Here is a 56,383-nt window from a genome sequence, read left to right on the forward strand (position 1 = left end):
GTAGGCCAGCGCGGAGCCAACCTGAATAATCGTTCCGCGATCGCGTGGGGTCATTAACTCCAGCGCGGCGCGGGTGCCGTTAACATAGCCCAGATAGGTCACCTCGGTGACGCGGCGAAACTCCTCCGGGGACATGGTGCGAAACGGCGCCAGCATCCCGCCCATAGCGTTATTCACCCACACATCGATGGCCCCAAGCCGGTATTCAATCTCGTTAGCAGCATCGGTCACCGCCTTGCTGTCGGCCACGTCGGCCTGAACGGCACGGGCGTTGATCCCAAAACGGCGCAACTCCTCTTCTGTGGAGCGCAGGCTCTGCTCGTCGCGGGCAATGATGCCCACATCGTAGCCCGCTTTGGCAAAGTGCAGCGCCGTGGCTTTCCCCACGCCCGCCGTACCGCCGGTAATAACGATCACAGCCATAGCCTTTCCCCTTGTTTCAGACGTTATCCCAGCCGGAGAGTATTTCGATCAGTTCAGAAAGGGAATAACGCACCGCTTTATCCACCACATCCTGACATTCACCGGAAAACAGCACGGTGCGGGTTTCCGTCTGTCCGCGAATATTCCAGCCGAAGCAGACCGTACCGGCTGCGGTGCCATCGTCGCCGCCTTCCGGTCCCGCATAGCCGCTGATGGCAAGGCCGATATCCGCCTCGGCAATTTCGCGAATTTTAGCGGCCATCTCGGTCACCGTTTGTTCACTGACGGCGGTGAAGCGCTCAATGGTTTCGTGCCGCACGCCGAGGATCCTCTCCTTCGCCGCATCGCTGAACACCACCATGCCAACGTCATAAAATTCCGCCGTGTTCTCTTCGGCACAAAGCGCAACCGCGAGATTGCCGCCGGTACAGGACTCTGCGGTGGTTAACCGCAAACCTCTGTCCGTAAGCTGAGTGGCGAGCTTTTTCGTCAGCTCGCTGATGGTGCTGTTGCTGTCGTGAATAAGGTTGCTCATCGCGTTGCCCCTTAATTTTCGTCAGGAATAATAGAAATATGACCATTACGCTCAAAAATAGCGTATTTAATCTCCTTCAATTCTGTAATACCGTGATTCTGGCGGGCTGATACCAATATATCATCACAGGATACATCGACCTTTTTCAGTTTATCGGCAAGGGGAACACCGTTCTCCACCAATATCACCGGCGTGCCATCAAGAATATTCTCGACAGTGGAAAAATATTTTTTCAGCAGGCCAAAAATAATATCCACAACCACCAGCGTCGTTATTGTAATCATCGCGCCGGTGACGGAGAAATCTTCGCCAAGCAGCGCCTGTTGTGTCGCCTCACTGATAATTAAGAGCAAAATAAGGTCAAAACTGGTCATTTGTAGCAGAGCGCGTCGCCCGGCAACTTTAAACACAATGACCAGAAACAGGTAAATTGCCAGGGCACGAAAAACCATGTCCATATTCGACTCCTAGGGGTAAATAAACTGCCAGAAATGGATATTTGGCTCGTTGTTTACGCGGATACTGTTTGTCCACTTCCCTGCTTTTGACGGCGTGATAAATAACAAAACGGTAAATTTATCGGTCTGTTGTAAACGATCGTAGACGAGAAACAGGGTATTCCCCCGGCTGTACATGCTGTCCGGCTGTGGCCAGACGCTGCCGGGCTCATATGCGTCGCTGCTTTCGCTGGTCATGCTGAGGGTATATTTCCCCTCAGACGTCACCGGAAACGTCAGTGCCATCCGCGATTCGGTCTGGCGGCGACCGAAGCGCTCATAGCTCAGGGTCAGGGATTTTGCTTCGTTTGTTTTCTCCACGTCGCTGACCGCGCCGCTGGAAAACAGGCCGGCTATCGCGGCCACGATAATAGCTAACAGCACAATAAAACCCACCTGGCGAAATGCATACTCAAACGTCAGTAAACGGCTACTCTCTTTTATCCCAGGCACTTTTTCATTTTTTGGTTCCATGGCTGTGGTCACCGTTTCGCTTAATTGCCGAAATTTATGATTTTCCTGTGCAAATGCTTTTAAGACTTATCACATTTGCCACATAAAGGAATAGCAACAATACTTAATAAGTCAAGACATCCAAAATGAAGGATATCAGATGAAATTATCAGTGATTTCAGCCTTGTTTATATTAATTATCCCTACTGCATGGGCAGATAATAACGGCGGGTTACAAAAGGGTGACGCGCCGCCACCGCCGTATGCGCTGGACAGCGGTTATCGTGGTACCGATGATGCGCGCATTATGACCATTACTCAGGCGAAAGAGATGCATGATGGCGCCTCTATTTCACTGCGCGGCAATCTTATTGACGGCAATGGCGATAAATACGTATTCCAGGATAAAACCGGGAAAATCGACGTTATTATCCCGAAAGCCGTATTTGACGACAGAACCGTGGAACCTGACAACATGATCAGTATTAGCGGCTCGCTCGATAAAAAATCATCCCCACCCGTAGTGCGGGTCAGCCACTTGCAAAAATAATTCAGCGAAGCGTTAACGCTGTAACTATCCATCAAATCTCACCCCTAACAAGGAGTTAGCTATGAGTGATAATGAACAACGTACGAACGCTTACCCAACGCCGCCTTTCCCGGAGCAGCCTCAGACGCCACCGGGCCTGGCCTCTGAGATGGAACCCGTACCCGACCACGGCGAGAAGAGCTACAAAGGGCATGGTCGTCTTGCCGGTAAGAAGGCGCTAATTACCGGGGGCGATTCCGGCATAGGACGCGCGGTAGCCATTGCCTATGCCCGCGAAGGGGCAGATGTCGCGATTAACTATTTGCCGGAAGAGGAAGAAGACGCAGCGGAAGTCATCGCCCTGATTAAAGCGGAAGGACGGAATGCCGTCGCGCTTCCGGGCGATGTGCGGGACGAAACTTTTTGTCAGCGCCTTGTGGAGCAGGCCGTCTCAAAACTGGGCGGGCTGGATATCCTGGTGAATAACGCAGGCCGCCAGCAGTACCGTGAGTCGCTGGAAGAACTGACCACGGAAGATTTTGACGCGACCTTTAAGACCAACGTCTATGCGCCTTTCTGGATCACAAAGGCGGCGTTGCGCCACATGAAAGCCCCCGCCTCCATCATTAACACCTCGTCTGTACAGGCGGTGAAACCGAGCGCCGTACTGCTTGACTATGCGCAGACCAAAGCCTGTCTCGCGGTGTTTACCAAAGCGCTGGCGAAACAGCTGGGACCGAAAGGGATACGCGTGAACGCGGTAGCGCCGGGACCTTACTGGACCGTGCTTCAGCCCAGCGGTGGGCAACCACAGGAAAAAGTGAAACATTTTGGCGAGAGTACCCCTCTGGGACGCCCGGGACAGCCCGTGGAGATCGCACCGCTGTATGTCACCCTGGCCTCGGATGAGTGTTCATACACCTCCGGGCAGGTGTGGTGTTCAGACGGCGGGGATGGCGTCATCTAGCGCTCAAGGCGCGCAGAGTGTAGGCCGGGTAAGGCGAAGCTGCCACCCGGCAAATTGTTGCAGGCGAAAGCTAAAGGGCTGCGAAAGCAGCCTTTTTTACGTTTAAGGGGTGACGACAGGAAACCAGAAGCTGAAGCTCTCCATGCAGCGCAGCATTTCGTTTACCTTCGCGGCATTGCCGACGATCGTCACCTCTCCTGCCTGTTGCGCCTTTTTCAACGTGGTCTCTTTGAGGATGATTTTATTCAGCGTTTCGCGGCTGAGCGTGATGGTTGCATCCGGATCTTCTGCCTGAGCGTTGGCGATATGGTTCAGCACGCCATTCTCCAGCTCCAGCTTGTACCTGCCGCCCTCGCGACCCAGATCAACGTTAAAAATCCCTCTGGCATTCGCAGCTCTGACGCCGTTAAGGTGAACGCCGAAGTAGTCAAAAATCATCTCAGTCGACATGGCACGAACCGCATCCGGGCTGGCGGTATTGGGCGTCGGCATCCTCTTCACCCCGTTACGCAACTCCTGCGCACCGGTGAGGTAGGCGTTACGCCAGGGTCCTGACTCGGCCTGGTATCCCAGCTGTTCAACCGCGTCCGCTTCCAGTTCGCGCGCCGCCTTATTATTTGGATCGGCAAAAACGACTTTACTCACTACCTGCGCCACCCAGCGGTAATTTCCCCGGGCATAATCAACCCGGGCTTTTTCAAGGATCGCGCGGGCTCCGCCCATGTAATCGACATATTTTTTCGCTGCCTCGACCGGAGGCAGTTCATTGAGCGTCGCCGGATTTCCGTCGAACCAGCCAAGATAGTAGACATAGGTGGCTTTGACATTATTACTTACCGAGCCGTAATAGCCACGGCCTGCCCAGGATTTTGCCAGCCCGTAAGGCAGGGCGAAATTAGCGGCTATCTCATCCCTCGTCAGCCCTTTATTCGCCAGCCTCAGCGTCTGGTCGTTGATATAGCGGTAGATATCACGCTGGCTTTTCATCAGCTTCACCACTTTCTTATTACCCCATGTGGGCCAGTGGTGCTGCGCGATAATAATTTCCGCTTTATCCCCCCAACGATCGAGGGCGTTATTGATGTATTTTGACCATGCCAGCGGATCGTGTATCTTCGCCCCGCGCAGCGAGTAAGTATTGTGCAGGGTGTGAGTGACGTTCTCTGCTGCTTCAATCAGCTTTTTCTCTTCCACATACCAGAGCATTTCAGACGGCGCTTCCGACCCCGGCGCCAGCATAAAATCATAGGTGAGACCGTCGATGATCTCTTTCTGCCCGTCTTCGGTAATGGCGTGAGTGGGCGCGATAAGCGTGACCGTCCCGGCTGAGGTGGTCGTCCCCAGACCCGCCCCTACCTGACCTTTTACATTGGCATTAACAGGTTTCCGTAGATATTACTGGCACGGCGGCTCATGGCATTTCCGGCCATGATATTTTCCGATACCGCCTCTTCCATAAAACCTGCTGGAGCATAGACTTTCACTTTGCCGGTTATCACTCCCGCTTCATCGACTACGCCACGCACGCCGCCATAATGATCGACATGACTATGGGTATAAATAACGGCAACAACCGGGCGTTTGCCACGATGTTGAACGTAAAGATCCATGCCCGCTTTGGCCGTTTCCGCAGACACCAGCGGATCGATAACCGTGATCCCCTCTTTGCCCTCTATAATCGTCATATTCGACAGATCGAGGTTGCGGATCTGGTAGACGCCTTCCGTGACCTCAAACAGACCGCCAATAGTATTCAGCTGCGCCTGACGCCACAGGCTCGGGTTGACGGTATCCGGCGCTTTTTGCCCTTCTTTGATAAAAGCGTATTTCCGGGGGTTCCAGATAACGGCGCCTTTTTCGCCTTTAATCACCGCGGGTGGCAGCGGGGCAATAAAGCCTTTGTGCGCATTTCGGAAATCGGTCTTATCAAAGAAGGGCAGTTGACCATAAAGTGCATCATTCATCTCTTTCGTATGGGCAGTGGCTCCCTTCCCTTCCTTTTGTGCCAGGACAGGCAATGAGGTCAACGAGACTAATAGCAGACCAGCAATGGCCATCGCACTAACGAGAGTTTTAAATTTCATACTTCCTCGAGGAGTTATATTCACGCTGGCGGTACATGGGGGGAAAGGAGGCTATCACCAGGCTTATCTTTAACCTATGGAAATAACGTTTATAAATAAATTAGTTTATTCTTTCGTCGCTGCGTCCTTAAGGGATAATGCTGAGTCCAGTTATTTCCCCGGTGTGATTCGATGAAGAGCCTGCCGTTCTTTTTCGCTGTATTAACCCTCAGCACATTAACAGCCTGTAGTTCTCCCCAACCAGACAATGTTGAAAAAATTAATCATCTACAAATTCCACTGGTGTTGCCGGGGGAAAAACCGCCGCAGGCACAGATATCGCATATCGCGTCTCTTTATCAGGAAAATAAACAGCAGATCGAGACCTTAACGCGCAGCGTAAAATCACAGTATCTACAGGACACCACCGCAAAAGAAATTTTTGTTGCGGACAGTGACGTTCAACGCGTCTATGCCTCGCTGACCAAACTGGAACAGTTAGATATGGTTAATCAGCAATACCTGAAAGATAATAATGTCACGGGCCTGCAAAATATTCATATCATTCTTGAACCGTTATTCACCAGCTGAAAATAAAAAACCCGGCAACATAAGCAGCCGGGTTTTTATTAATGGGCATATCACGGGCATCAGTCGTACTGACCAAAGCGATAGCTAAGCCCTGCGGTGACGGAACTCAGGTCGCTGCTTACGCCGATCTGGTTAACATTGCCCACGTTGCTTACCCACTGATACTCCAGGCGGCCCGCCCAGTTTTTATTGAAAGCGTATTCAGTACCCACGGCTGCAAGCGGGCGCACACCGGTTTCAAAACGATTGTGACCACTTACATCGGATTCAGCGCGATAGCCCATTGCGCCGGCACGGCCGTAAATATCCCAGTCACTGGTCAGGGCATAACTGGCCTTCAGAGACATTTGCAGCCCCTGCGTCTTCATTTGCGCCCCGGCGCCATGCTGACCTTTAATCTGCATGTTACCTAAATAATCATAACCACCTTCTACCGCAAGCCATGGGGTAATCTGATAACCCGTATAAACACCCCCGCCGACATTATCATGGTTAAAATCGAAGTGATCGGAATGCGTGTTCTCAAACGCTTTTGAACCCATATTGGTATCAAAATAGTGAGACCAGCCGAATTTAGCACCGCTATACCAGGTGCCCGCATCAGCGGCGGCGAACGCGGAAGTGGCGGTAAATGCATTAGCCATAATCAATGCGATAACTGTCTTTTTCATAAATATACCGTTTACTTGATAATGTTAAATCTGAGAAAGCAAACGATATAGAAAATTAACGGTAGCGTTAATTGCATTTCTGTTTAATTTTAAATTTCCGCTAGAATGACTCGGGTAAATGTCTGACCTCAAGCAGATATCCACCGCGCTTAAAGGCGATATATTCCCCCTGCTTAAGGGCAGATAATACATTGAGTATACTGCTGCGAGAGAGCAGCGTACGATCCTGGATATATTCCAGAATCGTGGTACGCAAACGCGTCTCTTCCGGGAGCAAAATCATTTCCTGAAGGTGGTTACGAATAACGGAATAGGTACGCTGCTGGAGTACCTGGGCATCACGGAATATTAAATAGGCCGTATGGTATGAGAGCAGCGCGGCGACATCCTCCCAGACGCCCTCGGCACGAAACAACTCAGCCGCCTTGTCCGCATCGAGACGTAAAATAGTCGACTCTCTTTCAGCACGGAGAAGGTGCCCCTGCGTAGGCTGGATCATCTCTGCAATACCAAACAAATGCGGCTCGTAAACGGTCACTACCACCAGTCCATCCGAAGCCCGCAGCAGGGACAGCTCTCCTTCCAGAAAGAGGTACATCTGTTGTTTCCCCTTCCGTAACCAGGTGAGTCGCTTACGCGGAACAACGTGCACTTTCTCCGCTATCGGCTCAAGGATGGCGGTCAGTCTTTCGATGGATTTTTCGGGTCGAACAGGCGGTAAAATATGCATGGTACAACCTTCTGACATTCAATATCTGCCATTATAGACCATATATTTTAAGCGGTTAGCCGATCAAAACTGATAGCTGTAGTTGACGCTGGCAAACCAAAGATAAGGATGATCGTAACTTCCGGCAAACGCCGTCGGGGATTTCACATGCGACGACTGCATATGAAGATACGACACGGCAATACCAATATTGCTGGCCGGGGTGATCTGATACTGGGCCCCCGTGCCAAATCGCCACTCATCCCCGGTGGGTAAAGTTAAGGCCACATCACTCTGACTCTCATACGGCGAGCTGTCGAACGCCACACCGATATTCAGTCGCCACTGAGGTGTTGGACGATACTGCACGCCCACCGCGCCGTGCCACGTATCCTTCAGGCGGCTGACGTTGTTCAGTTGCCGATCCCCAACGACGATTTGCGGCGCACCGAACTGGCTCCAGTCCTGCCAGCCGAGATCGCCCATAACCGACCACCGAGGGTTAATATCATGCACAAGACTGAGCATGATTTGCTGCGGCGCGCTGATTTGTGCCGACACCGGGAGGTCGTAGGCACCATTCTGTACTCGAGCTTTGCCGTTAACAGAGTAGCGATAGTTCGTCTCGCTGTTCCATGTAATACCGGCTCGCGTCTGGTCGGTCAGTTGCATGAGTAGCCCAAGCCGATAGCTCATGGCCCAGTCCTCATCATGCTGCCGATAGTCATTATCATTAACGTTGCGGGTCAGCGAGAAATAACCGTAATTAACGTTGGCGGACGCCCCTATTGAGAGTCGGTCGTTGAGCTTGTATGCCAGTGACGGACTGAGCGTCATTGCAACCAGGGTACTCTTTTTAATCAGCCTGTCGCCCGCCCAGCTACCGTAATCGATCCCCAGACCGTAATTACCGTAAAGCCCGATCCCGGCATAAAGATCATCGTTTATCTTCTGGCTATAAAAGGCGCTGGCATTCGGGATGGTTTTCATCACGTCGCCGGGGCTTTGATGGGCATGGTTATCCAGCTGGTTGTCGATGGAGCCATCCATAACCTGTAACCCACCGGTGACCATATGATCCGGCAGGCGCGTCATGCCAGCAGGGTTGGTCATGATTGTCGAGGCGTCCTGCGCACGAGCCGCCTGCCCTGCTCCGGCAAGCGCGGTATCTTCGGTGCCGGCTTCATAAAAATAGAGGGCGCTGGCATGGGCACTGGAGGCGGCAAATAAGCCCGCGCACAGGAGGAGTCGTGTTTTCATCTGCGATCCGGGAAATAAAAAATTTGCCGACAGATATAACAGGGGCGCCTGATGACGTAAAAAGGAAGAGGGTTTAATTTTAAATTATGCGCGGTTCAGCCCCTCTTAATATCTCTGACAATTCAGCGACGTCCGGAATACGACGCCGCTACGTCCTGCACCTGTAATACGTTCAGGTACAGGACGATAAAATCCAGGAATTATGTTCAGGTTTATCCGGCCTTACTTATAATGCTCCAGATTGGTTTCCGGGCCTGTTCTGGCAATTTCCTGAGCTTTGCCGAAACTTTCAATCAGGCACTTATATTCCGGACAGACATGCTCTGCCAGGATCTCAGCAAAGCGAGAACCTTCCGCGCGGTTCCAAGTTCTCATTAATTCAGCGACAATGGCAAACGTATCGGTAGGGATCGCTCCCGCCTGAGCCACGCGCGCGATGGTGGTATCGGTCGCGATTTTGGACCAGTTCCCCGAGGCATCCACAACACAGTAAACCTTATACCCCTCCTGGACAGCGCTAACCGCAGGGAACGCCATGCAGACGCTGGTGAGCGTGCCGGCAATAATCAGGGTCTTTCTGCCCGTCTTTTCCACTTCCTTCACAAACGCCGGATTATCCCAGGTATTAATCTGCCCGGTGCGTGGAACATACACGGCATGGGGTGCATATTTGTGAATTTCCGGGATGAGCGGGCCATTGGGACCGTCAGGAACAGAGGCCGTGGTGATCACCGGGATATTTAAAAGCGTGGCAACTTTGGCTATCGCTGTCACATAATTACGAAGGTCTGGTACAGGCACATCACGTACCGTGTTGAATAAGCCACTCTGATGGTCGATGAGTAAAATTACAGCGTCATCAGTATCAATCATACCGTTTGTAGCAGCCATATTTCTTTCCTCATGATTTCTTTTACATTGCCGTCAACTCTCCCGGCTCCGCGATTTTACATGCACATGGTCAGGGTATAATGCATTGATAAATCATAATGAATAGTAGTCCGATCCGGTCTGAATACCGCATCATTTCAGGACAATTTCTGGCACGGTACGCTGAGCCATCGACGCTGACGGAAAGCCCTCGTGAGGAGAAAAGATCTTTACAATGCCGTTATGCGGCCATTCGTATTCGTTCGGCTGAAGGCAAGCGTTACTCATTACTGGGATCGCCCTTATCCTCCCGCATGGATTCGATAAACTCCCGTTGCTCCTCTGTGAGTTCAAGCTCATCCAGCAAGCGATCTAACTCTTCTTCAGGTGATTCCTTTTGGTTCTTTCTCTTCCCGGTAGCCATACTCACCCTTGAGTTATTAGGATTAATCTCAGGGTATCCAGGGTACAGGAAATGTGCAACTTAGCGTGTTATGCCGACAACCGATCATAACAATGAACGAAAGGGGGAAGCAGGTACGCCAGTACAGGAAAGACTGATAGGGGTATTCCTGTTCCGGCGATGAAAGATAGCCAATTGAAAGCCTTGCCAGATTACATACGGGCTTTGCAATAATCGAGAGGGTGCAATGCCTACCTTCCCTTTAGTTTAACTTAACTCAAATTTAATCACATTTAAATTAATGATTTTGTTAGATTTAATCGTTTATTGCCCTCTCACATATAGGTACACTTTCTCTATGGTTTTTTTTATAACAGCATGAGGAAAAAGTGAAAATGGCTATTCCAGCTTACCTATGGCTTAACGCAAAGCCGCGCAGGAACAACGGATCCGGCTTTTGGTGATTGGTTTGGCTCAACGCCTTACGGTGATGATCCTAACGACCAGTACTGGATAAGAGCGGGTATCGACTATGCAAAACGCACAGGTTTTTAAGAAGCGGTATCTACTTCTGATCCTGTTGGCTGTTGTCGCCTATGGGATATACAACTTGCTGCACTTTTCACCACTTGAGCAAGTGATTATTAAGAAGGCGAAAGTTAACAATCTGGCTAATCTTTACATCACAGAAGCGAGTGCAGGAGCCACCACAGGCTTTTCCTACCGTTTCTATCTCTATGATGTAACCAAAGATGATAAAGCGTTTATGGCGAGTCTGGAGAACGATCACCAGCCTTTCATGATCACCACGGACAAAGATGCATTGAAGAAGGTCGAGAATAATGCGATCTACCTTTCCGTGAAGGGAACCATTTACACCTTTCACAGCCCTGCGGATTATCTGGCAGGTGGCTCGATCTACTCCGTCCCTGTCTATTTAACCGCATCACCATACTAAAAACATAGCCAGCTGCCACGCTGGCTCTTTCTCTTCTGGTTTTAGACAACAGAAACCATTAAGCCCCTTAGAGGTTAGAAGACAAGCGTAGCACAGCGATTTCATAAGACTGTCAGAGGGTTACCTGCATTTCGTGTGCAGGGAGGACGTCAATGCTCTACAGGACATAACGCCTAAACAAGTTAGTCAGCGCTACTGAGCAACCTACTGAAATAAAGAGAGTTTTTGAACGGTTCTTCTTGGGGAAATTCTGGAGCGGGCGAAGGGAATCGAACAGAACCCCCCAAGAACCGCGAAAGATCTCAACATTGGTAGTTGATAGCGGAGATTGTAGAGGATCATTCTCATGTCTATCAAGGGTCAATCTTATCTATATCCAACTGCGGAAGGGGTCTGGATGTTTCAGATCTTCATTCCGGCGTACATGCGCCACATCTTCGGCGGGAAACGTCTATACCGGAAATCAACGGGAACTAAAGATCTTGCCGCCGCTAAACACTTCCGTAATCACATGCTCATCGAGTGGAAGACACTCAAGGAACAGTATTCCCCAAACACGGAGGAACGGCGCATTCAAAACGCCATAGCCGGATTACATAAGCAAACCACGCTACGCGCCCCACTCCAGACCGTGCCAACATTAACCGCCATACGTGATCAATACGCTGACAGATACAGTGATAAGCGCTCATTCTCGACGCTGGCTAAATCTGCTCGCGCCGTAGAGGTATTTCTCACTTCGCTTGACCGTGCAGACATTCAGGTCACGGAGATCAGACGGTCACAAGTGGCGATGTTTATCAATCAGCAGGACAAGAAAGCCCCCCAAACCGTGCAGAACTGGCTGACGTGCCTGGGAAGTCTGTACGAGTATGCACGGAGAGGTTACGACGACATAGCACCAGATAACCCGTTTCACGGTCACAACCTCGAAGCACGAGCCAGCATTGTAAGCTATGAACCATTTGAAGCTCATCATATGCAAAAGCTACTGGATGCAGCAGAGCCGGAGATCAGGAATATCATAATCATGGGGCTTTTTTCAGGATGCCGCCTTGATGAACTGGCAAGCCTTAAGAAATCAGAGATTCAAACGATGGAAGGTGTACGCTGTTTCTACATCTCGAAGTCAAAGACCAAGGCGGGGGTACGGTACGTCCCTATTCATTCCAGGCTATCTGCGATTGTCGATGAATACCTGAGCCATAGTTACGGCGAGTACCTGTTCCCACAGGCTAACAAGATTAACCGTGCTGACGGTAAGAAAGGCCCGTTCTACTCCCAAGCGTTCACCAGGTTACGCCGCCGAGTATTGCCTACCGCTACAGATCGTCAATGCTTCCACAGCTTGCGCGGGATGTTCATCACCTGCTTAGACCGTGCAGGGGTTAGCGAAACAAGGATCGGGGCCATCACCGGACACACTGAACAGAAAGCGAAAACCGAAGCATTCCGTACCTATTCAAAGGGGGCGAGCATGGAAGAGTTAGCAGGGTATGTCGAATTGGTGGACTACCCTGAAATCTAATTATAGTAACGTTTCAACAAGACCATTATCCTTCCCAGAGTTAGTTAATGAAAGTGTATTATTCATTACAACTTTTCATAAAAAAGTTATCATTATTGTATGCTAAAGAAATTTTGAAAATGGATTAAAATCAACATGATAATTAAACCTAAGATTCGTGGATTCATTTGTACCACCACACATCCGGTTGGTTGCCAAGTCAACGTAAACAAACAAATCGAGTACATCCGCAAAAACGGAAAACTCACTGATGGCCCTGCGCGCGTGCTGGTGATCGGTGCTTCCACTGGTTATGGGCTTGCTTCCAGAATTTCTGTAGCATTTGGCGGCGGTGCTTCCACTGTCGGTGTTTTCTTTGAAAAACCGGGGACGGATGCCAAGCCAGGCTCAGCGGGCTGGTATAACTCTGCGGCTTTTGATGAAGCAGCGAAACGTGAAGGTCTTTACTCGAAAAGCATCAACGGCGACGCGTTCTCCGATGAGTGCCGCGACGAAGTTATCAGCCTCATCAAAGAAGATCTGGGTCAGATTGATTTAGTGGTTTATTCGCTTGCATCTCCGGTAAGAAAGATGCCAAAAACAGGCGAAATTGTTCGCTCTGCGCTGAAGCCAATCGGTGAGGTTTATACCTCTAAAGCCATTGATACCAACAAAGATCAGATCATTACTGCCAGTATCGAACCGGCAACCGAAGAAGAAGTGCGTAACACTGTTACCGTGATGGGGGGCGAGGACTGGGAACTGTGGATTGATGCGCTTAATAACGCTGGCGTTCTGGCTGATGGCGTGAAGACCGTTGCTTACTCCTACATCGGCACGGATTTGACCTGGCCTATTTACTGGCACGGTGCGCTCGGTAAGGCGAAGGAAGACCTGGATCGGGTGGCAAAAGAGTTACGCAACAAGCTGGCTCCTCTCAACGGTGCTGCAAACGTCGCGGTGTTAAAGTCTGTTGTCACCCAAGCGTCTTCAGCTATTCCAGTCATGCCGCTTTATATTTCTATCGTGTTCAAGCTCATGAAAGATCGTGGGATACACGAAGGCTGCATCGAGCAAATTAATCGTCTGATGACTACCAGCCTGTATGGGGGTAATGCCAAACTTGATGACGAGCAGCGAATCCGCATGGACGATCTGGAACTGCGTGAAGATGTGCAGCAGGCGTGCCGCGAAATCTGGCCGACCATTACCGATGAAAATCTGGAGCAGTTAACAGATTACATTGCTTATAAAGAAGAGTTCCTGAAGTTGTTTGGGTTCGGATTCGAAGAAGTTAACTATGAAGCCGATACCGATACAAACATAGATTTTGATGTGAAAACATTAATCTAATAAAAGGGGGCGCAAGCCCCTTATTTTTTCTTAAACTCCGTAGTAACCGTATCACCCTCGGTTTTCTTAGGTGCATTGTTCACTACTTTCTGTTTCACCGTACCGCCTACAGATTTATTTCCCTGCGTTTTAGTTGCAATCACATTAACCGTAGCTTTACTGACAAGCCTGACCTGTTCAAATTCAAGATCGAATTGCATTGCGTATTCAGATTTATAATCGTAGGAGATGCCGGAGAGAATAACATTCTCGTACACTTTATGTTCTGTCACTAATGTGATGGGCTGACGACTGTCAAATATTTGATCGAGATAGGTGATAGCTTGTGATATTCGCGTACCATTAACACCAGCACTGTATAATAAATCTCCCTCAAGTCTGATCGGAGTTTCCGTGATTACTCCAGACATTTTGAATGTATTATTCTTAATCTGAATGTGGTCGCTCACCTCAGCCCCGCTCTCAACGGGATAGCTCGTAATATCAGCCTGTCTACGAACTCCCGTATCTGTTACAGCATCAAAAACTATCGCCTGATAGTTACGAATATAGTTATCAGAGGCTGGGTTATATACCGATGCAAGAATGGTGAATCCGTTTTCACCTTTGGTACGGGTAGCGCTGCTGTTATTACTGTTCTGAGTTGAATTGATTCGGGAGGAATCGCCCCCGATTGTTAAACTTCCTGGTGTTGCCATTTTATTTTATTCCTTACGAAGAGGGGCATTAGCCCCCCGCCCCTTGTCCAGATGAAACAGCCAGCACCATACGCTGATTGTTATCATTGATACGCTGATCAACGGTAGCATTAAGCATGTTTCCAAAAGTTGGATCAGGAGAAATAGTTAGATGGATAAGCCCTTCCGGTAGCTGATTCTGCAACACTACAGGCTGCATGATCGGCGTACTGGCTGGCTTAGCTGGCGCTGCTGCACTCTGTTTCAACATAGAAACAGGAGAGTAATCTCCGTTTGTGCTCTGCGCGTAGCTGCTCACGTCTTTAGCGTCGCTTGTCCCGTTCCACCAATCATGGAATGTATCGAACATGTTCGGCTCATGTGTGCCGTCTGATTTAGGCTGGCTGGCTCCGTAAGCGTTAGCCACAGGATTACTTCCTGGCTGTGCAGGTGCTGACGTAGTGCCGTAATGCTGACTAACGGCCTCTTTAGAGGTATTGTCACCGTTAAGGAGATTCAGCTTGCCTGTGATCCAGTTGGTTAGCTTCATTAAGCCGTCCACTACATCACCCGCCGCTTTTCCTAAACCTTTAAAGAAGGGTAACGCCTCCTGCATAGCTTCCTTAAACTCTCGCATGGTTTCAGGGTCAATCTCTGACATAAATCCTTCGAAGAATGCCAGCTTCTGGCTATCGGAGAGAATGCTAAGCTCCTGGTTAAACTTACGGTAGGCCACAAGTTGATCCTGCTGGGCTTCATCCAGCCACTGCCCGTTACGCTTGAGCACATCCACCTGATCAGTGATCGCTTTTCCTTGATTAGAAAATGCCTTGTGATACAAGCCTAAATCGTCTGCAAGGTCTTCCAGGTTATGAAGGATTTGCTCTTGTGAATAGCCTTTGCCCTGCATGGTGTTGGTATAGGCAGAAACGAAGCCAAACGCATTGGATTGGTAGGATTTCAGATCGTCTTTAGTGAATCCCATGTTCAGGGCTGTATCTACTGCGGCGTTCCCGCCTTTCCATTTTCCAGACTTCTTATCAAAGGTGCTGTTGGTGTAGCTGTCTGCCAGCTTTTCTGAGATGTCTTTTCCGTTATCGAGCAGCTTCCTCTCCCCTTGCAGCCCCATCCCGCTGTCGATCCCGTTAGCCGTGGCATACTGCGAAAGCGCCTGTAACACGTTATAATCCACCCCGCCCAATCTGCTGCGCTGTACAATCTCGCTGCGCTCTTCCTGTGCGGTTACAGCGTCTTTACCCCATGAATAAGCACCGTAAGCCGCCGCACCGATACCAGCGCCAGCCAGCGCACCAGTGCCTAAACCCATCAGAGAGCCAGAGATAGCCCCTGTAGCCTTACCACCGCCACCAAGAGCGTTAGCCCCTCCCGCTTTTGCCGCTGCCCTACGCTCTGCGTTAATACGTCTGTAGCTCTGCTGAAGGCGTTTGATCTCGCTGTTTTGGCGTTGTAGTGAGATAGTACCTGCTGCATATGCTTTAGTGATCCGTGACGCTGCAAGCGCGGCCTGTGTAAGCTCAACATTGGTAAGGTGTTGCATACTCTTAAAGCTGCTGGCAGTGTCCAATAGCCGCAATTCAGCCCGTTCACGACGAGCCGCCGAACGTGCGGCCTCTTTCGCTGCCTGAGCCTCTACACGGGCTTGCGCCTTAGCTGCCCTTGCCTTTTCTCGTTCATCGTTGCTACGAGGCTTAGAGGCTTTCTTATTCAGCTTGTCTAATTCTCTCTCAGCAGATTTAAGCCCCTGGCTGAATCTCTTCATGTTCAACGTAGGGTCTTTAATGCCTTTGGCTTTCTTCTGAATTTGATCGAAAGCGTCCATAGCTTCCTTCATTGAATTACGATCAACGCTGAATGTCACCGTGTTATTAATTTTACTGATCTGAAGTTCAAGCATGATTATTCACCGCCTTTCTTTTCGTTCACAAGATAATTAAGTGCATCTGATACACTCATTCCTTTGAAAATAAGTTGTCTTAAATGTGAATAGCTCACATCAAGCGCTCTCGATACGGCTGCTAAATTCAGTAGCTGCTCGGCATTTGTATCATTTAGTTGTAAATGCAAGCCTCGACTCTTTAGGATTAGTTCCAATTTCATCTTTCCTCATTTTGGAAATAAAAAAGGGGCAAGGGCTGGCGCATTTGCTTTGCGTGTTCCAGTTCCCTACGCCCCTGATTAAAGCTCTTCTGTTATTTTCCCAGACGTGAAGAGCTAACGTCTATCGCTCATTATTCTGAGACAGTACCGAAGATGATCGCTTGTGGAATATTCACAATTGGCAGATAACTACATTCTGTCGCTATCTCAGGGAAGCCCCAACGCTGATCAACTACAACATACTGGTGATATAGCTCTGCACCTTTGCCCTGTGTGGCATGGCGAACGCCGACACCGCTATGCAGGACGTAGGCATTACTCTCAGGAGCCATTACAGGAAGACTCACGAATGAGTCCACACCGATTTTGTCAGTGATGAGGCTATAGCCTGTCACATCGATCACGGTGACACCGTTTAGTGTCCAGGTTTCGAAAGCAGGGTTTGCACTTTTAGTACGGGTGTAGAAGTTGTCTCCCTGCTCCAGAGGGAGCGTATACACCATGAAGTCTCTCACTGATGGGTGATAGCGTAGCGCTACGGCTGCTTTACCGGAGGCCAGGATCACTACGCCCTGTTTAGCCTGTGCCAACCCTGAGCCAAGTTTCACATTCTGGATTCGTCCAATCTCGCTTAGTTGCTGGAACACGTTAGCACCTGCGCTGATATCCATCGTGTAAGTGGTTTTGCTCCCACCTGCAAGGAAATCTAAATTGCCCTGTCCGGCGTATTGTGACTGCACACGAAGCCCTAACAGCGCCTCTACAAGGTCAACCTCTACGGTGTTACTCACCTGCGCGTATTGTGCATCGCTGAAATCAGAGATAGCCAGGGTGATTTGATCAGCCGTGTCTACTGTTCCACGCGCTTTATACTGCTCAAGGTCACGAGAGGTGACGGAGTTAAGGGAGTTAGTATATTTAAGCTGATACAGCACATTGCTGAATTCTGGACGTTCTGCACTGTTCCAATCGCTTTGAGCGTAGGGCATCTTTTCAGGTGCAACGAGATTTTTCACATCTGTGATTTTCTCAAGAGCGATTGTATTGACGTCGTGGTTCTCAATTTTAAATAACCCAAGATTACTTACAATTGCATTCAACTGAGTAGAGAATGTAAACGGGCTGGCAAAATCGTACATATTGCCAGAAAATAGATCTGAATAAGCCATTTTTATTATTATCCTTAATTAGGTTGTGCGTAGGGCTACTGTGTCGTAGTCTGTGAAAGTAAAGCCAAGAGTTGCTAATTGCGCTTGAGCCAGAGATTTATCCAGACTTCCAAATTCAATGCCAACCAGGGCTAAAATAGTATGTTCTGGAGAAGCTACAATAAACGCCTTATCGCCAGCGCGTGCAGGTTCTACGACAACATACGCAATATTGCCAGGAACGGTAGCTTTCTTACCTGTAGCGTCTACAAGATCACCTACGATAAGGGAATCAGGGATTCCTGTAGCTGTCTTGATCAGCTTATCCTGCATAATTGCATCAGATGCGTAAGCCACTACTTTATATCGGGCGTGGCTGTTATTCCCGTTCAGAGTTTGAAATGTTCCAAATTGCATTGGTTATTTTCCTTTTGCTATTGCTTTTAGTTTTAATCGTTCCTCAAGCCCTGATGATGGGTGAGAACCTTCTTTTGATTTGGTGATAGTGGCGGTAGGCCAGAATTTCTCTGTAGCCTCTCGAATCTCTTCGACACTTACACCTAATACATTCGCCGCTTGTTTCATCATCTTTTCAGAGAGAATAAGAGAAGCACCTTTGTGTGTAATCACACGATCATAATTCATAAGGAACATGAGATTTCCTTCGTATTGTTACTGCGTTCATTAATAACGGAAGTGTTACATGCAGATTGTTAAAAAGGGGCAATTAAGCCCCTGGAGAGATGCCCTTGTTAGAAAGCATTGTTTAACGTCATCGTTTGGGAGGATTATGAAGTTAAAGAATGGTTTCTTGAATAAAATGGAGGGCGCAACTGTTACGAATAACAGAAGTAGGATCGCCCGTCATTGCTCCCACTTCAAAACAGAAACCCTTCTGTCATGGCGAGAAGTGGGAATGGAATTTCTTATCACCACTGGAATAGTAATAAGAGATTACTACATTCATCCTAACGGAATGAATGAGTAAAGAGCGAATGCCCTTTCTGAAAAAGTCGGAGATGCGCGGTGATTGCGATGCAATACCAACACAACGAGATATTACATCCTGCGCATTCCTTCGGAACTAAACAAGACAAAAAGGGAGACGAAAAAACCAACACTTTTCAGAAATAGCATTCAGAGGGAGGGAATGCCGCTATGGGAACGGCATTCTCAAGGAGTGCGTATTGACATACGAGGGTGATTCGAATATTTACCCTATAATTCATTATGACACAAAAAGCACTTATTGTCAAGCGTTTTCGTAACTTTTATGTTACAGTGCATTCTTCCGCGATCTGGATGGCAAGCTCTCCGAGTTCAACGGTGATGTATTGTAGAGAGCAAGCCAGCTCTTCAAGGTCATTAGCTACACGCCAGGCTTCTTCTGGTGTGATAGTGCTGTCTCCACGCTTCACCAGACGCTCTACAACCTCTTGGAGATACATCAGCGCATCAATCCCCTGCTCCGCCTGTTTAGCCGCGCTTAAAAGCGCCTCTGGCGTTCTGTCACGCCATGCATGATTGACCAGTTCAAGAATAGGTAGATGCCAAGTGTTATGGAAAGAATCGAGCAAGGTACTTACTGTGTTCATTGTATTAATCATGTGTGATTTCCTTATCGTCAAAGAGAATGTCAAAGTCTTGTGTGTGCTGGGATAGTCCCCAGGTTTGACAATACCCAACATAATCGGCGTAATGTTCAAATCCTGCTATTTGCCATTTTTTGAGATGACTACTATCGATAATGTATTCTTGTCTACGTCGTGGTTTGTAATAAACCTTATCCGAAGATGCTAAAACATCCTGCAATAGTTCAAACTCTAATCCAGTTGGTACTACTGCGGGATATTCTTGAATAGTTGTCACCATCTCCCCAGGAATAGATTCTCGTGCGAAATCTTGTAGAGATGAAGTGAATTTATGTTTTCTGATGCGTGTGGCTTTTTCTATTCTAACGAGCGTAGATCTATTTTGTTTTCTTGTCATTAAATCCTCGTAGAGGGAAACTTCCTTGTCTTGTCATGACGTACAATCCGTACAGCACAGCCCACCACCATAAAGCAGTAATCATAAAAGTTTCCCGATTGTTGTTATTTAGTCGTAAGTGTAATGTCGCAACCTTTACCGCGACCAGGTTTGATTAACGTAGTAGTTAGATAACCATTGCGGCGGAGCTTGCGAATCGCACTGGATACAGTTGCCACACAGATCCCCAACACTATCGCTATTGATTCCTGCTTCACATTTGTTAATGATGACAGTGATTCGAGGTGCATTAATACCAGACGTTCCGAAGGAGACAGATTCTTATCGTGAAGATGTGGGGATGACATTTTACATTCGATCTCTTTCGGTGGCTTCATCGCTGCATTGAATAGCGTAACAAGAGCATTAGCGTAACTTGATTCACCTCGTTCAGCGTAAACATCTACAAGTTCTTGTGCTTGTTCGAATGCAACGCCTCTTTCAACTTCTGGATTTAATAAACTGGCAAGATGAATGATGTTAAGATCACGTTCGTTGTATTGTTTGGGTATAACCGTTTTCAGCATAAATGTTCTATTTCCTCGTAGATTGATTTAAGTTTGGGGTTGATTGTATAGTCCAGGTATCCATGAATGAGCATCCATCTTATTTTCGGATGTTGTGAAACAGGTAGATTCTTTTCAGGATTCTCCCATTCATCCCGATACACGCCGATTGAGACAGGGTTAACGGCTTCGATTTCTATTTCTCTGGCTGGGGGTGGTGTAGATTTCTTCTTCGTTACTGCCTTTGGCTTTTCCCGTTTTGGAATAGGTTTAGTTTCTTCCGTTATTTCGTCAAACTCGCACATCGGATCTGCTTTGGCCTCTTTGCGTTGCTCCTCTGGCGCTATGTCTTCTTTAACTTTGCCAAACACGGGATGTTTCAGACAATCGACCCATTCCGGCGCGGAATCTCGTTCCATCGCATTACGATCACGTTCAAAGGCGAAGTTTTCCGGCGTGAGTGGCGTTATAGTCCATTGGTTTGAGCGCTTTGGCTTATTACTGGCGATCAGTCCGATTTTCTTCAACTTTGCAACAATGCGTGTTGCTGTTGCCGAACTAACACCAATACTTGCACCAAGCTGATCAATATCATCGTAATAAGTGCCGCCCAACTCTATCGCAAAGCGATAATAACGATGGCGCATTCTGACGTAAAACTGCTTATCAGCAGGAGAAAGGAACTCTGTTACGCCTGTTTTAAGATTGGTGATCCTGGTGCATTCGTTAAATGCGTCTTCGGTGTTGGTGAAACTAAAAGCCTTACTGTTTATAATGTCAGTCATGTTTGGGTGTATCCTTATTTGGTAGAACGTTCTCCGTTCTTAATTGATGTGGAAAGTGTGGTTGCAGCGTCAATTAACATCTCCTGCACTGTTACGCCTCTCGCTCGCGCCTCTTTGAACAAAGTGCTAAACACTTCATCCGGCAGTTTTACGAATGTTCCGGCTGGTTTCTTCTTCTGGATTTCGCTCATTTGGTTCTCCTTCTGGTTTAATCGTTGTTGGTGGTTTCAGCCTGTTCAGCTTTCCATTGATCGTAAAGTTCTATTCCTTTGCGCAATCTTTCGGCATGTTCGAAATATCCTTGCCGTTGTGCGGCTGCTCGCTGGCTGTTTATTGCATTTCGTGTCTGGCTTCCGGCCTTTAAAGCCTCGAAGACAAGTTCTGGATTGAAATACTTAATTTTGGTTCTCCTTGCGTTAGAAACACAGAAACACCATCCAGGGAGAACGTTAATCACGTTGCCTGATAGTGCGGTGTAAGATGGATTGTTTGCGTTAGGCTGGATGCCTGAGATGATGACGGGATGAATGCTTTCATCACCCTACATCATTTACTTTAACATGAAATGATTTAAATGTCAACACTTATTTCTATCCATTTCAGATCATAGCGCACTTACACGTTGTGATCAACTCATTCATATCATCATAAAACGCGTTCTATCGCTTCCTAACAGGTTTGAAAGCCTGAGAGGTGCAATGCCCTCCCTATCCTCTCGAAAACGCTCTCAGCGCGTCTGAGGCGTTCCGTTTGCGTTACCGCCGCCCTCTGGCACTTACTCCCGAAACCAATAGCACAAACTACTGAGGGATAACGGTAGTTATCAGGATAGTAGGTGGTGGTGTTGGATTGAGGCTGGATGAACTGGAGCCATCAGCGACCAGTGAATCCTTAGCCGTGGGCTAACTTTGCATGGATGAATGCGGAGCATGGAAGACAGGCAGAAGTTATGCCGAAAGACATTGCGCACACGGCGCATAGCTTCTGTGCCTCGTTTCACGAGGGCGAAGCCCTGGCACAATCACAGACAGATGCGCTGATCGCTGCGTCGTGAGCGGCTGACCGAGTAGCCCCAAAGGCGAATCAGGTCACTTGCCAGGCGACACGCGCCAGCAAAGCGAATCTTTCACAAGATCTTCTAAAAGCTCTCTTTTAGAGATCGCTTTTAGAATCTCTTTGTATAGAACATCAATTTGATGTGTAGTTTGCCGATCCATACATCAATTTGATGCGTATCCCATGCATCCATACATCATTTTGATGTATATCCGCTTATCCTCAGTTTCGACACACATCATTTTGATGTATATCGTCGCCCTGCCCACTACGAATCGCACATGCAACAATCCTAAGAATAGCCAGACGTAAGTATTAGGTAATACCTATCAAATCACGACACTAATAACATCAAAACCTATCTTAAATGACAGGTAAAGAATCGGTGTAGCTGTAAGCCAAAGTATATTGTTCACTTTCATTGTCAGAATGATCATTTTAGCTAAACCGTTGTGTAGTGAGGGATACAGCGCTATTTGTCATGAAAACTACTTTGCACTCGTGCCGGATTCGTTGAACGAGTATTCTCGAAAGATCACTCCGCTGATTTTTCCATGCCAAACCCGCCAATTAGTTAGCATTCTAATCATTTCTTGATGCAGCCATTATAATTGATAATAGCTCTCAACAAAGATGCAATATCGCCCCGTTTCGATACACATTAGCAAAGTGTATTCTGCAACTCATTGATTCAACTAAATCAGTACGCTTTTCCATCACCTCACCGTGCAAACAGGGGTAACTCCCCGTCATCGAAAATAAATCTCTTGACATAACAACCGCTTCATGAATCATGACATAAAATTTATTTTCATCTATTTTTCAATCACTTACTGATATTCTCCAAAATCTGCGCCTGGAAATGGGGCGGCCTCGATCACGTCGTTAAGCAACTCAAGTAACCGCGCACACATTTTGATCATTTAGTGCTCTTCTGAAAAAACGTATCGTGCAACATGTTGAAAATGATCAATTTATGATCAATGATGCTTTCAACGAAACGAACATAAGGAGGGTAAAGATGAAAGGCATTAGCCAGGCGCTAAAGAGTGCAGACGAAGTTAAAGCAGTGGCGGCAGAGCTACAACGCAACGCCAGAAGCAACCTGTTCTATTGCTTGTGGGTGTTTATGTATGAATCGGGCTTACGTATCTCTGACGTGCTCAAACTCCGGTACGAAGATGTAGAGGGGCAATCTCACCTCAAGGTGAAGCAGGAGAAAACCGGAAACGTGGTGAGGCCAAAGGTGACAGCCGCGATGCTGTCAGTGATGGCACAACGCAAGGCAGAGCAAGCCGATATGCCAGTGAAGACGGATTTCATTTTTAGCAAGGGCGATATACGTAGCAAAGGCAACGCCGTAACCCGTAACACGGTATTCACTGAATTTGGGAAGATGGGACGTAGAGCAGGATTCTCTAACGTGGGATGCCATACACCACGTAAAAGCCGTGGGCGCGTGATGTTCGATGCTGGAGTGGCTATTGAAACAATCGCCCATTTCCTGGGACAGACAGATCCGCGCTCAACGATGTATTACATCGGGTATGGTCAGGACGTGCAGGACGATTTAACAGAGGAGTTTTCTTTAGAGTGGTGACGGAATGTACTTATTCTAAAATTGACCAAAGGTTGAAAGTAACATATCAACTGGATCTGATCTTCAAAAATAATTTCCATTTACTGCGCAGTTTATTCTCGTCTAACTTCACAGTATGTGCCCCTATTATTTTACCCTCAAACATATGGGCATATATACATTCAACATTAAAATGTATGGTTAGGGTATCTGGATTTATACCAAGTTGGCCGTTATCGAACATTCGATGACAATCCGAGGTAAGTAGGATGCCGTTACTGGTATCCATATTGTGCGAAGAACAATAATCCTCTAAATGACAGGCTTGAAGCAAAGATTGAATTGATTGTCCAGTTACTGCACACCTACCTTTGAAGTTGGTCTCAACTCTCCTTCGGAAACTTTGTTGGTCACTTATTCTTCTTAACTGCAGTGTACGCTGAACATTACTCGAAATTAATTTAAGATCCACTGATTCAGGATAGGAACTAATTTTCTCTTGTTCCTTTCTTACTGCGCCAGAATCTTTTTTACTTAGAGAAATCTTATAACCTACTGTGATAAGGTCATACAAAACCCTTTCAGATTGCCCTTGTTTCTTGGCAATTTCACGCGCATCTGTTTCATTCTTACTTCTTAACGAAATTAAGTAAGCGAGCGAATTAAAATATGAAAACTTACCTGGCTCAACTTTACTGTCATAATATTTTGAAGATAGTTCACGACTTTTTGCGATCTTGTACGCTTGCGTGACAGGAATAGTCCTTATCAACTGGCTATACAGTTCGCTATTAAAATAAAATTCAGGCACTTCAATTTTGGTTGTTGAATTGGTATCTAATTTTGTGATCACCTTTGCAGGTGATGTCTTCTTCGTATCAGTTCTTTCTTCTTGAATAATTTTAGTATGCGTAACGCGAGAAATTAAAGCCATTCTCTCCAGCTCAGCCTGAGCTTCTTTGGCTATTAACTCTTTACGCAATCTTTCACGCTCCAAAGTCTTCTCATTCAATGGCAGGAAACTACGATTTTCATGGCTAATGGTAAACTGATTCGGCGGGATAGTTTTCTTGAAAGATCTAACCTGAATAGATTTTCTATAATTTTCGCGTGCAACTCTCCTCTCCTGCTTAAATATTGAGCGAGGTTCCTTTAGACTTTGTCCAGGCGTATCCTTAGTTCTATTCCTGATCTCATAATTTAATGATTTAATGATTTCCGAAATTTCTTTCTTCTTCTCGTTAGATGTTACCGGATCGTTTATTTTTTCAGAGTATTCATTTTTTACCCTGATCAATTCAGGTAGAGACATTTCTTGAGCATGAAGTTTTCTTTTGGTTTGTTTTTGCTGTTCTCCAGCACTTGATGCAACAAGTTTGGTGATAGCGCTTTCAGGCTCGCTATTTTTCGCAGCATTCAACAAAGCATCAGCAAGAATACTATTCTTCATCAGCAGTTACCCTTCCTTGAAATCTAACATACAAATCTCTACCAGAGCTTCGCCCATCACGCATCTACACCACCCCTATCGGATTAATCTTAGATTAACCAAGGTGCATACAACGCGCAACTAACAGATTTTGGACAATAGAAGCCATAAAGCCCCGTTAGTGGTACAAGCAACAAGCGGAGCGTAGCGACTTCATCAGATTGTCAGAGGGATCACACCTTATCAGGGTGCTCGTGTACCGTCAGGAGCGTGAGCGAAGCGCTGGCAGAGCCTGCATATCGTGTGCAGGTACGTTTACCACTATACACCTGTTTACGCAGCCACAAGGCCGCACATCGGGCTTAAAATGCGTGTGATCGGTCTGGTGCAAGAGACAATGCCCGGATCAGGCTTTTCCTTCACGTTGTGCTATCGCGGTGTGAGGGCTACAACTGCCGCCGCCGAATAGTTATACTCTTACTTCCATAGTAACTATCCGTGACAACTAACAGTGTACCTTGTGTTGGTAAATCGTCGTTCAATGGTAGAACGAACACGACAACTTATGTTAAGTAAGTTGTTGAAAGCAAAACGAGTTTTATCGAAGTTTTGCCACAAGGGGAGAGATCTGGAGCGGGCGAAGGGAATCGAACCCTCGTATAGAGCTTGGGAAGCTCTCGTTCTACCATTGAACTACGCCCGCTTTGAGGTGCGTAAGGCATTATAGACCTTACGCCTCTTCATACAAGCCTTTCCCCCACTAAGTGGCGATTAAATAATCACTTAGCACTTCGGCTTACTGCCCTGCGCCGGAAGATAACGCTGCGGATCGATGGCCGTGGCCTTATAGCGGATCTGGAAGTGCAGCTTAACCGTATCCGTCCCGGTACTGCCCATGGTCGCAATCTTCTGCCCCGCCTTCACGTTCTGGCCGTTATTGACCAGCATCGTGTCGTTATGCGCATACGCCGTAATGTAGTCCTCACCATGCTTAATCATGATCAGGTTACCGTATCCACGAAGCTGGTTACCGACATAGACCACCTTCCCGGCCCCTGAAGCGTAAACCGGTGTGCCGCGTGCGGCAGCGATATCAATACCTTTATTGCCACCTTCCGAGAGCGAGTACGGCGCAACCACTTTTCCGCTTGCAGGCCAGATCCAGCAGCGCTGACCGACCGGCGGCCAGGATGATTTAGGCACCTGATAGGATGGCGTGACTTTGGCTGTTTTACGCGTTGAGGACTTTTTCCCTGAGGAGGAACCGCCGTTAACCTTGAGCTTCTGCCCTACCTCAATAGTATACGGTGGAGAGATATTATTCAGGCGCGCCAGCTCCTTCACGCTGGTTCCCGTGGCGCGTGAGATGCGGTAGAGCGTGTCCCCGCGCTTAACGGTATAGACTGCACCGGAATAACTGCCCATATCCGAAGATTTACTCCCCGAGCATCCTGCTACAAGTAGCGTCAGCGTCAGGCAGAAAACGGCAATGATCGGGTTTCTCGTCAGGCTTCCTGCAAACAAAACAGCTCCTCGGTCAGCGTGAATGGCGCAGTATGATAGCAGCCCAAACTGATGCGGGTCATGCCCTTTTCCGCTCTGTGGGCCAAACCGTTCGCATAAGAATGCAGTATAATAATTCCGCTGATGGTGCTGAACCATTAAGCATTTTGGCACTGGAGCATCAATGAGTATTCAAGAACACGTTATTTTGGTAAATGACCAGGGAAAAGTGATTGGCACTCAGGAGAAGTACGCCGCGCACACGTCACACACCCCGCTACACCTGGCCTTCTCTTCATGGCTGTTTAACGCTAATGGAGAATGTCTGATCACCCGGCGCGCATTAAGTAAAAAAGCCTGGCCCGGCGTATGGACCAACTCCGTTTGCGGTCATCCACAGGCCGACGAAGCGACAGAGCAGGCGATTATCCGCCGCTGCCGCTTTGAAGTCGGCGCCGAAATCACAGACATCACCCCCATTGCCCCGGAGTTCCGCTACCGTGAAGCCGACCCGTCAGGGATCGTTGAAAACGAAATCTGCCCGGTCTATGCCGCCCGCGTAACGAATACCCTCGCAATCAATGACGATGAAGTGATGGAGTATCAGTGGGTGGAGCTGGACGCGCTATTCCGCGCGCTGGACGCCACACCGTGGGCATTTAGCCCGTGGATGGTGCAGGAAGCGAACACCGCGCGTGAAAAACTCAGCGCCTTCGCGGCGCAATAAAAAAGCCCCGGCGATAAACGCACGGGGCTTTTTTTACGTCTTAACGGCTTATTTCACCGGACGCATCGCCGGGAACAGGATCACGTCGCGGATGGTGTGGCTGTTGGTGAACAGCATCACCATACGGTCGATACCAATACCCAGGCCAGCCGTCGGCGGCAGGCCGTGCTCCAGCGCGGTCACGTAGTCTTCGTCGAAGAACATCGCTTCGTCGTCGCCTGCCGCTTTCGCGTTAACCTGATCCTGGAAGCGCTGCGCCTGATCTTCTGCATCGTTCAGCTCGCTAAAGCCGTTACCGATTTCGCGGCCACCGATGAAGAATTCGAAGCGGTCAGTGATTTCCGGGTTCTCGTCATTACGACGCGCCAGCGGAGACACTTCCGCCGGGTATTCGGTGATGAAGGTCGGCTGAATCAGGTGCGCTTCGGCCACTTCTTCGAAGATTTCGGTCACGATACGACCCAAGCCCCAGCTCTTCTCAACCTTAATACCGATGCTTTCAGCGATCGCTTTCGCAGAGTCGAAGTTATCCAGATCCGCCATGTTGGTTTCCGGACGGTATTTCTTGATCGCTTCGCGCATGGTCAGTTTTTCGAACGGCTTGCCGAAGTCGAACACCTCTTCACCGTAAGGCACCTGGGTGGTGCCCAGAATGTCCTGCGCCAGGGTGCGGAACAGGGATTCGGTCAGCTCGATCAGATCTTTGTAATCCGCATACGCCATATAGAGTTCCATCATGGTGAACTCTGGGTTATGACGTACGGAGATACCTTCGTTACGGAAGTTACGGTTGATCTCAAACACGCGATCGAAACCGCCAACCACCAGACGCTTCAGGTACAGTTCCGGCGCGATACGCAGGTACATGTCCAGGTCCAGGGCGTTGTGATGGGTGATGAACGGACGGGCAGAGGCACCGCCGGGGATCACCTGCATCATCGGGGTTTCTACTTCCATAAAGTCGCGGTTAACCATGAACTGGCGAATACCGGCCATGATCTGGGAGCGAATTTTGAAGGTCTTACGGGATTCATCGTTAGAGATGAGATCCAGGTAACGCTGACGATAGCGCGCTTCCTGATCCTGCAAACCGTGGAACTTGTCCGGCAGCGGGCGCAGGGCTTTGGTCAGCAGACGCAGTTCGGTGCAGTGGATAGACAGTTCACCGGTCTTGGTTTTGAACAGTTTACCTTTAGCGCCCAGGATATCGCCGAGGTCCCACTTTTTGAACTGCTCGTTGTAGATGCCTTCCGGCAGGTCGTCACGAGAGACGTACAGCTGAATGCGGCCGCCAACGTCCTGTAAAGTCACGAAGGACGCTTTACCCATGATACGACGGGTCATCATGCGGCCCGCCACGGACACTTCAACGTTCAGCGCTTCCAGCTCTTCGTTCTCTTTACCGTCGAAGTCTGCGTGCAGTTGGTCTGAGGTATGGTCACGACGAAAATCGTTCGGGAACGGCACGCCCTGCTCGCGCAGCGCTGCCAGCTTCTCGCGGCGGGTTTTCAGTTCGTTGTTAAGATCGACTACCGCGTCAGCGCCCTGTGCTTGTTGTTCAGACATGTTGGTTCCTCATAACCCTGCTTTCAAACTTGCTTCGATAAATTGGTCCAGGCTGCCGTCCAGCACCGCCTGCGTGTTGCGGGTTTCAACCCCGGTACGCAGGTCTTTGATGCGGGAGTCATCAAGGACGTAAGAACGGATCTGGCTGCCCCAGCCGATATCGGACTTGTTGTCTTCCATCGCCTGCTTCTCAGCATTTTTCTTCTGCATCTCCAGCTCATAAAGCTTCGCTTTCATCTGCTTCATGGCCTGGTCTTTGTTCTTATGCTGGGAACGGTCGTTCTGGCACTGTGTTACCAGCCCGGTTGGAATGTGGGTAATACGCACCGCAGATTCCGTACGGTTAACGTGCTGACCACCCGCGCCGGATGCGCGGTAAACGTCGATACGCAGGTCCGCCGGGTTGATGTCGATATCGATATCTTCATCCACTTCCGGGTAGACAAACGCGGAGCTGAAGGAGGTGTGACGACGGCCGCCGGAATCGAACGGGCTCTTACGCACCAGGCGGTGAACGCCGGTCTCGGTACGCAGCCAGCCGTAAGCGTAATCGCCAATAATCTTGATGGTGACGGATTTGATACCCGCCACTTCACCTTCGGACTCTTCGATAATCTCGGTTTTGAAACCGCGCGCTTCCGCCCAGCGCAGGTACATGCGCATCAGCATGCTCGCCCAGTCCTGCGCTTCGGTACCGCCAGAACCTGCCTGAATATCGAGATAGCAGTCAGCACTATCGTATTCGCCGGAGAACATGCGACGGAATTCCAGCTGCGCCAGCTTCTCTTCCAGCACGTCGAGCTCTGCCACGGCTTCGTTAAAGGTTTCTTCGTCGTCGGCTTCGACAGCCAGCTCCAGCAGCCCAGAAACATCTTCCAGACCCTGCGCCATTTGATCCAGCGTATCTACGATGGCTTCGAGGGAGGAACGCTCTTTACCCAGCGCCTGAGCGCGCTCAGGTTCGTTCCAGACATCCGGCTGTTCCAGCTCGGCGTTTACTTCTTCGAGACGCTCTTTCTTGGCATCGTAGTCAAAGATACCCCCTAAGAACGTCAGAGCGCTCCGTGAGGTCCTGAATGCGGTTTTTTACCGGATTAATTTCAAACATGGTCTGTTTTCTTTTATGAGCTTGTCAAAATGCGGTGATAAGAGCGGGATTGTACCGAATCCACGCCCTTTTTTATAGAGATTACTGACGCTAAATTGGCCAGATATTGTCGATGATGATCTGAAGGGAGCGGTTACCGCGGAACTCGTTAATATCCAGCTTATAGGCCAGCTCAACCTCGCGCACGCCGTTGTCCGGCCAGATGGAGGTATCAACGTTAAAGGCGATGCCGTCGAGCAGCGGTCCGCCGCCGACCGGTTCCACCATCACTTTGAGATGGCGTTCGCCCACGATGCGCTGTTGCAGCAAACGAAAACGTCCGTCGAAAAGCGGCTCCGGGAACATCTGCCCCCACGGGCCGGCATCGCGCAGCATCTGCGCCACCTCCATGGTCATTTCAGCCGGTGAAAGCTCACCGTCAGAAACCACTTCACCCTGCAACAGAGCCGGATCGATCCACTCGGTGACCAGTTCGCCAAACAGACGCTGGAATTCGTCGAACTTCGCCTCTTCCAGCGACAGGCCTGCCGCCATCGCGTGACCGCCGAACTTAATCATCAGGTTCGGATGCAGCGTATCCAGACGCTCCAGCGCATCGCGCATATGCAGACCCTGAATGGAACGACCGGAGCCTTTCAGCGTGCCGTCCCCGGCGGGGGCGAACGCGATCACCGGGCGGTGGAAACGCTCTTTAATGCGCGACGCCAGAATGCCCACCACGCCCTGGTGCCATTCGGGGTGATACATCGCCAGCCCGCCCGGCAGGGTATCGCCGCTGCGCTCCAGCTTTTCGCACAGGGTCAGCGCTTCGGCCTGCATGCCCTGCTCAATCTCTTTACGGGTCTGGTTGAGTGCGTCCAGCTCACTGGCCAGCACGCGCGCTTCGCCGATGTTGTCGCACAGCAGCAGCGCAACGCCAACCGACATATCATCCAGCCGCCCCGCCGCGTTCAGGCGCGGGCCGAGGGCAAAGCCTAAATCGCTTGCCGCAAGCTTCAGCGGATCGCGGTTGGCAATTTCCAGCAGCGCCTTAATCCCCGGACGGCATTTACCTGCCCGAATGCGGCTTAAACCCTGCCAGGTGAGAATACGGTTATTGGTATCGAGCGGCACCACGTCCGCCACGGTTCCCAGCGCCACCAGATCGAGATACTCCGCGAGGTTCGGCACGGCAATTCCGCGCGATTCGAACCAGCCCTTATCTCGCAGCAACGTGCGTAACGCCAGCATCAGATAAAACGCTACCCCTACTCCGGCCAGCGATTTCGACGGGAAATCGCAGTCGCGCAGGTTCGGGTTAATGATGGCTTCGGCGGCAGGCAGAGTTTCGCCCGGCAGGTGGTGATCGGTGACCAGTACCGGGATCCCCAGCGCATGGGCATGATCGACCCCCGCATGAGAAGAGATCCCGTTATCCACGGTCATGATCATCTGTGCGCCACGGGCGTGGGCCTGATCTACCACTTCCGGGCTGAGGCCGTAGCCGTCTTCAAACCGGTTCGGCACCAGGTAAGTCACATTATCGCAGCCCAGCGCACGCAGGCTGAGCACGCTCAGCGCGGTACTGGTTGCGCCGTCGGCATCGAAATCGCCCACCACGACAATCCGCGTGCCTTCCCGGAACGCGTCGTAGAGCATTTCAGTCGCTTTTTCGATGCCACTCAGCGCTTGCCAGGGCAGCATGCCTTTGACGCTGCGCTCAAGATCGCTTGCCGTACGCACGCCACGGCTGGCGTACAGCCGCTTTAACAGCAACGGAAGCGTGTCTGGTAAATCCGCGGTTTCACCCGCATCGCGGCGGCGCAGTTTTATCGGGGCTTTCACGCGAATTATTTACCACCCATCTGTTTCTGGTGCTCGTCGAGGAACGCTTTCATCTCTTTTGGCCCCTGGTAGCCCGGCACCACGTAGCCGTTACTCAGCACAATGGCTGGCGTACCGCTCACGCCAAACTGTACGCCCAGCGCGTAGTGGTTAGCGATGTCGATATCGCAGGACGCGGGCTTCACGCCTTTGCCGTTCATCGCGTCATCAAAGGCCTTGTTGCGGTCTTTCGCACACCAGATCGCTTTCATATCCTGCTCAGGCTGGCTCTGCACGCCGGCGCGTGGGAAAGCCAGGTAACGCACGGTAATGCCCAGCGCGTTGTAGTCTTTCATCTCTTCATGCAGCTTGTGGCAGTAGCCGCAGGTGATGTCGGTGAAGACGGTAATAACGTGCTTTTCCTGCGCCGCTTTGTAGACAATCATCTCTTTTTCGAGCGCGTTCAGGTTTTTCATCAGCAGCTGGTTAGTGACGTTCACCGGCTGCGCGCCGCTCACGTCGTACATAGGCCCCTGAATGATGTGTTTGCCGTCTTCGGTCACGTACAGCACGCCGCTGTTGGTCAGCACCGTTTTCATGCCAGCCACCGGCGCTGGCTGGATCTCGCTGCTGGCGACGCCGAGTTTCGTCAGAGACTGTTTAATGGCGGCATCGTCCGCATGGGCAAAACCGGAAACCGAAGCTGCCAGCAGGGTGAACAGCGCTAAAGACTTTTTCATATTTGTTCCTGTAACAATTCGTCGGCACTCACGCGCGAGGGTGGTGCTGTTGGTGTAGCTGCCGCAGGCGTTCCGTCGCGACATGGGTGTATATTTGCGTCGTTGAAAGATCGCTGTGTCCAAGCAACATCTGCACCACGCGTAAATCAGCGCCGTGGTTTAACAGATGCGTCGCGAAGGCGTGACGCAAAACGTGCGGCGACAGCTTCTCACTGTCAATACCCGCCAGTGTGGCGTAATGTTTAATGCGATGCCAGAACGTTTGTCGCGTCATCTGCTGCGCGCGCTGGCTCGGGAACAATACATCGATGGAGACGCCGTTCAGCAGCCACGGACGCCCGTGTTCCAGATACGTCTCCAGCCAGTAGACCGCCTCTTCACCCAGCGGCACCAGCCGTTCTTTGTTCCCTTTACCGATAACGCGCACCACGCCCTGACGCAGGCTGATATCGCTCATCGTCAGGCCCACCAGCTCGGAAACGCGCAAGCCCGTGGCATACAATAGTTCAAGCATGGCTTTATCGCGTAACTCCAGCGGAAGGTCAACTGCGGGCGACTGTAATAATCTCTCAACTTGTGCTTCGCTGAGATCTTTTGGCAGCCGCTGAGGCAGTTTAGGCGATGCCAGCAGTGCGCTGGGGTCATCCGCGCGGATCTTCTCGCGGTACAGGTGCTGGAACAGGCGGCGCATGGCGCTCAGCAGGCGTGCGGAGCTGGTGGCTTTGTACCCCCCTTCCATCCGCTCAGCCAGTAACCCTTGCAGGTCATCGCTTTGCGCGCTTTCAAGCGTCAGCCCACGATGTGCCAGCCAATCGACCAGCAGCGTGAGATCCCGACGATAGGCGCTGAGCGTATTTTCAGCGAGGTTTTTCTCCAGCCACAGCGCGTCGAGAAACTGTTCGATGAGTGCGAGATCCTTTTCCACATCAGCCCCTTTGGTTCTGCAATCTGGCCATTATGCCTGAATGCCATCGGTTTCTGGTACACTACGCGCAAAGTCATAGCAAGAATTGAGATAGTTACGCGATGAATATTGGTCTGTTCTATGGTTCCAGCACCTGCTACACCGAAATGGCGGCGGAGAAAATTCGTGACATCATTGGCCCGGAACTGGTGACGCTGCATAACCTGAAAGATGACGCGGTTGCCTTGATGGAGCAGTACGATGTGCTGATTCTGGGTATCCCTACCTGGGACTTTGGTGAGATTCAGGAAGACTGGGAAGCCATCTGGGATCAGCTCGATTCAGTCAATTTTGAAGGCAAAATCATTGCGATGTACGGCATGGGCGACCAGCTGGGCTACGGGGAGTGGTTCCTTGACGCACTCGGCATGCTGCACGACAAACTGGCGCCAAAGGGCGCGACCTTTATCGGCTACTGGCCTACGGAAGGCTATGAGTTCACCAGTCAAAAACCGATTATTGCCGACGGTCAGCTGTTTGTCGGGCTCGCGCTGGATGAAACCAACCAGTACGATCTTAGCGACGAGCGCCTCCAGAGCTGGTGCGAGCAGATTCTGGGTGAGATGGCCGAGCAATTCAGCTGATTTACTCCTGCGTCGGCTGTTGCACGATCAACCGGCGCAGATCTCGCCACTCCGCGGGATCCATACTGTCTGCGGCCAGCCACAGGTGCTGGCGACGGTTATCCTCGACCCGACGCAGCCGTAGCATCATCCCGGTGTTAAGCATCCACGGCGTCCCCATCATCTCCCACTCTTTTCCCTGCCAGCGCAGGCGAGAATCCATCAGCAGCTTAATTTCACCCTGACGGGCGTTGATTCGACGCTGGCTGCGCACGCTGTCAAACACCACAAACGACAGCAATAGCAACCACAGAGGGGTATAGCTAAGCGGCCACGGCACCAATAACACCAGTGCCGCCACCAGCCCGTGGAGCAGTAAGGACATCCACTGTGAGCGCCACGAGACGCGAAGATCAGATTGCCACAGGACCACGTTCCTGATTCCGTGTTTGAATTAATTGCACCATCCGTTGCAACTCGGTGTCGGCGGGCTTGCCGTGATTCATCAGCCAGTTGAATAAATCCGGATCGTCAGACTCAAGCAGACGGACAAACAGGCGCTTATCGTCATCGCTTAAGCTGTCGTACTCATACTCGAAGAAAGGCATGATGGAGATATCAAGTTCACGCATGCCGCGACGGCACGCCCAGTGAATACGGGCCTTGTTGTTAATATCCATGTTCTGTTTCCTGCATTACGTTTGGCACAGTCGGTATCCCGTTTGGTATTCATTATTGCTCTCCGGGAACACCTGCTAGTGTAACGTGTTTTTGACCGTTTCTTTACTGGAATATTGCGAACCTCGAGCAGGCTCCCTGAATAATCCTTATAAAGACAGCGGATTACTCTATTTTGCGTAGCGCCACGCATAACCGCGTAATGGCACGAATGGCCTGCTGAAAGCGCTTGCATTGAATACAGTCTCTTTTACCATTAGGTATTATCAAAGCGTTAAGCAATTCAGGACATCACTATGGCATTTACACCATTTTCTCCTCGCCAGCCCGCCGCCTCTGCGCGTCTGCCGCTGACGCTGATTACTCTTGATGACTGGGCACTGGCGACACTGACTGGTGCGGACAGTGAAAAATACCTGCAAGGCCAGGTCACGGCGGACGTGGCGCAGTTGACTGAGCACCAGCATCTGCTGGCCGCGCATTGCGATCCAAAAGGCAAAATGTGGAGCAACCTGCGTCTGTTCCGCCGTCAGGACGGATTCGCCTTTATTGAGCGCCGCAGCCTGCGTGACGCCCAGCTTAAAGAGCTGAAAAAATACGCGGTCTTTTCTAAAGTCACCATCGCCCCGGACGATGAACACGTTCTGCTGGGGGTCGCGGGTTTCCAGGCGCGTGCAGCGCTGAAAAACCTGTTTGCCGAGCTGCCGGATGCTAAAAAACAGCTGGTCAGCGAGGGAGCGACCTCCATTCTGTGGTTCGAACACCCGGCGGAGCGCTTCCTGCTGGTAACCGACGAAGCAACGGCGGAACGCGTCACTGACGCCCTGCGCGGTGAAGCACAGCTCAACAACAGCCAGCAGTGGCTGGCGCTGAACATCGAAGCGGGCCTGCCGGTGATTGACGCGGCAAACAGCGCGCAGTTTATCCCGCAGGCGACAAACATCCAGGCGCTGGGTGGTATCAGCTTTAAGAAGGGCTGCTACACTGGTCAGGAAATGGTGGCGCGTGCGAAATTCCGCGGCGCGAACAAACGCGCCCTGTGGACACTGGCTGGTCACGCCAGCCGTGTGCCGGAAGCGGGTGAAGATCTTGAGATGAAGATGGGCGAAAACTGGCGCCGTACCGGCACCGTGTTAGCCGCCGTCCAGCTCGATGATGGCCGCCTGCTGGTGCAGGTTGTCATGAATAATGATATGGAGCCCGACAGCGTGTTCCGCGTGCGGGATGATGCAAACACGCTCAGCATTGAGCCGCTACCGTATTCTCTGGAAGATTGATGCTGTATCGCCCGGTGGCGCTGCGTTTACCGGGCCTACGGTGTTGATATTCTCCCTCTCCCTGTGGGAGAGGGTCGGGGTGAGGGCATCAGACCGCACCTTACAAAAAAACTACACCTGCCCAACATACAGATAAATTGCCAGGAAGTGGCACACGCTGCCGCCCAGCACAAAGCCGTGCCAGATGGCATGGTTGTACGGAATACGCTTGCAGACGTAGAAAATCACGCCCAGCGAGTAGACTACCCCGCCCACCGCCAGAAGCGTCACGCCCCCCACCGCCAGCTTAATGGCTAACTGATACACCACAATCAGCGACAGCCAGCCCATTGTCAGATAGGTAACCAGCGACAACACTTTAAACCGGTGCGCAATGGTCAGCTTAAACAGGATCCCCAGCAGCGCCAGGCTCCAGATCACAATCATCAGGCCACGCGACAGCGGTGAGTTGAGCCCCACCAGCAAAAACGGCGTATAGGTACCCGCAATAAGAAGATAGATAGCGCAGTGGTCAAATTTCTTGAGCCATATCTTCGCCCGTTGATGCGGAATAGCGTGATACAGCGTTGAGGCCAGGAAAAGCAGGATCATACTCCCGCCATACAGACTGTAGCTGGTAATGGCCATCGCGCTGGCGTTGGTATCCACTGCCTGTACCAGCAATAACACTAAGCCGACAATCCCAAAAACCAGGCCAATGCCGTGGCTTATACTGTTGGCTACTTCCTCAGCCAGCGAATATCCCTGTGCGATTAATGGTCTGCTCACCATACTTAACTCCGGGAAAACAAAAGATGATTATTCATCGCCAGTCTATGCTAACTGAGAATGATTCCAGTGAACACCTGTTAGCTAAAATAAATCCACATTCAAGATTTATCCTTATAAATCAGCATAATGTAAAAACAATCCACCGCACAGGTGTAAATGATTTCATTAACATCTAAGTAATCAAGGAGATAAATCCGTCTCCCGTCCTTCGTCATCATGGTATGCTTCAGGAATAGTGTCCGACAGCGAGTTTAGCCATTGTGAGTATGTTCAGCCATTCCGCCATTGCCAGCCTCAACAATCTGGAAATGATGGTCTACAACTATGTCATTAAGAACCGCGATAAAGTGATGTACATGACCATCCGCGAGCTGGCGGATGCGGCGGGCGTTTCCACTACTACCATCCTGCGCTTCTGCCGCAAGCTTAACTGCGATGGCTACTCGGAATTTCGGGTGCGCTTTAAACTCTATCTGGAGCAGAACGAGCCGCAGCAGGCGAATTTTGGTGCCAGTGAAATCATCAGCTTCTTTAAAAGCGTAAATAACGAAGAGTTTGATGCGCTATTAGATAACGCCGTCGATATTATTTTATCATCTGAACGAATTATTTTTGTCGGTGCGGGCACCTCCGGATCGCTGGCAAAATATGGCGCACGTTTCTTTTCAAATATCGGGAAATTCAGCAACCATATCGACGATCCTTATTTCCCGGTCACTAACGAAATGGCTAAAAATGCGCTGGCTATTGTACTCTCCGTCTCCGGCGAAACCGAGGAGATCCTGCGCTTCGCCAGCCAGTTCAGCCTGCACCACTGCAAGGTGCTCTCAGTCACCAGCCACGAACATTCACGTCTCGCAAAGCTGGCGGACTTTAACCTCTCCTGGCATGTCCCGCAAACGCGCATTGGCGGCGTTTACGATATCACCACGCAAATTCCCGTCATCTATATTCTGGAATCATTAGGCCGGAAACTGGCGAAGAAATTAACAGAATAAAACATCCTGTTTTTTTGATGTGACAAATTACAATTTCCGCAAAATGTTATATCGTGACATTTAATTCCGCTTTGCTAGACTCGAAATCAATAAGTCCTGAATTGAGAATAGCAAAGATGAAAAAACTCACCTTACCGAAAGATTTTTTATGGGGCGGCGCGGTAGCGGCGCACCAGGTTGAAGGCGGCTGGAACAAAGGCGGCAAAGGGCCAAGCATCTGCGACGTGCTCACCGGCGGCGCACACGGCGTTCCGCGAGAAATCACGCAGGAAGTGATTGAAGGCAAATATTACCCCAACCACGAAGCCGTCGACTTCTACGGCCATTACAAAGAAGACATCAGGCTGTTTGCCGAGATGGGCTTCAAATGTTTCCGTACCTCCATCGCCTGGACGCGCATCTTCCCGAAAGGCGACGAAACTCAGCCAAACGAAGAGGGGCTGAAGTTTTACGACGACATGTTCGATGAACTGCTGAAGTACAACATCGAGCCGGTGATCACCCTCTCCCACTTTGAAATGCCGCTGCACCTCGTTCAGGAATATGGCGGATGGACCAACCGTAAAGTGGTCGATTTCTTTGTGCGCTTCTCGGAAGTGGTATTTGAGCGCTACAAAAATAAGGTCAAATACTGGATGACCTTCAACGAAATCAACAACCAGCGCAACTGGCGTGCGCCGCTGTTCGGCTACTGCTGCTCTGGCGTGGTCTATACCGAGCACGACAACCCGGAAGAGACCATGTACCAGGTGCTGCACCACCAGTTCGTGGCCAGCGCGCTGGCGGTGAAAGCCGCACGCCGCATTAACCCGGAAATGAAAGTCGGCTGCATGCTGGCGATGGTGGCGCTCTATCCGTACTCCTGCAAGCCAGAAGATGTCATGTTCGCTCAGGAATCCATGCGCGAGCGCTACGTCTTTACCGACGTACAGCTGCGCGGCTACTACCCGTCTTACGTGCTGAACGAGTGGGAGCGCCGTGGCTTCTCCATCAAAATGGAAGCGGGCGACGAGCAGATCCTGCGTGAAGGCACCTGCGATTACTTAGGTTTCAGCTACTACATGACCAACGCGGTCAAAGCGGAAGGCGGTACCGGTGACGCCATTTCCGGCTTCGAGGGCAGCGTGCCGAACCCACACGTCAAGGCGTCCGACTGGGGCTGGCAGATTGATCCGGTAGGCCTGCGCTATTCGCTGTGTGAACTGTACGAACGTTATCAGAAGCCGCTGTTTATCGTGGAAAATGGTTTCGGCGCCTACGACACCGTGGAAGAGGACGGCAGCATCAACGATGACTATCGCATCGACTACCTGCGCGCCCACGTGGAAGAGATGATGAAGGCGGTGACCTGGGATGGCGTGGATCTGATGGGCTACACGCCGTGGGGCTGCATCGACTGCGTCTCCTTCACCACCGGCCAGTACAGTAAGCGCTACGGCTTTATCTACGTCAACAAGCACGACGACGGTACCGGTGACATGTCCCGCTCCCGTAAGAAGAGCTTTGAGTGGTATAAAACCGTCATTGCCAGCAACGGCGAAACGCTGTAATGGCTCGCCCTCTCTGCAAGCGGAGAGGGCAAACCGCTTATCTTCCAGACACTTCTTTACAGCTTTTGCGTTGCCAAAATATGTTCGCCCGATAATATAGGCGTCCTGAATATTTGAGGCGAACATGATCAAGCGACAACGCAACGCTATCCTGCTTGTAGCCCTGGCCTGCCTGGTGGTGCTGATATGCACCGCCCAGCGGATGGCCGGGATGCACGCGCTTGTCATGAACGTCACCGCCACGAGCCAGTCTGTCCAGCAGGGGCAGGAGAGTACCGACGCACCGGTAACCCCGTGTGAGCTTAGCGCCAAGTCGCTGATGTCGGTCCCGCCTGTTTTGTTTGAAGGCGCCCTGATTGCCGTCACCCTGCTGCTGGCGTTGCTGGCAGCCAGTCCACCGCGCCGCGAACGGCAGTGGCCTCCCCGCGTTATCTCCCCGCCCCGGTTAAGGGTGCATCTGCGATTATGCGTCTTCCGTGAATGAGCCTTCGCCTGTTACTTCAGGTTAATTCATTATTTACGGAGAAAATTTATGTTTACTGTATTCAGGCGACTGCTGGTCTGCCTGCTTTGGCTATGGCTGCCCCTCAGCCAGGCTGCCGACAGCGGCTGGCTGCGCGCCGCCGATAATCAGCACGCCAGCGTCAGGCTGCGTGCGCAACCCGAAAGCACTGGCGAAACCCGCCTGCTGCTGGACGTCGCCCTGCAAAAAGGCTGGAAAACCTACTGGCGCTCGCCGGGCGAAGGCGGCGTCGCACCCGCGATTAAATGGCATCAGCCCGTCGAGGCGATCTGGCGCTGGCCTGTGCCGCAGCGTTTCGACGTCGCGGGCATCACCACGCAGGGCTACCACGGAGATGTCAGCTTTCCCATCACTCTGCGGGGCGACGTCCCGAAGATCCTGAGCGGCGTACTGACGCTCTCCACCTGTAGCAACGTCTGTATTCTTACCGACTACCCGTTTTCGCTGAACATGACCGCATCCGCAGGCGCCGGTTTTGATTACGATTTCAGTCGGGCCATGGGCACCCTTCCGCTCAGCGGCGGGTTGACCTCAACGCTTAACGCCACCTATGCCCCCGGCAAGCTGACCGTAACGGCGCAGCGTGACGCAGGCTGGCAGGCACCGTCCCTGTTTATCGACGGTATGGATGATGTTGATTTCGGCAAACCGGCCCTCACCGTGCGCGGTGACTCGCTGGTCGCCACCGTGCCCGTGACGGACAACTGGGGCGAGGCCGCGCCCAACCTCAGCGGCAAAACCCTGTCGCTGGTTCTGGCCGATAGCGGGCAGGCGCAGGAGTCCAGCCTGAGCATTCAGCCGGGGAACGCCGCGCCGACGCTCTCGTTAGGCTGGGTGCTGCTGATGGCGCTGGCGGGCGGTCTGATCCTTAACGTCATGCCCTGCGTACTGCCCGTGCTGGCCATGAAGCTGGGCACGCTGATGCAAACCGAACGGCAGGCGCGGGGTCAGGTACGCCGACAGTTTCTTGCGTCGGTAGCCGGGATCGTGATCTCGTTCCTCGCGCTGGCGCTGATGATGACGGTTTTACGCTTAGGCAATCAGGCGCTCGGCTGGGGGATCCAGTTCCAGAATCCGTGGTTTATTGGCGCGATGGCGCTGGTGATGGTGCTTTTCAGCGCCAGCCTGCTGGGGTTGTTTGAAATCCGTCTCCCTTCCGGCGCCAGCACCTTCCTCGCCACGCGCGGCGGCAACGGGCTTGCGGGTCATTTCTGGCAAGGCGCGTTTGCCACGCTGCTGGCGACACCCTGCACCGCGCCGTTCCTGGGTACGGCGGTCTCGGTCGCGCTGGCGGCGCCGCTTCCCCTGCTGTGGGGGATCTTCCTGGCGATGGGTATCGGCATGAGCCTGCCGTGGCTGCTGGTGGCGGCCTGGCCGGGGCTGGCCCAGCGGTTGCCGCGTCCGGGACGCTGGATGAACGTCGTACGCGTAGTGCTGGGGATGATGATGCTCGGCTCATCGCTGTGGCTGCTGAGCCTGCTGACGGTGCACATTGGCAGCCTGCCCGTCATCACGCTGGGCGTGTTCCTGATCCTTACGCTGCTGCTGGTCACCGCCTGGCGCTACCGCTGGCAAACGGCACTGCGCGCCGGGGTATTAGCTGTAGTGGTGGCCGGGGCGGTCGCGTTTGTATCCGGTTCCGGCGGCGAGGGTTCCCGCCGCGATCGTATTCACTGGCAGCCGCTCAGCGAGCAGGCCATTGCCCGCGCGCTGGCGGAGAACAAACGGGTGTTCGTCGACGTGACCGCCGACTGGTGCGTGACCTGTAAAGCCAATAAATACAACGTGCTGCTGCGCGACGACGTGCAGGATGCGCTCTCCTCCCCGGACGTTGTCGCCCTGCGCGGCGACTGGAGCCGCCCCTCAGATACCATCAGCCAGTTCTTAACCACGCGCGGCAGCGCCGCCGTACCGTTTAACCAGATCTACGGACCGGGATTACCGCAGGGCCACGTGCTGCCTGCGTTGTTAAGCCGCGAAGCGGTGCTGAGCACCCTGTCCGATGCAAAAGGAAAATAGCATGAGAGCCTTCGTTGCCTTACTTCTGCTGTCGTTATCAACGTTCGGTTTCGCCGCACCTTCTGATGACGCTTCCAGCGACCAGCTGGCAAAACTGCTGTTTAACGACCCCAACAGCCCGCGAACCGGCGCGACATCGCCGAAGCTGACCATCGTCTCCTTCACTGACTACAACTGCCCGTATTGCAAGCAGTTCGACCCAATGCTTGAGAAAATCGTGCAGGAAAATCCCGACGTGCAGCTCATCGTCAAACTGCTGCCGTTCAAGGGACAAAGCTCGGTAAATGCCGCGAAAGCGGCACTCTCAACGTGGCAGCAGGCGCCGGATAAATTCTGGGCGCTCCACCAGCGGCTGATGATGAAAAAGGGCTATCACGATGACGCCAGCATCGCCGCCGCGAAGGCAAAGACCGGAACGGACAGCATTAAAACGGATGATAAAACCATGGACAGCCTAAAGATGAACCTCATCCTGGCGCAGGTGCTGAATATTCAGGGTACCCCGGCGACCATTATCGGCGACCAGATGGTGGCGGGCGCAATTCCGTATGACGACCTGGAGGGGCTGGTCAAAGAACAGCTGGCAAACGCCCGTGGCAAGTAAGCTTCCGCGCCTGCTGCGCGAGCTGGGCGTGTGGCTGCTGATTGGCGTAGCCGTGAGCCTGGCGGTGGACTATTTCCGCCAGCCCGCGCTGCCGCAGAATTTCTCCGCGACGGCACTGCACACCCTCGACGGTCAGCCCGTCGATCTTATCGCCATGAGTAAGGAGCGACCGCTGCTGGTCTACGTCTGGGCGACATGGTGCGGCGTCTGCCGCTATACCACGCCGTCGGTGGCGACGCTTGCCGCGGACGGGGGTAACGTGATGTCGGTTGCGCTGCGCTCGGGCGATAACGCGACGCTCGAAACATGGATGAGGAAGAAGAAGGCGATGATGCCCACGGTCAACGACGCCAGTGGAGAACTGGCGCGTGAGTGGGACGTTAAGGTGACGCCAACGCTGGTAGTGATCTCTCACGGCGAGGTGAAGTCGATCACCACCGGCTGGACCAGCGGCTGGGGAATGCGCCTGCGGCTGTGGCTGGCGTCGTAGCGTTACTTCCCGCCAGCCAGCTCCAGGAAGCTACCGGTGACATAGGAGGCTTTGTCGCTCAGCAGCCAGGCAATGGCCTGGGCGACCTCCTCCGGCTGACCGCCACGCTGCATCGGTAACATCGACTTCACCCGATCCACACGCCCCGGCTCGCCGCCGGAGGCGTGAATATCGGTATAAATCAGGCCTGGCCGCACGCAGTTAACGCGAATGCCCTGCGCCGCCACCTCCAGCGCGAGGCCGGTGGTCAGGGAATCCACCGCCCCTTTTGAGGCGGCATAATCCACATATTCCCCCGGCGCGCCCAGCCGTGATGCCGCCGAGGAGACATTCACAATCGCGCCGCCCTTGCCGCCGTGTTTATGCGACATGCGCTTAACCGCTTCACGGCAGCAGAGAAAATAGCCGGTGACGTTGGTAGCCAGCACACGGTTAATACGTTCAGCGGAGAGATTTTCGATGGTGGATTGTTCAAACAAAATCCCGGCGTTGTTCACCAGCGCGGCGAGCGGCTCACCTTCGCGATCGATGCTGTCGAACATCGCCATCACCTGCGCTTCATCGCTGATGTCCGCGCGTACGGCAAAGGCTTTACCGCCCGCGTCCACGATCTGATTAATGACGTCCGTCGCGGCTTTGATGTTGTGATGAAAATTCACCGCAACGGTGTAGCCTTCGCTTGCCAGCTGTAGCGCGGTGGCTTTACCAATACCCCGGCTGGCGCCGGTGACCAGTGCAATTGCCATTCTTTTCTCCCAATAAAAAAGCCGGGTGGCGGCTTCGCCTTACCCGGCCTACGTTACTACAGGAACAACGTTACTGGTATTCGCTCATCGGCACGCAGGAGCAGAACAGGTTACGGTCGCCGTAAACATCATCAAGACGTTTCACGGTTGGCCAGTATTTGTTTGCCACACCTGCCGGGAAGACAGCCAGCTCGCGGGTATAACCGTGGTTCCACTCTGCCACCAGTTCGTTCTGTGTATGCGGCGCGTTCACCAGCGGGTTATCTTCCAGCGTCCACTCCCCGCCTTTCACGCGGTCGATTTCGCTGCGGATCGCCAGCATGGCGTCGATAAAGCGATCCAGCTCCACCTTGCTTTCAGATTCAGTCGGCTCAACCATCAGCGTACCCGCTACCGGGAACGACATGGTTGGCGCGTGGAAGCCGTAGTCGATCAGGCGCTTGGCAATATCCAGCTCGCTGATGCCCGTCTCTTCTTTCAGAGGACGAATATCGAGGATGCATTCGTGCGCCACGCGACCGTCGCGACCGGTATAGAGCACCGGATAGGCGTCCTTCAGACGCGTTGCGATGTAGTTGGCGTTGAGGATCGCCACCTGGCTGGCTTGATTCAGCCCTTCCGCGCCCATCATGCGGATGTACATCCAGCTGATTGGCAGGATAGAGGCGCTGCCGAACGGTGCCGCGGAGACCGCGCCCTGACGGGTCAGCATGCCTTCAATCTGCACCACGCTGTGGCCCGGCACAAACGGTGCCAGGTGCGCTTTCACGCCGATTGGGCCCATCCCCGGGCCGCCACCGCCGTGCGGAATGCAGAACGTTTTATGCAGGTTCAGGTGCGACACATCCGCGCCAATAAAGCCCGGAGAGGTGATGCCCACCTGGGCGTTCATGTTTGCGCCGTCGAGGTAAACCTGGCCGCCGAACTGATGCACCACTTCACACACTTCACGGATAGTTTCTTCGTACACGCCGTGGGTGGATGGGTAGGTCACCATGATGCAGGAGAGTTTGTCGCCCGCCTGCTCGGCTTTGGCGCGCAGGTCGGCCAGATCGATGTTGCCGTTTTTGTCGCACGCCACAACCACCACTTCCATTCCTGCCATCTGGGCAGAAGCCGGGTTGGTACCGTGGGCAGAGCTTGGGATCAGGCAGATATCACGGTGGCCTTCATTGCGGCTTTCGTGATAGTGACGGATCGCCAGCAGACCAGCGTATTCACCCTGCGCACCGGAGTTCGGCTGCATGCAGAGCGCGTCGTACCCGGTCAGCTTCACCAGCCAGTCGGAGAGCTGGTTGATCATCATGTGATAACCTTCCGCCTGCTCAGCCGGGCAGAACGGGTGCAGCTCAGAGAATTCAGGCCAGGTAATTGGGATCATCTCAGCCGCGGCGTTCAGCTTCATGGTGCAGGAGCCCAGCGGGATCATCGCCTGGTTCAGCGCCAGATCTTTACGTTCCAGAGAGTGCATGTAACGCATCATCTCGGTTTCGCTGTGATAGCGTTTGAACACCGGGTGAGTCAGGATCGCGTCGTCGCGCAGCATGCTTTCCTGAATGGAGCGGCTGTCGAGCGCAACCTCTTTGTCGAGCGTATCAACGTCCAGACCGTGTGCGTCACCCAGCAATACGTTGAACAGGGTCAGGATATCGTCACGGGTGGTGCTTTCGTCCAGCGTAATGCCGACCGCATTGTGAATGTCGCTGCGCAGGTTGATTTGCGCTGCCTCGGCGCGCGCCAGCACGGCCGCTTTGTCTGCCACCTCGACGCACAGGGTATCGAAATAGTGTTCATGACGCAGTCTGAGACCTTTCTGTTGCAGACCGCAGGCCAGGATATCGGCCAGACGGTGGATGCGGCTGGCAATACGTTTCAGGCCAGCCGGACCGTGGAACACCGCGTACAGGCTGGCAATGTTAGCCAGCAGCACCTGCGAGGTACAGATGTTGGAGTTCGCTTTCTCGCGGCGGATATGCTGCTCGCGGGTCTGCATCGCCATGCGCAGCGCGGTGTTACCGGCGGCATCTTTCGATACGCCGATAATACGGCCTGGCATGGAACGTTTAAATTCATCTTTCGCGCCAAAGAACGCCGCGTGCGGGCCGCCGTAGCCCATCGGCACGCCGAAACGCTGAGCTGAGCCGAAGACAATATCCGCGCCCTGTTTGCCTGGCGCCGTCAGCAGCACCAGCGCCATAAAATCAGCGGCGACGCTAACAATAACCTTACGGGATTTCAGCTCGGCGATCAGTGCGCCGTAGTCGTGCACTTCCCCGGTGGTGCCCACCTGCTGCAACAGCACGCCGAAGACGTCCTGGTGATCCAGAACTTTTTCCGCGTCGTCGACAATCACCTCAAAGCCAAAGGTTTCCGCACGGGTGCGCACCACGTCCAGCGTCTGGGGATGCACGTCCGCCGCGACGAAGAAGCGGTTGGCGTTTTTCAGCTTGCTCACGCGCTTCGCCATCGCCATCGCTTCGGCGGCGGCAGTGGCTTCATCCAACAGCGAGGCAGAGGCGATATCCATACCGGTCAGATCCAGCGTCACCTGCTGGAAGTTCAGCAGCGCTTCCAGACGGCCCTGGGAGACTTCTGGCTGATATGGGGTGTAAGCGGTGTACCAGCCCGGGTTTTCCAGCATGTTACGCAGGATCACCGGCGGTAACTGCACGTTGGTGTAGCCCATGCCAATGTAAGACTTATAGCGCTTGTTAAGGCCGGCGATGGCCTTCAGCTCCGCCAGCGCGGCGAACTCCGTCGTGGACTCGCCTACCTGCGGCGGCGTGGCAAGCTGGATGTCTTTTGGCACGATCTGGCCGATCAGTGCGTTTAATGAATCCGCGCCAACTGTCTTCAGCATCTCCTGCTGTTGCTGAGCATCCGGCCCAATGTGACGTTCAATGAAAGCGCCACGGTTTTCAAGCTGGCTTAAAGTCTGTGTCATGAGCGATGGTTCCTGAAACGTGCAGTGAATTTAAGTTCCCTCTCCCTTTGGGAGAGGGTTAGGGTGAGGGGAAGATTGGCACCCTCACCCCTGCCCTCTCCCAAAGGGAGAGGGGGATTACTGATTACTCGTCTTCTAACAGTGCTTCGTACGCGGTCGCATCCAGCAGCGCGGCAACCTGCGCTTCGTCGCTGGCTTTGATCTTGAAGATCCAGCCGCCTTCATACGGTTCGCTGTTGACCAGCTCCGGGGAGTCGCTCAGCGCGTCGTTCACGGCAACAATTTCACCGCTCACCGGGGCGTAGATGTCAGAGGCCGCTTTAACGGATTCCGCTACCGCACAGTCGTCGCCTGCGCTCACGGTTGCGCCCACTTCCGGCAGGTCAACAAACACCATGTCGCCCAGCAGCTCCTGCGCGTGCTCGGTGATCCCAACGGTGTAAGTGCCGTCCGCCTCTTTGCGCAGCCACTCGTGTTCTTTGCTGTATTTCAGTTCTGCTGGCACATTGCTCATTGAAGTTCTCCTGATAAAAATAGTTAGGCGACCGGCTTACCGGCGCGAACAAAAATCGGTTTGGTCACGTTGACCGGCATTTCGCGGTTGCGGATCTGCACCACCGCCGTTTCGCCAATCCCCGCCGGCACGCGTGCCAGGGCAATACTGTAGCCGAGCGTCGGGGAGAACGTTCCGCTGGTGATCACGCCTTCGCGATGATTGCCATCGGCATCGGTGAAGCGCACCGGCAGCTCGCCGCGCAGAACGCCTTTTTCTTTCATCACCAGGCCGACCAGCTGTTCAGTGCCCTTCTCGCGCTGCATCTCCAGCGCTTCACGACCAATAAAATCACGGTCAGCCGGTTCCCAGGCGATGGTCCAGCCCATATTGGCCGCCAGCGGAGAGACGCCTTCGTCCATCTCCTGACCGTAGAGGTTCATCCCCGCTTCCAGACGCAGCGTATCGCGCGCGCCCAGGCCCGCAGGCTTCACGCCCGCCTCCACCAGCGCACGCCAGAAATCAGCGGCCTTCTCGTTTGGCATCGCAATTTCGTAGCCCGCTTCACCGGTGTAGCCGGTGGTGGCGATAAACAGATCCCCCGCCTGCACGCCGAAGAATGGCTTCATGCCTTCGGTGGCTTTGCGCTGCTCGTCGCTGAACAGAGACGCGGCTTTCGCCTGCGCGTTTGGCCCCTGCACCGCAATCAGCGAAAGATCGTCACGAACGGTGATGTCTATGGCGTAAGGTTCAGCGTGTTGGGAAATCCAGGAGAGGTCTTTTTCGCGGGTGGCGGAGTTTACAACGAGGCGGAAGAAATCTTCGGTGAAGTAGTAGACGATGAGGTCGTCAATCACGCCGCCCGAGGCATTCAGCATGCCGGTATAGAGCGCTTTGCCCGGCGTCTTCAGTTTGGCGACGTCATTTGCCAGCAGATAACGCAAAAACTCCCGGGTGCGGCTACCGCGCAGGTCGACAATCGTCATATGAGACACGTCGAACATACCGGCATCGGTGCGCACCGCGTGGTGCTCATCAATCTGCGAGCCGTAGTGCAGCGGCATCATCCAGCCGTGGAAGTCCACCATGCGGGCGCCGCACAACACGTGCTGTTCGTACAAAGGAGTCTGTTGAGCCATCTTTTCCTCGTTGAAAAATTCACCGTGAAACCCGGTGTCGGCCTCGCGATCGGGGGCCGACGCAAACGTTCTCTTTTACCTGAACTTACCACCGAAACCGGCGGTTAACCATAAGGTAAAACAGGTCATCACATTAGCTTATGACCAAAAATCGCTGAAAAGCCTACAGAGTTATTCACTGGGAAAATGCGATTAAACCCGCATAAAATTAACAATGATCTAACAGAATTTAGCAGATGGTGATATTTCGTGCGGAAAAACGGGCCGAATTTCCGTAACATAAAAATAGTTAGATTAGATTTTCTAATGCGAAAAATGACGTGAAATTAGATTATTTCAAACGAGGAAATTTCCCCGGCGCGGAGGCCGGGAAAATAAAGTGTGACGGGGATCGAGATTAACGTAACCAGTCGGGAAGATCGTTGAGGCCCATTGCCTGACGAAGAAGCTGCGGTTTTACGCCGGGAAGGGTGTCGGCCAGTTTGAGGCCAATATCGCGCAGCAGTTTTTTCGCCGGATTCGCTCCGGCAAACAGCTCGCGGAAGCCCTGCATTCCCGCCAGCATCATCGCCGCACTGTGTTTGCGGCTGCGCTCGTAGCGACGCAGATACAGATGCTGACCAATATCTTTGCCTTCCCGATGCAGACGACGCAGCTCTTCAACCAGCTCAGCCGCGTCCATAAAGCCGAGGTTCACCCCCTGCCCGGCCAGCGGATGAATGGTATGCGCCGCATCCCCCACCAGCGCCAGACGGTGCGCGGCAAACTGACGCGCGTAGCGACCGGTTAACGGAAACGTCTGGCGTTCGCTTTCAAGCATGCACAGGCCCAGACGGTTATCAAACGCCACGCATAGCGCCTGACTGAAGGCATCCGGCGTCGCCTCCTGCATCTGCTGCGCTTTCTCCGGCTCTAAGGACCAGACGATGGAGCAGAAATGCGGATCGGCAAGCGGCAGGAAGGCCAGAATGCCGTCATTATGGAAAATCTGGCGCGCCACGCCGCCGTGCGGCTCTTCGGTGCGGATTGTGGCCACCAACGCGTGATGGCGGTAATCCCAGAAGGTCAGCGGAATATCCGCTTTGTTACGCAGCCAGGAATTGGCGCCGTCGGCACCCACCACCAGACGCGCGGTCAGCATGTCGCCACTTTCAAGAGTGATAAACGCGTCGTTTTCGCCCCACGCCACCTGCTGGAGTTTCGCCGGTGCGATCAGCGTGACGTCGCTGCACTGCTGTGCTTTCTGCCACAGCGCGTGGTGGATCACCGCGTTTTCAACGATGTGTCCAAGGTGGCTGTAGCCCATGCTTTCATCGTCAAACGCGATATGGCCGAAGCTGTCTTTGTCCCACACTTCCATGCCATGGTAACAGCTGGCACGCAGCGCCACGATTTCAGACCAGACGCCAAGGTGCGTCAGTAGCTTTTCGCTGGCGGCATTGATCGCCGAGACGCGCAGCTCCGGCGGTGCATCCTGCGCCACAGGCTGCGGCGCTTTTTGCTCAAGCACGGCCACGCGCAGGCCGCTGCCCTGTAAACCACAGGCCAGCGCCAGTCCTACCATTCCGCCACCCACAATGGCGACATCAACATTTTGCACGGTCAATACTCCTTAACGCGCGACCCAACCCAGGGTCCGCTGCGCCAGCACGTCACGTGCCGGAATGAACAGTTCCATCGCCATCAGCCCAAGGTTGCGACCCGCAACCAGCGGTGCCCAGCGATTGGCAAACAGGTGGACTAAACCGTCGGTGACGCCAATGGTCGCCGCTTTGTCCGCCTGGCGTCGTTTCTGGTAATGGCTTAGCACCGAGTATGCGCCACAATCCTGTTGTTCGCTCCACGTCCGGGCCAGTAGCTCTGCCAGGCTTATCACGTCACGGAGGCCAAGGTTGAAGCCTTGCCCGGCGATGGGGTGCAGCGTCTGCGCGGCGTTGCCGACCAGGGCGACGCGATGGGAGACAGTCTGCGATGCGGTCGTCAGCGCGAGCGGATAGGCCACGCGTTTTCCGGCATGGGTGATGCGCCCAAGCCGCCAGCCGAAGGCTTTTTGCAGCTCGGAACAAAAACGTTCGTCGGACCAGGAGAGAACCTCATCGGCCCGATCCTGCGCATGGCACCATACCAGCGAGCAGCGCCCGTTCGACATCGGCAGCATGGCCAGCGGGCCGTGCTCCGTGAAGCGCTCAAATGCCCTGCCGTTATGCGCGCCAGCCGTAGAGACGTTAGCGATGACCGCCGCCTGCCCATAGGGTTCAGAGCGCCATTCGACGCCGCACTGCGTGGCGATCGCGGAGCGTGAACCATCTGCCGCCACCAGCAGTTGCCCCTCCAGCGTGGTGCCGTTGTCCAGCGTCACGCTGACGGCCTCGTCACGACGGCTAAAGCTGGCGACGCGCGCCGGACAGTGCAGCGTGACGCCAGGCGCGTCCTGTAACAGACGGAACAGCCGCAGCCCTACGTTATGCAGCTCGACAACCTGCCCCAGCGCCTCGATCCGGTAATCGTGGGCATCCAGCGTCACAAACCCGGCATGCCCGCGATCGCTGACGTGAACGGTGCCGATCGCCGTTGCGCAATCCGCTATCGCCTGCCAGATCCCAATACGCGCAAGCTGCTGACAGGTTCCCTGCGCCAGCGCGATAGCGCGGGCGTCGAAACCGGGATGATCGGCCGCCTGCGGCGCGACCGCCTCGACGAGATGCACCGGAAGCTGGCCTTGGGTTAACTGCGAAATAGCCAGCGCCAGAGTAGCGCCGGTCATGCCTCCGCCAACGATGATTACGCTCATCCGCGTGCCGCCGCCATCAGCGCCTCGATGTCGTCAGCTTTTTTCACCACGGTCGCGGTCAGGTTTTCGTTACCGGTTTCGGTGATGACGATATCATCTTCAATACGAATGCCGATCCCGCGGTACTGTTCCGGCACGTCGGCATCCGGCGCGATGTACAGCCCCGGCTCAACGGTCAGCACCATGCCAGGCTCCAGCACGCGCGAACGTTCCGGACCGTATGCCCCGACGTCATGCACATCCAGCCCCAGCCAGTGGCTCAGGCCGTGCATAAAGTACGGACGATGGGCGTTTTCGGTTATAAGGGTGTCCACATCGCCTTTCAGAATGCCGAGCTTCACCAGCCCGGTAATCATGATGCGCACCACCTCGCCCGTAACCTCCTGGATGGAGGTGCCAGGACGGAACAGCGTCAGCGCGGTCTCCAGAGACTCAAGCACGATGTCATAGATTTCACGCTGCGCGGAGGTGAATTTACCGTTCACCGGGAAGGTACGGGTGATGTCGCCCGCGTAACCCTGATATTCACAGCCGGCGTCAATCAGCACCAGATCGCCGTCGCGCAGTTCACTTTCGTTTTCGGTGTAGTGCAGAATGCAGCCATTTTCCCCGCCGCCTACGATGGTGTTATAGGACGGGAAGCGCGCGCCGTGACGGTTAAATTCATGGTGAATTTCCCCTTCAAGCTGGTACTCGAACATACCGGGACGGCACTTTTCCATGGCGCGGGTATGCGCCAGGGCGCTGATTTCGCCCGCGCGGCGCATCACGTTCAGCTCTTCTTCAGACTTGAACAGGCGCATCTCATGCACCATCGGTCGCCAGTCCGTCAGGGTGGCGGGTGCAGACAAATTCTGACGTGAGCCTTTACGCAGCTTATCCAGCGCGGTGAAAACAATGTCATCCGCATACGCGTATTCGCCCTGGGCGTGATAGAGCACGTCCAGACCGTTCAGCAGTTGGTAGAGCTGCTGGTTGATTTCGCTGTAGGCCAGCGCGCGGTCCACGCCCAGTTTTTCTGGCGCCGCCTCCTGCCCTAAGCGGCGACCAAACCAGATTTCCGCGGTCAGATCGCGCACGCGGTTAAAAATCACGCTGTGGTTGTGGGTGTCATTGCTTTTAATCAGCACCAGTACCGCTTCCGGCTCGTTAAACCCGGTGAAGTACCAGAAATCACTGCTCTGGCGATAGGGGTATTCGCTGTCGGCGCTGCGCGTCACTTCCGGCGCGGCGAAAATCAGGGCAGCGCTTCCCGGCTGCATTTTTGCCAGCAGCGCCTGACGACGGCGAGAATACTCTTGACTGGAGATAACCATGACACCCTCCTGTGCGTTATTTTTCTTAGTGTAATGTTGGCTTGCGAACTTCCGGCGCGGTCGGCTGCGAGCGCGTAAAGTTGTCGTGGCACAGCAGAGACGCCACGCGTACGTACTCGATAATCTCTTCGAGAGACATCTCCAGCTCTTCCTGGTCTTCGTCTTCATCGTAGCCGAGCTGGGCGATGTTGCGCAGATCGTCGATCGCTTCACCCGCTTCGCCGGTCACTTTATCCAGTTTAGGCTGGGTTACGCCCAGGCCAAGAAGATAGTGGTTTACCCAACCCGCGAGCGCATCAGCGCGATCGAAGACGCTGACATCGTCGCCTTCAGGCAGATAAAGCTGAAAAAGAAAGCCATCGTCTTCCAGGGAATCGCTGGTTGCGGCGTGCATTTTACGCAGCGCTTCCGCCAGTTCGTGGCCAAACGCCAGCCCTTCGTTGGTGAGGTCGTGGATCAGCGGCTGCCATGAGCTGTCGCTGTTTCCGCCGCACAGTATGCCGCTGATCAGACCGTGCATTTCGGCAGGGGTCAGACCGACTCCCTGCTGGTTCAGTAACTGGTTTAAATCCTTGTAACCAGGCATTTCGTTCTGTATAGACATACGCATTCGTCATCAAAGGGAGGATATTCATGATATGCTACCACTTTGGACCCTGGTGATACCAGAAAAGGGCTTGTATCTTCACATCAGGGTAGCTATAGTGTCGCCCCTTCGCAGCCCCCGGGGCAGTAAGCGAAGGCAGCGCAGTCAATCAGCAGGAAGGTGGCATGTCTGCACAACCCGTCGATCTCCAGATTTTTGGCCGTTCACTGCGAGTGAATTGTCCGCCTGAACAAAGGGATGCCTTGAATCAGGCTGCGGACGATTTGAATCAGCGGTTGCAAGATCTAAAAGAACGCACTAGAGTCACAAATACTGAGCAGCTGGTTTTCATCGCCGCGTTGAACATCAGCTATGAACTGACTCAGGAAAAAGCGAAGACCCGCGATTACGCGGCAAGCATGGAGCAGCGCATTAAAATGCTCCAGCAGACCATAGAACAGGCATTGCTTGATCAAGGTCGCAGTCCCGAAAGACCGGGACCAAAGTTTGAATAACACTTCTCAGTTGACTATGGTAGAGTAACTGTGAAGACAAAATTTCTCTGAGATGTTCGCAAGCGGGCCAGTCCCCTGAGCCGATATTTCATACCACAAGAATGTGGCGCTCCATGGTTGGTGAGCATGCTCGGTTCGTCCGAGAAGCCTTAAAACTATGACGACACATTCACCTTGAACCAAGGGTTCAAGGGTTACAGCCTGCGGCGGCATCTCGGAGATTCCCTCTCTTTTCTTCTACCGACTACCATGACTCAACTCCCTGAAGTTTCTGCTTCACGCCAGGACATCCGTCAGCTTATTCGCCAGCGTCGTCGCGCTCTAAGCGCCGAGCAACAGGCACAGTTTGCTCAGCAGGCCGCCGCCCGCATGATGGCCTATCCGCCTGTGGTGATGGCAAACACCGTCGCCCTGTTTCTCTCGTTTGATGGTGAGCTGGATACCCAACCGCTTATCGACCAGCTCTGGCGCGCCGGGAAAAAAGTTTACCTGCCGGTTCTGCATCCCTTTAGCCCGGGCAATCTGCTGTTTCTGCACTACCATCCGCACAGCGAGCTGGTGGTGAATCGTCTGAAAATCACCGAACCCAAACTGGACGTGCGCGACGTGCTCCCGCTTTCCGGGCTGGATGTGCTGATTACACCGCTGGTGGCGTTTGACGAGCAGGGCCAGCGATTGGGCATGGGCGGGGGATTCTATGACAGGACGCTACAAAACTGGCAGCAGTACGGATTGCAGCCGGTGGGGTATGCGCATGATTGCCAGGGCGTGGAGGCATTACCCGTAGAGAAATGGGATGTGCCGTTGCCGGCGGTGGTGACGCCCAGTAAAACCTGGACCTGGTAGAACAAAGCCGGGTGGCGGCTACGCCTTACCCGGCCTACATAAATCCTCGAACATTACAGGTCGGGTAAGCGTAAGCGCCACCCGACACACAAACCGCACGACAACTGTAGGTCGGGTAAGGCGCAGCCGCCACCCGACGCCACAGACCGCACCATCAGTACAACAGGCGCGCGCGAATCGTCCCCGGAATGGCCTTCATGCTCTGCAATGCTTTCTCGGCGATGTCTTCATCCGCTTCGATATCAATCACCACATAACCCATCTGCGAGTTAGTTTGCAGATACTGCGCGGCAATGTTAACACCCTGCTCAGCAAAGATCTGGTTGATGGCGGTCAGCACGCCAGGACGGTTTTCGTGGATGTGCAGCAGACGACGCCCACCGTGCAGCGGCAGAGACACCTCCGGGAAGTTCACCGCAGAGAGCGTTGAACCGTTGTCGGAATATTTGCTCAGCTTACCCGCCACTTCCAGGCCGATATTCTCCTGCGCTTCCTGAGTAGAACCGCCGATGTGCGGCGTCAGGATCACGTTGTCGAACTCGCACAACGGAGAAGTGAACGGATCGCTGTTGGTGGCCGGTTCCGTCGGGAATACGTCAATCGCCGCACCCGCCAGATGCTTACGCTTCAGCGCGTCGCACAGTGCAGGAATATCGACCACCGTACCGCGCGCGGCGTTGATCAGCAGAGAGCCCGGCTTCATCAGCGCCAGCTCTTCCGCCCCCATCATGTTTTTGGTGGACGCATTTTCCGGCACGTGCAGGCTGACCACGTCGCTCATATTCAGCAGATCAGAGAGATGCTGCACCTGCGTCGCGTTACCCAGCGGCAGCTTGCTTTCGATATCGTAGAAAAACACGTGCATGCCGAGGGATTCCGCCAGAATACCGAGCTGCGTACCGATGTGGCCGTAACCGATAATCCCGAGCTTTTTACCACGCGCTTCGTAGGAGCCCGCAGCCAGCTTATTCCACACGCCGCGGTGCGCTTTAGCGTTAGCTTCCGGAATGCCGCGAAGGAGCAGCAGCAGCTCGCCAATCACCAGCTCCGCCACGGAACGGGTGTTAGAGAACGGCGCGTTAAAGACCGGGATACCGCGTTTGGCGGCGGCATTCAGATCAACCTGGTTGGTGCCGATGCAGAAACAGCCAATCGCCACCAGCTTTTCCGCCGCAGCAATAACGTCTTCAGTCAGTTGGGTACGGGATCGCAGGCCAATGAAATGGGCATCACGGATGGACGCTTTCAGCTCTTCAGTGTCCAGCGCGCCTTTGTGAAATTCGATGTTGGTGTAGCCTGCTGCGCGAAGGCTATCGAGCGCTTTCTGGTGCACGCCTTCAACCAGCAGGAATTTAATCTTGTCTTTCTCCAGTGATACCTTTGCCATTTACCCGACCCTGTTTTTATCTGAACTGATGTTGTGCTGGATATAAATCCCGTGCAGCCAACATATCAAAAAAAACTATTGCAGCAATATGAACGTTTGCGTCGGCACTCTGAAGAAAAGTCATACAGAGCAAAATGGCAGAGGAAAATGCTGCGGAAAATTACGAACGTGGCAGGATCGGCAAAAGAGGCGGAAAAACGTGACACAAGTCACCGAATTTAGCTTTTCAAAAATTTTTTAGCGGGGGGAGCGCTCCCCCCGTCAGATCATTTTACGATGGTTTTTACACCGTCAGCCGTGCCGATCAGCGCCACGTCCGCGCCACGGTTGGCAAATAACCCTACGGTAACGACGCCTGGAATGCCGTTGATCGCATTTTCCAGCGCAATGGCATCGAGGATCTCAAGGCCGTGAACGTCGAGGATCACGTTGCCGTTGTCGGTCACCACACCCTGACGGTATTCCGGACGACCACCCAGCTTCACCAGTTGACGTGCCACGGCGCTGCGCGCCATCGGGATCACTTCGACCGGCAGCGGGAAATTCCCCAGAATGTCGACCTGCTTGGAGGCGTCCGCGATGCAGATGAACTTATCCGCCACGGAAGCGATGATCTTCTCG

At 52.9% G+C, this 56,383-nt stretch carries 59 protein-coding genes, 1 tRNA gene, 1 other RNA gene and 1 pseudogene (2 of these 62 only partly in view); 19 read left to right on the forward strand and 43 right to left on the reverse strand.

Annotated elements, in window-relative coordinates; genetic code table 11:
* The 4 genes in view from SK50_RS20085 to SK50_RS20100 are tightly spaced (at most 16 nt apart) and all read right to left on the reverse strand, a layout consistent with a single transcriptional unit that may run on beyond the window.
* Positions 1-423, reverse strand: partial view of an SDR family oxidoreductase gene (locus SK50_RS20085; protein WP_015571781.1) — the 5' portion only. Its footprint begins 564 nt before the window's first position; only the first 423 of its 987 coding nucleotides appear in the window; its start codon is at positions 421-423; its stop codon lies off the left edge, out of view.
* A 16-nt stretch (positions 424-439) separates the two neighbouring features.
* Positions 440-958 (reverse strand): 2-oxo-tetronate isomerase, encoded by a 519-nt coding sequence (locus SK50_RS20090; RefSeq protein ID WP_003862863.1) that lies wholly within the window; start codon positions 956-958, stop codon positions 440-442.
* Positions 959-969: 11 nt separating this feature from the next.
* Complete coding sequence (locus tag SK50_RS20095; protein WP_048229865.1) at positions 970-1,416, reverse strand: DUF421 domain-containing protein; 447 nt, start codon at positions 1,414-1,416, stop codon at positions 970-972.
* Between the two features lie 9 nt (positions 1,417-1,425).
* Positions 1,426-1,929: a hypothetical protein gene (locus tag SK50_RS20100; protein WP_045344642.1), complete on the reverse strand. Its 504-nt coding sequence runs from the start codon at positions 1,927-1,929 to the stop codon at positions 1,426-1,428.
* A gap of 139 nt (positions 1,930-2,068) precedes the next feature.
* On the opposite strand from SK50_RS20100, the gene SK50_RS20105 reads away from it, so the two are divergent.
* Together SK50_RS20105 and SK50_RS20110 are read left to right on the forward strand one after the other, a co-directional pair.
* Positions 2,069-2,458, forward strand: coding sequence for a YdeI family stress tolerance OB fold protein (locus tag SK50_RS20105; RefSeq protein ID WP_048229867.1), 390 nt, complete (start codon positions 2,069-2,071; stop codon positions 2,456-2,458).
* Positions 2,459-2,519: 61 nt separating this feature from the next.
* The gene (locus tag SK50_RS20110; protein WP_017382876.1) at positions 2,520-3,404 is read left to right on the forward strand and encodes an SDR family oxidoreductase; all 885 of its coding nucleotides are present in this window, start codon (positions 2,520-2,522) and stop codon (positions 3,402-3,404) included.
* A 102-nt stretch (positions 3,405-3,506) separates the two neighbouring features.
* Here the strand turns inward: SK50_RS20110 and SK50_RS20115 are convergent.
* Positions 3,507-5,488, reverse strand: a pseudogene (locus SK50_RS20115) (alkyl/aryl-sulfatase).
* Positions 5,489-5,659: 171 nt separating this feature from the next.
* Between SK50_RS20115 and SK50_RS20120 the strand changes: the two are divergent.
* Positions 5,660-6,058: a hypothetical protein gene (locus tag SK50_RS20120; RefSeq protein WP_045330801.1), complete on the forward strand. Its 399-nt coding sequence runs from the start codon at positions 5,660-5,662 to the stop codon at positions 6,056-6,058.
* Between the two features lie 59 nt (positions 6,059-6,117).
* On the opposite strand, the gene SK50_RS20125 is transcribed toward SK50_RS20120, so the two are convergent.
* The 5 genes from SK50_RS20125 to SK50_RS24045 all read right to left on the reverse strand — a co-directional run bounded on the left by SK50_RS20125 (position 6,118) and on the right by SK50_RS24045 (position 9,992).
* Entirely contained in the window at positions 6,118-6,729 is a 612-nt protein-coding gene (locus tag SK50_RS20125) for an outer membrane beta-barrel protein (RefSeq protein ID WP_023295375.1), read from the reverse strand.
* Positions 6,730-6,829: 100 nt separating this feature from the next.
* Positions 6,830-7,459 carry a winged helix-turn-helix transcriptional regulator gene (locus SK50_RS20130; protein ID WP_015571785.1) on the reverse strand — a complete coding sequence of 210 codons (630 nt, stop codon included), beginning with the start codon at positions 7,457-7,459 and terminating at the stop codon, positions 6,830-6,832.
* A 63-nt stretch (positions 7,460-7,522) separates the two neighbouring features.
* Complete coding sequence (locus SK50_RS20135; RefSeq protein WP_045910758.1) at positions 7,523-8,698, reverse strand: OmpP1/FadL family transporter; 1,176 nt, start codon at positions 8,696-8,698, stop codon at positions 7,523-7,525.
* A 222-nt stretch (positions 8,699-8,920) separates the two neighbouring features.
* Complete coding sequence (locus SK50_RS20140) at positions 8,921-9,589, reverse strand: isochorismatase family protein (RefSeq protein ID WP_023295377.1); 669 nt, start codon at positions 9,587-9,589, stop codon at positions 8,921-8,923.
* Positions 9,590-9,848: 259 nt separating this feature from the next.
* Entirely contained in the window at positions 9,849-9,992 is a 144-nt protein-coding gene (locus SK50_RS24045) for a hypothetical protein (protein ID WP_017382882.1), read from the reverse strand.
* Positions 9,993-10,503: 511 nt separating this feature from the next.
* On the opposite strand from SK50_RS24045, the gene SK50_RS20150 reads away from it, so the two are divergent.
* The 3 genes from SK50_RS20150 to fabV all read left to right on the forward strand — a co-directional run bounded on the left by SK50_RS20150 (position 10,504) and on the right by fabV (position 13,789).
* Positions 10,504-10,929 carry a hypothetical protein gene (locus SK50_RS20150; RefSeq protein ID WP_017382883.1) on the forward strand — a complete coding sequence of 142 codons (426 nt, stop codon included), beginning with the start codon at positions 10,504-10,506 and terminating at the stop codon, positions 10,927-10,929.
* 346 nt (positions 10,930-11,275) lie between these two features.
* Positions 11,276-12,457, forward strand: coding sequence for a tyrosine-type recombinase/integrase (locus SK50_RS20155; RefSeq protein ID WP_023309080.1), 1,182 nt, complete (start codon positions 11,276-11,278; stop codon positions 12,455-12,457).
* Between the two features lie 135 nt (positions 12,458-12,592).
* Positions 12,593-13,789 (forward strand): enoyl-ACP reductase FabV, encoded by a 1,197-nt coding sequence (gene fabV / locus SK50_RS20160; RefSeq protein ID WP_023309081.1) that lies wholly within the window; start codon positions 12,593-12,595, stop codon positions 13,787-13,789.
* 20 nt (positions 13,790-13,809) lie between these two features.
* Here the strand turns inward: fabV and SK50_RS20165 are convergent, their stop codons facing one another.
* The 12 genes from SK50_RS20165 to SK50_RS24055 form a co-directional block, all read right to left on the reverse strand.
* Complete coding sequence (locus SK50_RS20165) at positions 13,810-14,487, reverse strand: phage baseplate protein (RefSeq protein WP_023309082.1); 678 nt, start codon at positions 14,485-14,487, stop codon at positions 13,810-13,812.
* Positions 14,488-14,515: 28 nt separating this feature from the next.
* The gene (locus SK50_RS20170) at positions 14,516-16,381 is read right to left on the reverse strand and encodes a hypothetical protein (RefSeq protein ID WP_023309083.1); all 1,866 of its coding nucleotides are present in this window, start codon (positions 16,379-16,381) and stop codon (positions 14,516-14,518) included.
* A 2-nt stretch (positions 16,382-16,383) separates the two neighbouring features.
* A complete protein-coding gene (locus SK50_RS20175) occupies positions 16,384-16,584 on the reverse strand; it encodes an uL22 family ribosomal protein (protein WP_224310681.1) in 201 nt (66 codons plus the stop codon).
* 131 nt (positions 16,585-16,715) lie between these two features.
* Positions 16,716-17,753: a major capsid protein gene (locus SK50_RS20180; protein WP_023309084.1), complete on the reverse strand. Its 1,038-nt coding sequence runs from the start codon at positions 17,751-17,753 to the stop codon at positions 16,716-16,718.
* Between the two features lie 18 nt (positions 17,754-17,771).
* On the reverse strand, positions 17,772-18,149 hold the full coding sequence (locus SK50_RS20185) for a hypothetical protein (protein WP_023309085.1): 378 nt from the start codon (positions 18,147-18,149) through the stop codon (positions 17,772-17,774).
* A 3-nt stretch (positions 18,150-18,152) separates the two neighbouring features.
* The gene (locus SK50_RS20190) at positions 18,153-18,386 is read right to left on the reverse strand and encodes a hypothetical protein (protein WP_023309086.1); all 234 of its coding nucleotides are present in this window, start codon (positions 18,384-18,386) and stop codon (positions 18,153-18,155) included.
* A 617-nt stretch (positions 18,387-19,003) separates the two neighbouring features.
* Complete coding sequence (locus SK50_RS20200) at positions 19,004-19,339, reverse strand: hypothetical protein (RefSeq protein ID WP_023309087.1); 336 nt, start codon at positions 19,337-19,339, stop codon at positions 19,004-19,006.
* A complete protein-coding gene (locus SK50_RS20205; protein WP_032667926.1) occupies positions 19,332-19,721 on the reverse strand; it encodes a hypothetical protein in 390 nt (129 codons plus the stop codon). The genes SK50_RS20200 and SK50_RS20205 overlap by 8 nt, the downstream gene beginning before the upstream one ends.
* Before the next feature lie 104 nt (positions 19,722-19,825).
* Positions 19,826-20,287 (reverse strand): helix-turn-helix domain-containing protein, encoded by a 462-nt coding sequence (locus SK50_RS20210; RefSeq protein ID WP_032653285.1) that lies wholly within the window; start codon positions 20,285-20,287, stop codon positions 19,826-19,828.
* Positions 20,281-21,051 carry a Fic family protein gene (locus SK50_RS20215; protein ID WP_023309088.1) on the reverse strand — a complete coding sequence of 257 codons (771 nt, stop codon included), beginning with the start codon at positions 21,049-21,051 and terminating at the stop codon, positions 20,281-20,283. Before SK50_RS20215 ends, SK50_RS20210 begins: the two co-directional genes overlap by 7 nt.
* A gap of 14 nt (positions 21,052-21,065) precedes the next feature.
* Entirely contained in the window at positions 21,066-21,242 is a 177-nt protein-coding gene (locus SK50_RS24050) for a hypothetical protein (RefSeq protein WP_023309089.1), read from the reverse strand.
* Between the two features lie 17 nt (positions 21,243-21,259).
* Positions 21,260-21,508, reverse strand: a complete 249-nt coding sequence (locus SK50_RS24055; protein WP_133059720.1) for a hypothetical protein — start codon at positions 21,506-21,508, stop codon at positions 21,260-21,262.
* A 1,620-nt stretch (positions 21,509-23,128) separates the two neighbouring features.
* Between SK50_RS24055 and SK50_RS20220 the strand changes: the two genes are divergently transcribed.
* Positions 23,129-23,707: a tyrosine-type recombinase/integrase gene (locus tag SK50_RS20220; RefSeq protein ID WP_023309090.1), complete on the forward strand. Its 579-nt coding sequence runs from the start codon at positions 23,129-23,131 to the stop codon at positions 23,705-23,707.
* Positions 23,708-23,753: 46 nt separating this feature from the next.
* Here the strand turns inward: SK50_RS20220 and SK50_RS22890 are convergent, their stop codons facing one another.
* From SK50_RS22890 to actS, 3 genes are all read right to left on the reverse strand, one after another.
* On the reverse strand, positions 23,754-25,136 hold the full coding sequence (locus SK50_RS22890) for an HNH endonuclease signature motif containing protein (RefSeq protein ID WP_023309091.1): 1,383 nt from the start codon (positions 25,134-25,136) through the stop codon (positions 23,754-23,756).
* A 608-nt stretch (positions 25,137-25,744) separates the two neighbouring features.
* Positions 25,745-25,818 (reverse strand) — tRNA-Gly (locus tag SK50_RS20230).
* An 80-nt stretch (positions 25,819-25,898) separates the two neighbouring features.
* Complete coding sequence (gene actS / locus SK50_RS20235; protein ID WP_022651807.1) at positions 25,899-26,639, reverse strand: amidase activator ActS; 741 nt, start codon at positions 26,637-26,639, stop codon at positions 25,899-25,901.
* 163 nt (positions 26,640-26,802) lie between these two features.
* On the opposite strand from actS, the gene idi reads away from it, so the two are divergent.
* The gene (idi, locus tag SK50_RS20240) at positions 26,803-27,345 is read left to right on the forward strand and encodes an isopentenyl-diphosphate Delta-isomerase (RefSeq protein WP_003863454.1); all 543 of its coding nucleotides are present in this window, start codon (positions 26,803-26,805) and stop codon (positions 27,343-27,345) included.
* Positions 27,346-27,393: 48 nt separating this feature from the next.
* Here the strand turns inward: idi and lysS are convergent, their stop codons facing one another.
* The 5 genes from lysS to xerD all read right to left on the reverse strand — a co-directional run bounded on the left by lysS (position 27,394) and on the right by xerD (position 33,487).
* Positions 27,394-28,911, reverse strand: coding sequence for a lysine--tRNA ligase (gene lysS, locus SK50_RS20245; RefSeq protein ID WP_003863452.1), 1,518 nt, complete (start codon positions 28,909-28,911; stop codon positions 27,394-27,396).
* Positions 28,912-28,920: 9 nt separating this feature from the next.
* Positions 28,921-30,019, reverse strand: a protein-coding gene (gene prfB, locus SK50_RS20250) for a peptide chain release factor 2 (RefSeq protein WP_096147815.1) whose coding sequence is annotated in 2 segments (ribosomal slippage) — positions 28,921-29,943 and positions 29,945-30,019 — 1,098 coding nt in all. Because the reading frame shifts where the segments join, the coding sequence is not laid out codon by codon here.
* 90 nt (positions 30,020-30,109) lie between these two features.
* Positions 30,110-31,843, reverse strand: a complete 1,734-nt coding sequence (recJ, locus tag SK50_RS20260) for a single-stranded-DNA-specific exonuclease RecJ (RefSeq protein ID WP_017382886.1) — start codon at positions 31,841-31,843, stop codon at positions 30,110-30,112.
* A gap of 5 nt (positions 31,844-31,848) precedes the next feature.
* On the reverse strand, positions 31,849-32,562 hold the full coding sequence (gene dsbC, locus SK50_RS20265) for a bifunctional protein-disulfide isomerase/oxidoreductase DsbC (protein ID WP_003863443.1): 714 nt from the start codon (positions 32,560-32,562) through the stop codon (positions 31,849-31,851).
* A gap of 28 nt (positions 32,563-32,590) precedes the next feature.
* The gene (xerD, locus tag SK50_RS20270; protein WP_017692715.1) at positions 32,591-33,487 is read right to left on the reverse strand and encodes a site-specific tyrosine recombinase XerD; all 897 of its coding nucleotides are present in this window, start codon (positions 33,485-33,487) and stop codon (positions 32,591-32,593) included.
* Positions 33,488-33,588: 101 nt separating this feature from the next.
* On the opposite strand from xerD, the gene fldB reads away from it, so the two are divergent.
* Positions 33,589-34,110 (forward strand): flavodoxin FldB, encoded by a 522-nt coding sequence (fldB, locus tag SK50_RS20275; RefSeq protein WP_015571793.1) that lies wholly within the window; start codon positions 33,589-33,591, stop codon positions 34,108-34,110.
* 1 nt (position 34,111) lies between these two features.
* Here the strand turns inward: fldB and SK50_RS20280 are convergent, their stop codons facing one another.
* Entirely contained in the window at positions 34,112-34,522 is a 411-nt protein-coding gene (locus SK50_RS20280; protein ID WP_017382887.1) for a protein YgfX, read from the reverse strand.
* Positions 34,503-34,769: an FAD assembly factor SdhE gene (gene sdhE, locus SK50_RS20285; protein WP_003863437.1), complete on the reverse strand. Its 267-nt coding sequence runs from the start codon at positions 34,767-34,769 to the stop codon at positions 34,503-34,505. The genes SK50_RS20280 and sdhE overlap by 20 nt, the downstream gene beginning before the upstream one ends.
* A 294-nt stretch (positions 34,770-35,063) precedes the next feature.
* Here sdhE and ygfZ point away from each other — a divergent pair, with 294 nt between their 5' ends.
* On the forward strand, positions 35,064-36,044 hold the full coding sequence (gene ygfZ, locus SK50_RS20290; protein WP_017692714.1) for a tRNA-modifying protein YgfZ: 981 nt from the start codon (positions 35,064-35,066) through the stop codon (positions 36,042-36,044).
* Between the two features lie 111 nt (positions 36,045-36,155).
* On the opposite strand, the gene SK50_RS20295 is transcribed toward ygfZ, so the two are convergent.
* Positions 36,156-36,815: a PAQR family membrane homeostasis protein TrhA gene (locus SK50_RS20295; protein WP_003863433.1), complete on the reverse strand. Its 660-nt coding sequence runs from the start codon at positions 36,813-36,815 to the stop codon at positions 36,156-36,158.
* A gap of 266 nt (positions 36,816-37,081) precedes the next feature.
* Here SK50_RS20295 and SK50_RS20300 point away from each other — a divergent pair, with 266 nt between their 5' ends.
* The 6 genes from SK50_RS20300 to SK50_RS20325 all read left to right on the forward strand — a co-directional run bounded on the left by SK50_RS20300 (position 37,082) and on the right by SK50_RS20325 (position 42,999).
* On the forward strand, positions 37,082-37,813 hold the full coding sequence (locus SK50_RS20300) for a MurR/RpiR family transcriptional regulator (RefSeq protein WP_048229868.1): 732 nt from the start codon (positions 37,082-37,084) through the stop codon (positions 37,811-37,813).
* 116 nt (positions 37,814-37,929) lie between these two features.
* Positions 37,930-39,363: a 6-phospho-beta-glucosidase BglA gene (gene bglA / locus SK50_RS20305; protein ID WP_017382891.1), complete on the forward strand. Its 1,434-nt coding sequence runs from the start codon at positions 37,930-37,932 to the stop codon at positions 39,361-39,363.
* A 124-nt stretch (positions 39,364-39,487) separates the two neighbouring features.
* The gene (locus tag SK50_RS20310; RefSeq protein ID WP_003863427.1) at positions 39,488-39,847 is read left to right on the forward strand and encodes a hypothetical protein; all 360 of its coding nucleotides are present in this window, start codon (positions 39,488-39,490) and stop codon (positions 39,845-39,847) included.
* A gap of 48 nt (positions 39,848-39,895) precedes the next feature.
* Positions 39,896-41,905, forward strand: coding sequence for a protein-disulfide reductase DsbD family protein (locus SK50_RS20315; RefSeq protein WP_017692712.1), 2,010 nt, complete (start codon positions 39,896-39,898; stop codon positions 41,903-41,905).
* Position 41,906: 1 nt separating this feature from the next.
* Positions 41,907-42,509, forward strand: coding sequence for a DsbA family protein (locus SK50_RS20320; RefSeq protein WP_017692711.1), 603 nt, complete (start codon positions 41,907-41,909; stop codon positions 42,507-42,509).
* Positions 42,499-42,999: a protein disulfide oxidoreductase gene (locus SK50_RS20325; protein ID WP_017692710.1), complete on the forward strand. Its 501-nt coding sequence runs from the start codon at positions 42,499-42,501 to the stop codon at positions 42,997-42,999. The genes SK50_RS20320 and SK50_RS20325 overlap by 11 nt, the downstream gene beginning before the upstream one ends.
* 2 nt (positions 43,000-43,001) lie before the next feature.
* Here SK50_RS20325 and SK50_RS20330 read toward each other — a convergent pair whose 3' ends face one another.
* The 8 genes from SK50_RS20330 to SK50_RS20365 all read right to left on the reverse strand — a co-directional run bounded on the left by SK50_RS20330 (position 43,002) and on the right by SK50_RS20365 (position 53,032).
* Positions 43,002-43,745: an SDR family oxidoreductase gene (locus SK50_RS20330; protein ID WP_045333593.1), complete on the reverse strand. Its 744-nt coding sequence runs from the start codon at positions 43,743-43,745 to the stop codon at positions 43,002-43,004.
* 70 nt (positions 43,746-43,815) lie between these two features.
* Entirely contained in the window at positions 43,816-46,689 is a 2,874-nt protein-coding gene (gene gcvP, locus SK50_RS20335; RefSeq protein ID WP_048229869.1) for an aminomethyl-transferring glycine dehydrogenase, read from the reverse strand.
* 124 nt (positions 46,690-46,813) lie between these two features.
* Positions 46,814-47,203, reverse strand: a complete 390-nt coding sequence (gene gcvH, locus SK50_RS20340; protein WP_006811885.1) for a glycine cleavage system protein GcvH — start codon at positions 47,201-47,203, stop codon at positions 46,814-46,816.
* Between the two features lie 23 nt (positions 47,204-47,226).
* Positions 47,227-48,321 carry a glycine cleavage system aminomethyltransferase GcvT gene (gcvT, locus tag SK50_RS20345; RefSeq protein WP_003860107.1) on the reverse strand — a complete coding sequence of 365 codons (1,095 nt, stop codon included), beginning with the start codon at positions 48,319-48,321 and terminating at the stop codon, positions 47,227-47,229.
* 397 nt (positions 48,322-48,718) lie between these two features.
* Entirely contained in the window at positions 48,719-49,921 is a 1,203-nt protein-coding gene (gene ubiI / locus SK50_RS20350; RefSeq protein ID WP_048229870.1) for an FAD-dependent 2-octaprenylphenol hydroxylase, read from the reverse strand.
* A gap of 12 nt (positions 49,922-49,933) precedes the next feature.
* Complete coding sequence (gene ubiH, locus SK50_RS20355; protein ID WP_032669263.1) at positions 49,934-51,112, reverse strand: 2-octaprenyl-6-methoxyphenyl hydroxylase; 1,179 nt, start codon at positions 51,110-51,112, stop codon at positions 49,934-49,936.
* Entirely contained in the window at positions 51,109-52,422 is a 1,314-nt protein-coding gene (gene pepP, locus SK50_RS20360; protein WP_026080576.1) for a Xaa-Pro aminopeptidase, read from the reverse strand. The genes ubiH and pepP overlap by 4 nt, the downstream gene beginning before the upstream one ends.
* A gap of 31 nt (positions 52,423-52,453) precedes the next feature.
* A complete protein-coding gene (locus SK50_RS20365) occupies positions 52,454-53,032 on the reverse strand; it encodes a YecA/YgfB family protein (protein ID WP_003860099.1) in 579 nt (192 codons plus the stop codon).
* A 167-nt stretch (positions 53,033-53,199) separates the two neighbouring features.
* Between SK50_RS20365 and zapA the strand changes: the two genes are divergently transcribed.
* The 3 genes from zapA (at position 53,200) to SK50_RS20375 (ending at position 54,375) form a co-directional block, all read left to right on the forward strand.
* Complete coding sequence (zapA, locus tag SK50_RS20370; protein ID WP_003860096.1) at positions 53,200-53,529, forward strand: cell division protein ZapA; 330 nt, start codon at positions 53,200-53,202, stop codon at positions 53,527-53,529.
* Between the two features lie 41 nt (positions 53,530-53,570).
* Positions 53,571-53,754, forward strand: a non-coding RNA gene (gene ssrS / locus SK50_RS23455) — 6S RNA.
* 24 nt (positions 53,755-53,778) lie between these two features.
* On the forward strand, positions 53,779-54,375 hold the full coding sequence (locus tag SK50_RS20375) for a 5-formyltetrahydrofolate cyclo-ligase (RefSeq protein ID WP_017692706.1): 597 nt from the start codon (positions 53,779-53,781) through the stop codon (positions 54,373-54,375).
* A gap of 154 nt (positions 54,376-54,529) precedes the next feature.
* Here SK50_RS20375 and serA read toward each other — a convergent pair whose 3' ends face one another.
* Both serA and rpiA read right to left on the reverse strand, forming a co-directional pair.
* Positions 54,530-55,762, reverse strand: a complete 1,233-nt coding sequence (gene serA, locus SK50_RS20380) for a phosphoglycerate dehydrogenase (protein ID WP_017692705.1) — start codon at positions 55,760-55,762, stop codon at positions 54,530-54,532.
* 266 nt (positions 55,763-56,028) lie between these two features.
* Positions 56,029-56,383, reverse strand: the 3' portion of a protein-coding gene (gene rpiA, locus SK50_RS20385) for a ribose-5-phosphate isomerase RpiA (RefSeq protein ID WP_003860091.1). The gene runs 305 nt beyond the window's last position; only the last 355 of its 660 coding nucleotides appear in the window; the start codon falls outside the window, past its right edge — the gene reads right to left on this strand; it ends in the stop codon at positions 56,029-56,031.

This window comes from Enterobacter sp. BWH64 (genome assembly GCF_001037645.1).
GTDB classification, from domain to species: domain Bacteria; phylum Pseudomonadota; class Gammaproteobacteria; order Enterobacterales; family Enterobacteriaceae; genus Enterobacter; species Enterobacter hormaechei_C.

Excerpts from the sequence above, each read along its gene's own strand:
- SK50_RS20200 (WP_023309087.1), bottom strand. The coding sequence starts at position 19,339 with ATGATTAATACAATGAACACAGTAAGTACCTTGCTCGATTCTTTCCAT.
- SK50_RS20295 (WP_003863433.1), bottom strand. The coding sequence starts at position 36,815 with ATGGTGAGCAGACCATTAATCGCACAGGGATATTCGCTGGCTGAGGAA.
- dsbC (WP_003863443.1), bottom strand. The coding sequence starts at position 32,562 with ATGAAAAAGTCTTTAGCGCTGTTCACCCTGCTGGCAGCTTCGGTTTCC.
- SK50_RS20375 (WP_017692706.1), top strand. The coding sequence starts at position 53,779 with ATGACTCAACTCCCTGAAGTTTCTGCTTCACGCCAGGACATCCGTCAG.
- SK50_RS20125 (WP_023295375.1), bottom strand. The coding sequence starts at position 6,729 with ATGAAAAAGACAGTTATCGCATTGATTATGGCTAATGCATTTACCGCC.
- fldB (WP_015571793.1), top strand. The coding sequence starts at position 33,589 with ATGAATATTGGTCTGTTCTATGGTTCCAGCACCTGCTACACCGAAATG.
- ubiH (WP_032669263.1), bottom strand. The coding sequence starts at position 51,112 with ATGAGCGTAATCATCGTTGGCGGAGGCATGACCGGCGCTACTCTGGCG.
- SK50_RS20185 (WP_023309085.1), bottom strand. The coding sequence starts at position 18,149 with ATGCAATTTGGAACATTTCAAACTCTGAACGGGAATAACAGCCACGCC.
- SK50_RS20180 (WP_023309084.1), bottom strand. The coding sequence starts at position 17,753 with ATGGCTTATTCAGATCTATTTTCTGGCAATATGTACGATTTTGCCAGC.
- SK50_RS20090 (WP_003862863.1), bottom strand. The coding sequence starts at position 958 with ATGAGCAACCTTATTCACGACAGCAACAGCACCATCAGCGAGCTGACG.
- SK50_RS20100 (WP_045344642.1), bottom strand. The coding sequence starts at position 1,929 with ATGGAACCAAAAAATGAAAAAGTGCCTGGGATAAAAGAGAGTAGCCGT.
- sdhE (WP_003863437.1), bottom strand. The coding sequence starts at position 34,769 with ATGGATATTAACAACAAGGCCCGTATTCACTGGGCGTGCCGTCGCGGC.
- gcvP (WP_048229869.1), bottom strand. The coding sequence starts at position 46,689 with ATGACACAGACTTTAAGCCAGCTTGAAAACCGTGGCGCTTTCATTGAA.
- bglA (WP_017382891.1), top strand. The coding sequence starts at position 37,930 with ATGAAAAAACTCACCTTACCGAAAGATTTTTTATGGGGCGGCGCGGTA.
- SK50_RS20310 (WP_003863427.1), top strand. The coding sequence starts at position 39,488 with ATGATCAAGCGACAACGCAACGCTATCCTGCTTGTAGCCCTGGCCTGC.
- SK50_RS20105 (WP_048229867.1), top strand. The coding sequence starts at position 2,069 with ATGAAATTATCAGTGATTTCAGCCTTGTTTATATTAATTATCCCTACT.
- SK50_RS20150 (WP_017382883.1), top strand. The coding sequence starts at position 10,504 with ATGCAAAACGCACAGGTTTTTAAGAAGCGGTATCTACTTCTGATCCTG.
- SK50_RS20205 (WP_032667926.1), bottom strand. The coding sequence starts at position 19,721 with ATGACAAGAAAACAAAATAGATCTACGCTCGTTAGAATAGAAAAAGCC.
- ygfZ (WP_017692714.1), top strand. The coding sequence starts at position 35,064 with ATGGCATTTACACCATTTTCTCCTCGCCAGCCCGCCGCCTCTGCGCGT.
- SK50_RS20165 (WP_023309082.1), bottom strand. The coding sequence starts at position 14,487 with ATGGCAACACCAGGAAGTTTAACAATCGGGGGCGATTCCTCCCGAATC.
- SK50_RS20110 (WP_017382876.1), top strand. The coding sequence starts at position 2,520 with ATGAGTGATAATGAACAACGTACGAACGCTTACCCAACGCCGCCTTTC.
- SK50_RS20315 (WP_017692712.1), top strand. The coding sequence starts at position 39,896 with ATGTTTACTGTATTCAGGCGACTGCTGGTCTGCCTGCTTTGGCTATGG.
- gcvH (WP_006811885.1), bottom strand. The coding sequence starts at position 47,203 with ATGAGCAATGTGCCAGCAGAACTGAAATACAGCAAAGAACACGAGTGG.
- SK50_RS20300 (WP_048229868.1), top strand. The coding sequence starts at position 37,082 with ATGTTCAGCCATTCCGCCATTGCCAGCCTCAACAATCTGGAAATGATG.
- fabV (WP_023309081.1), top strand. The coding sequence starts at position 12,593 with ATGATAATTAAACCTAAGATTCGTGGATTCATTTGTACCACCACACAT.
- gcvT (WP_003860107.1), bottom strand. The coding sequence starts at position 48,321 with ATGGCTCAACAGACTCCTTTGTACGAACAGCACGTGTTGTGCGGCGCC.
- SK50_RS20215 (WP_023309088.1), bottom strand. The coding sequence starts at position 21,051 with ATGACTGACATTATAAACAGTAAGGCTTTTAGTTTCACCAACACCGAA.
- SK50_RS20220 (WP_023309090.1), top strand. The coding sequence starts at position 23,129 with ATGAAAGGCATTAGCCAGGCGCTAAAGAGTGCAGACGAAGTTAAAGCA.
- SK50_RS24050 (WP_023309089.1), bottom strand. The coding sequence starts at position 21,242 with ATGAGCGAAATCCAGAAGAAGAAACCAGCCGGAACATTCGTAAAACTG.
- SK50_RS20135 (WP_045910758.1), bottom strand. The coding sequence starts at position 8,698 with ATGAAAACACGACTCCTCCTGTGCGCGGGCTTATTTGCCGCCTCCAGT.
- SK50_RS20365 (WP_003860099.1), bottom strand. The coding sequence starts at position 53,032 with ATGTCTATACAGAACGAAATGCCTGGTTACAAGGATTTAAACCAGTTA.
- SK50_RS20155 (WP_023309080.1), top strand. The coding sequence starts at position 11,276 with ATGTCTATCAAGGGTCAATCTTATCTATATCCAACTGCGGAAGGGGTC.
- SK50_RS22890 (WP_023309091.1), bottom strand. The coding sequence starts at position 25,136 with ATGAAGAATAGTATTCTTGCTGATGCTTTGTTGAATGCTGCGAAAAAT.
- SK50_RS20120 (WP_045330801.1), top strand. The coding sequence starts at position 5,660 with ATGAAGAGCCTGCCGTTCTTTTTCGCTGTATTAACCCTCAGCACATTA.
- SK50_RS20140 (WP_023295377.1), bottom strand. The coding sequence starts at position 9,589 with ATGGCTGCTACAAACGGTATGATTGATACTGATGACGCTGTAATTTTA.
- SK50_RS20210 (WP_032653285.1), bottom strand. The coding sequence starts at position 20,287 with ATGCTGAAAACGGTTATACCCAAACAATACAACGAACGTGATCTTAAC.
- SK50_RS20320 (WP_017692711.1), top strand. The coding sequence starts at position 41,907 with ATGAGAGCCTTCGTTGCCTTACTTCTGCTGTCGTTATCAACGTTCGGT.
- SK50_RS20170 (WP_023309083.1), bottom strand. The coding sequence starts at position 16,381 with ATGCTTGAACTTCAGATCAGTAAAATTAATAACACGGTGACATTCAGC.
- zapA (WP_003860096.1), top strand. The coding sequence starts at position 53,200 with ATGTCTGCACAACCCGTCGATCTCCAGATTTTTGGCCGTTCACTGCGA.
- SK50_RS20190 (WP_023309086.1), bottom strand. The coding sequence starts at position 18,386 with ATGTTCCTTATGAATTATGATCGTGTGATTACACACAAAGGTGCTTCT.
- lysS (WP_003863452.1), bottom strand. The coding sequence starts at position 28,911 with ATGTCTGAACAACAAGCACAGGGCGCTGACGCGGTAGTCGATCTTAAC.
- idi (WP_003863454.1), top strand. The coding sequence starts at position 26,803 with ATGAGTATTCAAGAACACGTTATTTTGGTAAATGACCAGGGAAAAGTG.
- SK50_RS20095 (WP_048229865.1), bottom strand. The coding sequence starts at position 1,416 with ATGGACATGGTTTTTCGTGCCCTGGCAATTTACCTGTTTCTGGTCATT.
- serA (WP_017692705.1), bottom strand. The coding sequence starts at position 55,762 with ATGGCAAAGGTATCACTGGAGAAAGACAAGATTAAATTCCTGCTGGTT.
- SK50_RS20130 (WP_015571785.1), bottom strand. The coding sequence starts at position 7,459 with ATGCATATTTTACCGCCTGTTCGACCCGAAAAATCCATCGAAAGACTG.
- SK50_RS24045 (WP_017382882.1), bottom strand. The coding sequence starts at position 9,992 with ATGGCTACCGGGAAGAGAAAGAACCAAAAGGAATCACCTGAAGAAGAG.
- SK50_RS20175 (WP_224310681.1), bottom strand. The coding sequence starts at position 16,584 with ATGAAATTGGAACTAATCCTAAAGAGTCGAGGCTTGCATTTACAACTA.
- SK50_RS20330 (WP_045333593.1), bottom strand. The coding sequence starts at position 43,745 with ATGGCAATTGCACTGGTCACCGGCGCCAGCCGGGGTATTGGTAAAGCC.